General features: G+C 67.7%; 52 protein-coding genes and 1 tRNA gene (1 of these 53 cut by a window edge). 31 read left to right on the forward strand and 22 right to left on the reverse strand.

Translation table 11 applies throughout. From position 1 onward, the window contains the following. Positions 1-273 precede the first annotated feature (273 nt). Entirely contained in the window at positions 274-1,572 is a 1,299-nt protein-coding gene (locus tag V2S85_RS08570) for a dicarboxylate/amino acid:cation symporter (protein WP_330702451.1), read from the reverse strand. Positions 1,573-1,768: 196 nt separating this feature from the next. On the opposite strand from V2S85_RS08570, the gene glmM reads away from it, so the two are divergent. Genes glmM through thiD form a run of 3 tightly spaced genes read left to right on the forward strand, consistent with a single transcriptional unit; the run spans position 1,769 to position 4,137 of the window. After that, entirely contained in the window at positions 1,769-3,112 is a 1,344-nt protein-coding gene (gene glmM, locus V2S85_RS08575) for a phosphoglucosamine mutase (RefSeq protein ID WP_330702452.1), read from the forward strand. Further along, positions 3,112-3,339 (forward strand): DUF1272 domain-containing protein, encoded by a 228-nt coding sequence (locus V2S85_RS08580; protein ID WP_330702453.1) that lies wholly within the window; start codon positions 3,112-3,114, stop codon positions 3,337-3,339. The genes glmM and V2S85_RS08580 overlap by 1 nt, the downstream gene beginning before the upstream one ends. 48 nt (positions 3,340-3,387) lie before the next feature. Continuing rightward, the gene (gene thiD / locus V2S85_RS08585) at positions 3,388-4,137 is read left to right on the forward strand and encodes a bifunctional hydroxymethylpyrimidine kinase/phosphomethylpyrimidine kinase (RefSeq protein WP_330702454.1); all 750 of its coding nucleotides are present in this window, start codon (positions 3,388-3,390) and stop codon (positions 4,135-4,137) included. 44 nt (positions 4,138-4,181) lie between these two features. Here thiD and V2S85_RS08590 read toward each other — a convergent pair whose 3' ends face one another. The 3 genes from V2S85_RS08590 to V2S85_RS08600 form a co-directional block, all read right to left on the reverse strand. Continuing rightward, positions 4,182-5,252 (reverse strand): LacI family DNA-binding transcriptional regulator, encoded by a 1,071-nt coding sequence (locus V2S85_RS08590; protein ID WP_330702455.1) that lies wholly within the window; start codon positions 5,250-5,252, stop codon positions 4,182-4,184. Positions 5,253-5,339: 87 nt separating this feature from the next. Then, positions 5,340-6,965: a family 43 glycosylhydrolase gene (locus tag V2S85_RS08595; RefSeq protein WP_330702456.1), complete on the reverse strand. Its 1,626-nt coding sequence runs from the start codon at positions 6,963-6,965 to the stop codon at positions 5,340-5,342. 92 nt (positions 6,966-7,057) lie between these two features. Beyond that, entirely contained in the window at positions 7,058-7,516 is a 459-nt protein-coding gene (locus tag V2S85_RS08600) for a MerC domain-containing protein (protein ID WP_419198179.1), read from the reverse strand. A 20-nt stretch (positions 7,517-7,536) separates the two neighbouring features. Between V2S85_RS08600 and V2S85_RS08605 the strand changes: the two genes are divergently transcribed. Beyond that, entirely contained in the window at positions 7,537-8,172 is a 636-nt protein-coding gene (locus tag V2S85_RS08605) for a DUF1826 domain-containing protein (protein ID WP_330702458.1), read from the forward strand. A 16-nt stretch (positions 8,173-8,188) separates the two neighbouring features. Here V2S85_RS08605 and V2S85_RS08610 read toward each other — a convergent pair whose 3' ends face one another. The 5 genes from V2S85_RS08610 to V2S85_RS08630 form a co-directional block, all read right to left on the reverse strand. Continuing rightward, the gene (locus V2S85_RS08610) at positions 8,189-9,499 is read right to left on the reverse strand and encodes a sugar MFS transporter (protein WP_330702459.1); all 1,311 of its coding nucleotides are present in this window, start codon (positions 9,497-9,499) and stop codon (positions 8,189-8,191) included. Positions 9,500-9,904: 405 nt separating this feature from the next. Continuing rightward, positions 9,905-10,180, reverse strand: a complete 276-nt coding sequence (locus V2S85_RS08615; RefSeq protein ID WP_330702460.1) for an HU family DNA-binding protein — start codon at positions 10,178-10,180, stop codon at positions 9,905-9,907. Between the two features lie 131 nt (positions 10,181-10,311). After that, entirely contained in the window at positions 10,312-11,247 is a 936-nt protein-coding gene (locus V2S85_RS08620; RefSeq protein WP_330702461.1) for a MucR family transcriptional regulator, read from the reverse strand. A gap of 323 nt (positions 11,248-11,570) precedes the next feature. After that, positions 11,571-11,735: a hypothetical protein gene (locus tag V2S85_RS08625; protein ID WP_330702462.1), complete on the reverse strand. Its 165-nt coding sequence runs from the start codon at positions 11,733-11,735 to the stop codon at positions 11,571-11,573. Between the two features lie 110 nt (positions 11,736-11,845). Then, entirely contained in the window at positions 11,846-12,721 is an 876-nt protein-coding gene (locus V2S85_RS08630; protein WP_330702463.1) for a TIGR00730 family Rossman fold protein, read from the reverse strand. Positions 12,722-12,813: 92 nt separating this feature from the next. Between V2S85_RS08630 and V2S85_RS08635 the strand changes: the two genes are divergently transcribed. Continuing rightward, positions 12,814-13,902, forward strand: coding sequence for a S66 peptidase family protein (locus V2S85_RS08635; protein WP_419198180.1), 1,089 nt, complete (start codon positions 12,814-12,816; stop codon positions 13,900-13,902). 254 nt (positions 13,903-14,156) lie between these two features. Here the strand turns inward: V2S85_RS08635 and V2S85_RS08640 are convergent, their stop codons facing one another. Beyond that, positions 14,157-14,561, reverse strand: coding sequence for a hypothetical protein (locus V2S85_RS08640; RefSeq protein WP_330702464.1), 405 nt, complete (start codon positions 14,559-14,561; stop codon positions 14,157-14,159). 321 nt (positions 14,562-14,882) lie between these two features. Between V2S85_RS08640 and V2S85_RS08645 the strand changes: the two genes are divergently transcribed. From V2S85_RS08645 to V2S85_RS08670, 6 genes are read left to right on the forward strand one after another with little or no spacing between them, the layout of a single operon-like run. Beyond that, the gene (locus tag V2S85_RS08645) at positions 14,883-15,239 is read left to right on the forward strand and encodes a hypothetical protein (protein WP_330702465.1); all 357 of its coding nucleotides are present in this window, start codon (positions 14,883-14,885) and stop codon (positions 15,237-15,239) included. Continuing rightward, the gene (locus V2S85_RS08650; RefSeq protein ID WP_330702466.1) at positions 15,239-15,991 is read left to right on the forward strand and encodes a cellulose synthase operon protein YhjQ/BcsQ; all 753 of its coding nucleotides are present in this window, start codon (positions 15,239-15,241) and stop codon (positions 15,989-15,991) included. Before V2S85_RS08645 ends, V2S85_RS08650 begins: the two co-directional genes overlap by 1 nt. Then, positions 15,988-20,460, forward strand: coding sequence for a UDP-forming cellulose synthase catalytic subunit (gene bcsA / locus V2S85_RS08655; protein ID WP_330702467.1), 4,473 nt, complete (start codon positions 15,988-15,990; stop codon positions 20,458-20,460). Before V2S85_RS08650 ends, bcsA begins: the two co-directional genes overlap by 4 nt. Beyond that, a complete protein-coding gene (locus tag V2S85_RS08660) occupies positions 20,457-23,990 on the forward strand; it encodes a cellulose biosynthesis protein BcsC (RefSeq protein WP_330702468.1) in 3,534 nt (1,177 codons plus the stop codon). The genes bcsA and V2S85_RS08660 overlap by 4 nt, the downstream gene beginning before the upstream one ends. Beyond that, the gene (gene bcsD / locus V2S85_RS08665; RefSeq protein WP_330702469.1) at positions 23,987-24,448 is read left to right on the forward strand and encodes a cellulose biosynthesis protein BcsD; all 462 of its coding nucleotides are present in this window, start codon (positions 23,987-23,989) and stop codon (positions 24,446-24,448) included. Before V2S85_RS08660 ends, bcsD begins: the two co-directional genes overlap by 4 nt. Next, positions 24,438-25,469: a glycosyl hydrolase family 8 gene (locus V2S85_RS08670; protein ID WP_330702470.1), complete on the forward strand. Its 1,032-nt coding sequence runs from the start codon at positions 24,438-24,440 to the stop codon at positions 25,467-25,469. Before bcsD ends, V2S85_RS08670 begins: the two co-directional genes overlap by 11 nt. Before the next feature lie 141 nt (positions 25,470-25,610). Here the strand turns inward: V2S85_RS08670 and V2S85_RS08675 are convergent, their stop codons facing one another. The 5 genes from V2S85_RS08675 to V2S85_RS08695 form a co-directional block, all read right to left on the reverse strand. Continuing rightward, positions 25,611-26,864, reverse strand: coding sequence for an MFS transporter (locus V2S85_RS08675; protein ID WP_330702471.1), 1,254 nt, complete (start codon positions 26,862-26,864; stop codon positions 25,611-25,613). A 161-nt stretch (positions 26,865-27,025) separates the two neighbouring features. Beyond that, positions 27,026-27,937, reverse strand: coding sequence for a LysR family transcriptional regulator (locus V2S85_RS08680; protein WP_330702472.1), 912 nt, complete (start codon positions 27,935-27,937; stop codon positions 27,026-27,028). A gap of 132 nt (positions 27,938-28,069) precedes the next feature. Continuing rightward, a complete protein-coding gene (locus V2S85_RS08685; RefSeq protein ID WP_330702473.1) occupies positions 28,070-28,846 on the reverse strand; it encodes a DUF5672 family protein in 777 nt (258 codons plus the stop codon). A gap of 12 nt (positions 28,847-28,858) precedes the next feature. Beyond that, on the reverse strand, positions 28,859-30,439 hold the full coding sequence (locus tag V2S85_RS08690; protein ID WP_330702474.1) for a glycosyltransferase family 2 protein: 1,581 nt from the start codon (positions 30,437-30,439) through the stop codon (positions 28,859-28,861). A gap of 402 nt (positions 30,440-30,841) precedes the next feature. Beyond that, a tRNA-Gln gene (locus V2S85_RS08695) sits at positions 30,842-30,915 on the reverse strand. A 158-nt stretch (positions 30,916-31,073) separates the two neighbouring features. Here V2S85_RS08695 and V2S85_RS08700 point away from each other — a divergent pair. Both V2S85_RS08700 and V2S85_RS08705 read left to right on the forward strand, forming a co-directional pair. Further along, positions 31,074-32,426 (forward strand): Ppx/GppA phosphatase family protein, encoded by a 1,353-nt coding sequence (locus V2S85_RS08700; RefSeq protein WP_330702475.1) that lies wholly within the window; start codon positions 31,074-31,076, stop codon positions 32,424-32,426. Beyond that, positions 32,423-33,088, forward strand: coding sequence for an RlmE family RNA methyltransferase (locus V2S85_RS08705; RefSeq protein WP_330702476.1), 666 nt, complete (start codon positions 32,423-32,425; stop codon positions 33,086-33,088). Before V2S85_RS08700 ends, V2S85_RS08705 begins: the two co-directional genes overlap by 4 nt. Positions 33,089-33,323: 235 nt before the next feature. Here V2S85_RS08705 and V2S85_RS08710 read toward each other — a convergent pair whose 3' ends face one another. The 4 genes from V2S85_RS08710 to V2S85_RS08725 all read right to left on the reverse strand — a co-directional run bounded on the left by V2S85_RS08710 (position 33,324) and on the right by V2S85_RS08725 (position 35,962). Continuing rightward, a complete protein-coding gene (locus V2S85_RS08710; protein WP_330702477.1) occupies positions 33,324-33,758 on the reverse strand; it encodes a biopolymer transporter ExbD in 435 nt (144 codons plus the stop codon). A 26-nt stretch (positions 33,759-33,784) separates the two neighbouring features. Next, positions 33,785-34,318, reverse strand: a complete 534-nt coding sequence (locus V2S85_RS08715; protein WP_330702478.1) for a biopolymer transporter ExbD — start codon at positions 34,316-34,318, stop codon at positions 33,785-33,787. A gap of 132 nt (positions 34,319-34,450) precedes the next feature. Continuing rightward, positions 34,451-35,221, reverse strand: coding sequence for a MotA/TolQ/ExbB proton channel family protein (locus V2S85_RS08720; protein WP_330702479.1), 771 nt, complete (start codon positions 35,219-35,221; stop codon positions 34,451-34,453). A gap of 81 nt (positions 35,222-35,302) precedes the next feature. Next, positions 35,303-35,962, reverse strand: coding sequence for a TonB family protein (locus tag V2S85_RS08725; RefSeq protein ID WP_330702480.1), 660 nt, complete (start codon positions 35,960-35,962; stop codon positions 35,303-35,305). A gap of 373 nt (positions 35,963-36,335) precedes the next feature. Between V2S85_RS08725 and V2S85_RS08730 the strand changes: the two genes are divergently transcribed. Together V2S85_RS08730 and V2S85_RS08735 are read left to right on the forward strand one after the other, a co-directional pair. Further along, complete coding sequence (locus V2S85_RS08730) at positions 36,336-37,181, forward strand: hypothetical protein (protein ID WP_330702481.1); 846 nt, start codon at positions 36,336-36,338, stop codon at positions 37,179-37,181. Positions 37,182-37,262: 81 nt separating this feature from the next. Beyond that, a complete protein-coding gene (locus V2S85_RS08735) occupies positions 37,263-38,585 on the forward strand; it encodes a homoserine dehydrogenase (RefSeq protein WP_330702482.1) in 1,323 nt (440 codons plus the stop codon). A 170-nt stretch (positions 38,586-38,755) separates the two neighbouring features. On the opposite strand, the gene V2S85_RS08740 is transcribed toward V2S85_RS08735, so the two are convergent. Next, the gene (locus V2S85_RS08740) at positions 38,756-39,043 is read right to left on the reverse strand and encodes a hypothetical protein (RefSeq protein WP_330702483.1); all 288 of its coding nucleotides are present in this window, start codon (positions 39,041-39,043) and stop codon (positions 38,756-38,758) included. A gap of 227 nt (positions 39,044-39,270) precedes the next feature. Between V2S85_RS08740 and glpX the strand changes: the two genes are divergently transcribed. Then, entirely contained in the window at positions 39,271-40,251 is a 981-nt protein-coding gene (gene glpX / locus V2S85_RS08745) for a class II fructose-bisphosphatase (protein ID WP_330702484.1), read from the forward strand. A gap of 228 nt (positions 40,252-40,479) precedes the next feature. Continuing rightward, positions 40,480-41,415: a ribose-phosphate pyrophosphokinase gene (locus V2S85_RS08750; RefSeq protein ID WP_330702485.1), complete on the forward strand. Its 936-nt coding sequence runs from the start codon at positions 40,480-40,482 to the stop codon at positions 41,413-41,415. 94 nt (positions 41,416-41,509) lie between these two features. On the opposite strand, the gene V2S85_RS08755 is transcribed toward V2S85_RS08750, so the two are convergent. After that, entirely contained in the window at positions 41,510-42,454 is a 945-nt protein-coding gene (locus V2S85_RS08755) for a helix-turn-helix transcriptional regulator (RefSeq protein ID WP_330702486.1), read from the reverse strand. 170 nt (positions 42,455-42,624) lie between these two features. Between V2S85_RS08755 and V2S85_RS08760 the strand changes: the two genes are divergently transcribed. The 13 genes from V2S85_RS08760 to V2S85_RS08820 all read left to right on the forward strand — a co-directional run bounded on the left by V2S85_RS08760 (position 42,625) and on the right by V2S85_RS08820 (position 55,342). Next, positions 42,625-43,425, forward strand: a complete 801-nt coding sequence (locus tag V2S85_RS08760; RefSeq protein ID WP_330702487.1) for an inositol monophosphatase family protein — start codon at positions 42,625-42,627, stop codon at positions 43,423-43,425. 3 nt (positions 43,426-43,428) lie between these two features. After that, positions 43,429-43,875, forward strand: a complete 447-nt coding sequence (locus tag V2S85_RS08765; RefSeq protein ID WP_330702488.1) for a gamma-glutamylcyclotransferase family protein — start codon at positions 43,429-43,431, stop codon at positions 43,873-43,875. 202 nt (positions 43,876-44,077) lie between these two features. Further along, complete coding sequence (gene rpmI, locus V2S85_RS08770) at positions 44,078-44,281, forward strand: 50S ribosomal protein L35 (protein ID WP_008829613.1); 204 nt, start codon at positions 44,078-44,080, stop codon at positions 44,279-44,281. A 13-nt stretch (positions 44,282-44,294) separates the two neighbouring features. Next, positions 44,295-44,660, forward strand: coding sequence for a 50S ribosomal protein L20 (gene rplT, locus V2S85_RS08775; protein WP_008829612.1), 366 nt, complete (start codon positions 44,295-44,297; stop codon positions 44,658-44,660). 359 nt (positions 44,661-45,019) lie between these two features. Then, the gene (gene pheS / locus V2S85_RS08780; RefSeq protein ID WP_330702489.1) at positions 45,020-46,117 is read left to right on the forward strand and encodes a phenylalanine--tRNA ligase subunit alpha; all 1,098 of its coding nucleotides are present in this window, start codon (positions 45,020-45,022) and stop codon (positions 46,115-46,117) included. 22 nt (positions 46,118-46,139) lie between these two features. After that, positions 46,140-48,530 carry a phenylalanine--tRNA ligase subunit beta gene (gene pheT, locus V2S85_RS08785; protein WP_330702490.1) on the forward strand — a complete coding sequence of 797 codons (2,391 nt, stop codon included), beginning with the start codon at positions 46,140-46,142 and terminating at the stop codon, positions 48,528-48,530. Positions 48,531-48,726: 196 nt separating this feature from the next. Beyond that, positions 48,727-49,632, forward strand: coding sequence for an aldose 1-epimerase family protein (locus V2S85_RS08790; protein ID WP_330702491.1), 906 nt, complete (start codon positions 48,727-48,729; stop codon positions 49,630-49,632). A gap of 14 nt (positions 49,633-49,646) precedes the next feature. After that, positions 49,647-50,396, forward strand: coding sequence for an SDR family NAD(P)-dependent oxidoreductase (locus tag V2S85_RS08795; protein WP_330702492.1), 750 nt, complete (start codon positions 49,647-49,649; stop codon positions 50,394-50,396). Positions 50,397-50,624: 228 nt separating this feature from the next. Further along, on the forward strand, positions 50,625-52,160 hold the full coding sequence (locus tag V2S85_RS08800; RefSeq protein ID WP_330702493.1) for a peptide chain release factor 3: 1,536 nt from the start codon (positions 50,625-50,627) through the stop codon (positions 52,158-52,160). Between the two features lie 130 nt (positions 52,161-52,290). After that, positions 52,291-52,995, forward strand: a complete 705-nt coding sequence (locus tag V2S85_RS08805) for an endonuclease/exonuclease/phosphatase family protein (RefSeq protein WP_330702494.1) — start codon at positions 52,291-52,293, stop codon at positions 52,993-52,995. 162 nt (positions 52,996-53,157) lie between these two features. Beyond that, positions 53,158-53,496, forward strand: a complete 339-nt coding sequence (locus V2S85_RS08810; protein ID WP_008832047.1) for a P-II family nitrogen regulator — start codon at positions 53,158-53,160, stop codon at positions 53,494-53,496. Positions 53,497-53,510: 14 nt separating this feature from the next. Next, positions 53,511-54,821: an ammonium transporter gene (locus tag V2S85_RS08815; protein ID WP_330702495.1), complete on the forward strand. Its 1,311-nt coding sequence runs from the start codon at positions 53,511-53,513 to the stop codon at positions 54,819-54,821. A gap of 182 nt (positions 54,822-55,003) precedes the next feature. Further along, positions 55,004-55,342 carry a P-II family nitrogen regulator gene (locus V2S85_RS08820; RefSeq protein WP_330702496.1) on the forward strand — a complete coding sequence of 113 codons (339 nt, stop codon included), beginning with the start codon at positions 55,004-55,006 and terminating at the stop codon, positions 55,340-55,342. A 56-nt stretch (positions 55,343-55,398) separates the two neighbouring features. Here V2S85_RS08820 and V2S85_RS08825 read toward each other — a convergent pair whose 3' ends face one another. Continuing rightward, positions 55,399-55,824, reverse strand: a complete 426-nt coding sequence (locus V2S85_RS08825) for a TIGR01244 family sulfur transferase (RefSeq protein ID WP_330702497.1) — start codon at positions 55,822-55,824, stop codon at positions 55,399-55,401. A gap of 285 nt (positions 55,825-56,109) precedes the next feature. On the opposite strand from V2S85_RS08825, the gene V2S85_RS08830 reads away from it, so the two are divergent. After that, positions 56,110-56,146, forward strand: the 5' end (the start) of a protein-coding gene (locus tag V2S85_RS08830) for a cold-shock protein (RefSeq protein ID WP_330702498.1). 761 nt of this gene lie beyond the right edge of the window; only the first 37 of its 798 coding nucleotides appear in the window; its start codon is at positions 56,110-56,112; its stop codon lies beyond the right edge, outside the window.

The following is a 56,146-nucleotide window of genomic DNA, read 5'->3' on the forward strand; positions in this document are numbered from 1 at the left end:
GTCGGCAGCCCGGACTCCTGCTCCTTGATCATCCCGATGATCTGCGCCTCGGTAAAACGGCTCTTCCTCATGCGTCTGCTCCTTCTCGTGGGCAGACTCTACATCAGAATGAGGGACCTTTCGGGGGGCAGGTCAGGGGACGTCGTCGAAACGCTCGCCGATGGGCGAGGCCGGGGATTTGACCAGGTCTTGCAAGGCTGGCGCTCCTCTCGCAGATGCCAGCCATTCAGCGGATTACAGCCGATCCGGTTGCATTTGTCTGCGGCGAACCGTTCAGTGCATGGTTTCAGTCGTTTGCGGCCCGGGCGCGTCTTCGATTCCGGCATCGACCGCGGCCGCCAACCCCACGTCCATCGTCACATTGCCGATCGTGCGCATGAGGTCGGGCAGCACCTCGACCGCCACGAGTACCCCCAGCGGCCAGAGCGGCACGCCCATGGCGGCCGCGATCGGGCCGATCGAGGAGACGAAGCTGATCGTGCCGGGCAGGGAGACCGCGCCGAAGGTGGTCGCGAAGGCGACGAAGGCCCCGGCGGCGAGCGCGCCGGTGGTCAGTTCCAGCCCCGCCAGCTTGGCGGCATAGACCGCCACCGCCATGTTCATCGCCGGGCCGGTCGCGCGGAACAGCGTGACCGCCAGCGGCAGGACGAACTCCGCGGTAGTCGACGACACCCCCAGCTTGCGGCTGGATGCGAGCATCGCCGGCACCGTCGCGATCGAGGACTGGGTGGAGATGGCGACGACTTGCGCGGGCAGCATCGCGGCGGCGAAGGCGGGCAGGCTGCGCTTGCCGCCCAGCACGGCGATCAGGTAGCCGGCGATCATCACCACGGTGCCCACGGCGGTCACCAGGATGATGTAGTGCGCCAGCGCTCCCAGCGCCGCGCCGCCGCTGCGCACGCCCAGCGTCAGGCCCAGCGCGAAGACGCCAATCGGGGCGAGCATCAAGACCCAGCCGATCACCACCATCATCGCTCCGGCCAGCCCCTCGAACAGCACCGCCAGCGCCCGGCGCGGCTCGTCGGCGAGGCGGGTGGAGGCGAGCGCGAAGAGGCCGACGAAGACGATCACCGGCAGCATCGCGCTGGCCGCCGCCGCCGAGATCACGTTGTCCGGCAGCAGCGAGGCGAGGAACTCCGACAGTCCGGGGACTTTGCCGGGATCGGCGCCGTGCGGGAAGCTGACGCCGGCGGGCACCGGGAACAGATCCAGCAGCACCGGCATCGCCACCGCGCCCAGCACGGCGCTGAAGGCAAGGAAACCGACGATGATCCCCAGCGTGCGGCGCGCCATCGCCCCGGCCCTGGCCGCCGCGACCGTCTCGACGATGCCGGAGAACAGCAGCCCGGCGACAAGCGGCAGGATCGTCATCTGCAGGCCCTGCAGCCACAGCGAGCCGATCGGCCCGGTCACTTTCAGCGCCGTCTCGGCCAGGGGCTTGCCCGCCAGCAGCAGGCCGAGCACCAATCCGGCGATGAGCCCGGCCAGTGTCAGCGTGCCCGGCACGCGGATTTCGGGGATGCGCGAAGCGCCGGAAGGCGGGGGCGAAGGGGCGGGGGAGGGAGAGATCATGCAGCCCGATAGATAATCGGCGGGGCGGCGATTGGCAATTTGGCGTTCCTCAGCCAGATTCCCACCGGTTTTTGCGCCCCGCAATCGGTGTTCGACGCAAATCTAAACAGTCTGTAAGACGACGTTCAGAGGGCGGTAACGCCTCCGGGTTCAAGGCGCGCAGCATCAGTTTCGAGTCCGCGCAAGAGGGCAGTCTATGGGTAAGCAGTTCTTCGGCACCGACGGCATCCGTGGCCGTACCAATCAGGGCGCGATGACCGCCGCCACCGCGATGAAGGTCGGCCAGGCCGCCGGTACCCGCTTCCTGCGCGGCACGCACCGTCACCGCGTGGTGATCGGCAAGGACACGCGCCTGTCCGGCTACATGCTGGAGAACGCGATGGTCGCGGGCTTCACCAGCGTCGGCATGGACGTGGTGCTGCTGGGGCCGATGCCCACCCCTGCCGTCGCCCTGCTCACGCGTGAGCTGCGCGCGGATGTCGGCGTGATGATCTCGGCCAGCCACAACCCTTACGAGGACAACGGGATCAAGCTGTTCGGCCCCGACGGCTTCAAGCTTTCCGACGAGGACGAACTGGCGATCGAGGCGATGCTGATGGGCGAGGATCTCGCGCTTGCCGCCTCGCCGGAGATCGGCCGCGCGCGGCGCGTGGACGATGCGCGCGGGCGCTATATCCATGCGGTCAAGGCCTCGCTGCCTTCCACCGTCCGGCTGGACGGGCTGAAGATCGCGGTCGATTGCGCCAATGGCGCGGCCTATCAGGTGGCGCCGTCCGCCTTCTGGGAACTCGGCGCGGAGATCGTCGCGGTTGGCGTCACCCCCAACGGCAAGAACATCAACGAACGCTGCGGCTCCACCCATGTCGAGCTGCTGCAGGAGACGGTGGTGTCCTCCGGCGCCGACATCGGCATCGCGCTGGACGGCGATGCGGACCGCCTGATCGTGGTCGACGAGAAGGGCCAGACCGTGGACGGCGACCAGATCATGGCGCTGATCGGCACCCAGCTGGCCGCGCGCGGCGAACTGCGCGGCGGCGGCGTGGTGGCGACGGTGATGTCGAACCTCGGCCTCGAGCGGCACCTGGCGGGCCTCGGGCTGACGCTGGAGCGCACCGCCGTCGGCGACCGCCACGTGCTGGAGCGCATGCGCAGCGGCGGCTTCAACGTGGGCGGCGAACAGTCCGGGCACATGATCCTGCTCGACCATGCGACCACCGGCGACGGCACCGTCGCCGCGCTGCAGGTGCTTTCCGCGCTCGTCCAGTCGGGCAAGCGGGCGAGCGAACTGCTGCACCTGTTCGATCCCGTGCCGCAGCTGCTGCGCAACGTGCGCTTCGGTGGCGGCAAGCCTTTGGAGGCGGATAGCGTCAAGGCGGCCATCGCCGATGCCGAGGCCTCGCTCGATGGGCGCGGGCGGCTGGTGATCCGTCCTTCGGGCACCGAGCCGGTGATCCGCGTCATGGCCGAGGGCGACGACGCGGGCGAAGTGGAGGCGGCGGTCGCCTCGATCTGTCATGCGGTGGAAAGGGCGGCGGCATAATGGCTCTGGAGATGCGACCCGATTGCCAGCGTTGCGGCACCGACCTTCCGGCCGAGGCCCCCGGCGCGTTCATCTGCTCGTTCGAGTGCACTTACTGTGCCGAATGCGCCGATGCGCTGGACGACATGTGCCCCAAATGCGGCGGCGAACTGGTGGACCGGCCGACACGGGCCAAGCGGCACCACGATTCCGCTCCGCCGTCGAAACTGCGCCGCTACGAAGGGTAAACCGGCAAGGCTCGACTCGGCACCCTCCCGAAGGGTAAGGAGCGCGCCATGACCCAGGCTCCCCGCATCCTCTCCATCGCCGGTTCGGACAGTTCCGGCGGCGCCGGCATCCAGGCCGACATCAAGACGATCACCTTGCTCGGCGGCTATGCCATGACCGCGATCACCGCGATCACCGCGCAGAACACCCGGGGCGTCACCGATGTGCAGGCACTTTCGGCGCAGATGGTCGCGGCGCAGATCGACGCCTGCATCGGCGACATCGGCGTCGATGCGGTGAAGATCGGCATGCTGGGCAGCCCCGAGATCGCCGCGGTCGTCGCCGATCGGCTGGAAGGGCTGGGCGTGCCGATCGTGTTCGACCCGGTCATGGTCTCCACCGCCGGCGCGGTGCTGGCGGACGAAGCGACCATCGCCGCGTTCGAGCGGCTGATGGACATCGCCTGCCTGACCACCCCCAACTTCGACGAACTGGCGGTGCTCGGCGGGGACGAAGCGCTGGTCGCCCGGGGCATCGCCTATATCGCCAAGGGCGGCGACGCACCCGGCGACGTGGTCGAAGACCGGCTGGTCCTGCCGGGCCAGGCGCCCGTGCTGTGGACCGCGCCGCGCATCGACACGCGCCATACCCACGGCACCGGCTGTACCCTGTCGAGCGCCGTCGCCACCTTCCTGGGCCAGGGCGCACCGCTGGTCGAGGCGATCGAGGACGCCCGCGACTTCGTGCGCGCCGCTTTGCTGGCCGCACCCGGTTTCGGCGAGGGCTTCGGCCCGATGGGCCACCACGCGGTACGTTGAGACGTTAGAGCGCCGGATGGGCGGCGACGCCCTGCTTTCAGACCTTAAGCGGCCGCGTCGGATTCGCGGCGGATGAGTTCGAACGCCATCTGCAGGTGGCGCAGCGCCGGCCGCCGCCCCTCGCGCGCGGCGCGGATGTCGTCGACGAGTTGCTGCACAGCCGCGCGCGACATGTCTGCGATCGGCTGGCGGATGGTGGTCAGCTCGGGCCAGGTGGTGGTCGCCTGCGGGGCATCGTCGAAGCCGACGACGGCCACGTCGCCGGGAACGTCCAGTCCCATGCGATGGGCGACCGAGACGGCGGCGGCCGCCATGTCGTCGTTGCTGGCGAAGATCGCGGTGGGCGCCGGCGCCAGTGCGAGCAGCCGCTGCGTCGCCTCCAGCCCGGAGCGGTAGGTGAACAGGCCCGGCACCACGAGGTCCGGTTCGAAATCCAGTCCGCCCGCCTCCAGCGCGTCGCGGTAGCCCTGCAGGCGCAGCGAGGACGCGGTCTGGTCGGGGTTGCCGGCGATGAAGCCGATCCGCCGGTGGCCCAGGTCCATCAGGTGCCGCGTCATCGCTTCCGCCGCGGCCCGGTCATCGACGTTCACCGAGGACAGGAAGCTTGCGGGCTGCCCCGAGGCCACGGCGACGGCGGGCACCGCATGCTGTTGCACCAGGCGGTGAATGTCCTGCGCATCGCACAGCGGCGGCGGCAGGATCAGGCCGTCGATGCCGCTGTCGATCAGGCGCCGGACGATGGCCGCGCGCTCCTGCGGCCGCTCGCACAGCTGGACGACGAGTTGCACGTTGGTCCGCGCCGCCTGCTCCAGGCTGCCGACGAGGAACTCGTTGAGGTAGCCTGCGCTGGGGTTGCTGTAGAGCAGGCCGATGCGGATTTCGCTGGCTGCGGCGAGGTTGCGGGCGGCGGCGCTGGGCGAATAGTTCAGGGCGGCGATCGCGTTCTGGACCCGTTCGCGTGTTTCCTCGCGCACGTTGGCCTTGCCGTTCATCACCCGCGACACCGTCATCAGCGAGACACCCGCCTCGCGCGCGACATCGGCGATGGTGGCTCCGGCCCGCGCACGACGAGAGGACCGCGTGCGCGCAGGCGGCTGGTCGATGTCTTCAGCCATGCGGTCCGATCCCTTCGCTGCGGCAAACGATAGGGATAGCGCTATCGTGACTCCGGGGGAAGCCTGGCGCCGCCTCGATCCGTATCCTCACAATGCCTTGAAGCGGAAATCGCGGAACCGTGCCTCGCCTTGCCCGGCGGCATAGAGCCCGGGGCGCAGCATCAGGAAGCCGCCGCGCACGTTGTGGTGGTAGCCGGAGACTTCCATGCCCCGGTCGAAGCGCTTCCATGTCCGGCCGCCATCGCCGCTGGTGCGGAACGAGACGATGTGCCTGTCGTTCCGCACCCGCATCAGCATCCTGCGGCCATGATAGTTGGCGGGCCGGCCGCGTTCCATGCCGTACTGGTGAGTGACGAACTTCGCCGCGTCGAAGCCGAGCCCGCAGTAGAGCTGCTGGTCGTAGAACAGCACCAGGCCTGCGGTGACGCCGGGGTCGATCTCGATCTCGCACTGGAATTCGTAGGCCTGGTCGCCGGCGATCAGCAGCAGCGGCGAGGAATCGACCGGTGCCTTGCCGCTGGCGGCGAGGTGCAGGGTGCGGTCCGCGACCCGTGCGCGCGCCGTCTCGTCGGCGGCGGGCTTGAAGAAGTTCCAGCGCCGGCCGAGTTCCAGCGTGGAGAAGTCGTCGGACAGCGGCATGCCATGCGGGCTTGGGCCGGTGCTGGAGGCTTTGCCGCCTTTCGGAGCATCGATCGGTTTCGACAAGTCGCCGCCGGTCATGTGGAACCAGCCATCGGCGGTCCAGGTGACCGGATCGAGCAGGGTCTGGCGGCCGAGCGTCCAGAAGTCCTTCTCGTAGCCGTGGTAGACCGACCACCAGTCTCCGCCCGGCCCCTCGAACAGGGTGGCATGGCCGCGCGACCACCAGGCTTCCGACAGGTCGGTGGTGCGCACGATCGGATTGTGGGGGCAGTTCTCCCAGGGGCCGTGGATCGACTTCGCCCGCGCGGCGATCACCATGTGCCCGGTCGGCGGGCCGGCGGTGCCGCCCACGGCGGTGATGAGGTAGAAGTATGCCCCGTGGCGCACGATCTTGGGCCCCTCGGGAGAAAAACCCTCGACGTCCCAGTCCTCTGGATAGTGCCAGGGATCGTAGACGTGCTCGACCGCGCCGACCGTGGAAAGGCCGTCCTCGGCCAGGCGGATGCGGTCCCCTCCCGATAGGAACAGCCAGCGCGAACCGTCCTCGCCGACCGCGTGACCGGGATCGATGTGGTCGGGCAGGCCGAGGTCGATGGGATCGCTCCACGGCCCCTCGATCCGGTCAGCCCAGATGACGTAGTTGGCGTTGGGGCTGGCCTTGGCCGGGAAGTAGATGAAGTAGCGTCCACCGTGCCTGCAGATGTCCGGCGCCCAGACCGCGCCGACATTGCGGGTCAGCGCCGCCGTCACCGGCCGCCAGTTGATGAGGTCGCGCGAATGCCAGATCACCAGCCCGGGATAGGAATCAAAGGTCGAGAAGGTCATGTAATAGTCCTTCCCGTCCTTCATGATCGAGGGATCAGGGTGGTCGCCCGCCATCAGCGGGTTGAGGTAGGTGCCGTTGCCAAGGTCGGGAATGCGCTGGTCGTCGAAGCCCCGCCGGTAAGTGGCGGTCGCATTGCGCGGGCCGGAGGGCACGGTCGGTGCGGCCTGGGCGGGGGAGCCCGGAAAGGCCGCCAGCGACATCACGCCCATGGCTGCGGTCAAGGCCTCGCGGCGATCGAACTCCATCCCACTCTCCCTGTCCGGCGCTATTTGCTAGCGCTATCAGTACTAGGGCTAGCACATTGTCTACCGGTGTCAATGGAGGTTGGGCAGCGTTCCTAGCAGCGACTTTCGCACCTCGCTCCACCCGATCGGCCGCGCCAGTTGGCGACATGGGCCCCGGCGAGGAGCAGGCTTCCGGCCACCGTCAGCGCGGTCTCGATCGCTTCGCGATGGGCCAGTGCCAGCCCGAGTGCCATCAGCGTCAGGCCGATCGCTCCGACCGCGAGCGGCACGAACCCGCGATGCCTGCGCCAGCCGCCGACCAGCGCAAAGGCGCTGGTCGGAACCGCGAGCAAGAGCACCGCAAGATGGAAGTGCTCACCGGGGTCAAGCCGATGCGCGATCGCGGGCAATACCGCCAGCAACAGCGGCAGGCCAAGGCAGTGGACCATGCAGGCCGCCGATGCGCATACCGCGAAACCGTCGAGCAGGTTACCCGTGCTGGCACGCCTGTCGCGCGCCGGTGATGTTTGAGGACTTGAGGACATGCAAATAGATATGATATACCATAACATAATTCGCAAGAGAGCCCATGATGAAAATCGACTTTGCCCATTCTCACTTTACGCATTCTCCCGCAAAGAGCCCTGCGGCTGCGGCGATCGCGGTGACGGAGCCTGAGGCGCTTGCCGCGATCCTCAGGCCCGAAGTCCAGCTGGCCTTCTGGACGCGCGAACCGGCCAGCGCTCCGGTGTTGGATCCTGGCGCGATCGACTGGTCCGCCATCGACGACATCGCGCAGACCATCGACCCCGCGCTCGCCCCGGTCGAGGCGCTGCTGGCCGACGCAGGCTTTCCGGCCGGCCCGGCGGTGCGTGCACTCGGGAGGGAGATTGCCGGGCTTGCCTCGCTGCTTGCGCGGATCGCCCGATGCGATGAGGTGCGCCTGCGGCTGGAGGTGATCGAGAGCGACGCCTGCCGCAAGTTCCACATGGACTGGGTGGACATGCGCCTGCTGGCGACGTTCTATGGGCCGGGCACCCAGTGGATCGAGGTGAACGCCGAGAGGAACGGGGGCGCCGACGCGCCCGTCCATCAGTTACGCTGCGGCGAGGTGGCGATCTTCAAGGGGCGCCTCGCGGTGCAGGAGCCGCAGATCCTGCACCGCTCTCCGCCGATCACCGGGACCGGTGTGACGCGCCTGCTGCTGGCGATCGATCCGGCCGGCTGATCCTTCCGCTGCCCGATCAGGCGGGGCGGCGGGCGAAGAGGCCGAAGCCCGCGATCACGGCATAGCAGATCGCCGGCAGCACCAGAGCGACGCCAAGGTCGCCGCCAGTGGCGTCGGCAAGCGCGCCGGTCGCCAGCGGCACGATCGCACCGCCGCAGATGGCGACGTTGATGATGCCCGATCCATCGGCGGCGCGCGCGCCCAGCTTCTCGCAGGCGAGGCTGAAGATGGTGGGGAACATGATCGAGTTCATCAGGCCGACCGCCAGCAGCGCATAGCCGGATACGGTCCCGGCACTGGTCACCGACAGGGCGATCAGCGCGATCGCCGCGCAGGCGTTGAAGGCCAGGACGAGGGCCGGGTTCACAACCCGCAGCACCGCCGAGCCGACGAAGCGGCCGACCATCGCGCCGCCCCAGTAGAGGCCGATGAGCTTGCCCGCCGACTGCTCGGGCAGGGCCATGACGTGGTCCTGCATCAGGTAGCTGACGATCAGCGACCCGATCGAGACCTCGGCACCGACATAGAGGAAGATGCAAAGCGCACCGTAGCCGAAGCGCGGCCGGGCCAGCAGGTCGAAGCCGCCGATGCCGGAGCCGTTGCTCTCGGGAGTGCTTTCGCTCTTCTCGACCGGCAGGCGATTGCGGAAGCACCACACGCCGGCCGCCACCAGCGCCAGCGCCACGGCGATGCCGAGGTAGCCGTGGACGATGGCCTGGCTTTCGGCACGGCGATAGGCGTCGAGCGCGGCGCCGGTCAGGTCATGCGCGGAAATCGTAGCGAGGCTGCCCAGGATCAGCACCGAACCGGCGATCGGAAAGATCGTGGTGCCCAGCGAATTGAACGCCTGCGCGAACGTCAGCCGCGAACTCGTCGTGGCCGGGGGGCCGAGCAGGCTGATGAGCGGATTGGTCACGACCTGGACGATCACCACGCCGGCCGCCAGCACGAAGTAGGCGACCAAGAACAGCCAGTAGGTGGCGGTCTGCGAGGCAGGGATGAAGGCCAGGCACCCGGCGATCATGATGACCAGTCCGGCGACGGCGCCGCGCATGTAGCCGACCTTGCGCACCAGCATCGCGCCGGGGACGCCGATCGCGGCGTAGGCGGCGAAGAAGCAGAACTGCACCAGCATCGCCTGGGTGTAGCTCAGGGTGAAGAGTTCCTTGAGCTTGGGGATGATCACGTCGTTGAGGCTGGTGATGCCGCCGAAGATGAAGAACAGCGCGATGACCGCGTAGCGCAGCTCTGGAGCATCGACGTATGCCGTGTCGTCGTCTGCCCCGGCATGCGGGTCGGCGCTGGCGGCGGTCGGCGGTAAGGCCATGTTCGGGCATCCTCGTTTTCGTTGTTGCGACCGATAGTGCAAGGGGGCCGGGTGCTGACGGGAGCATCCACTGTCATGCCCGGTTTGGTCGGAGCTTGCGGCATGGCGCCCGCGGTGCGCGCGGAGCGACGTGCCGCCGGAAGCGCCGAATTCACGTCTGCTTCGTCAGGAAGCCGCGTCGGTGTGATCGTCCGCCATCGTGCCGGGACGGAGTTCGCAGCCCGTGCGCAGGACCGGCGGCATCATGGCCCGGGTCACCGGGACAGGCAGGCGAGCGAAAGCGATCGGAAAATTGCGCTACCCCGCGCCACGGCAGAAGCGGCTGCGTGAGTCATCCGCAGAGGGCCGGCCGGGCAAGAGGGTGCGGTGACGCGCGCCGCATCGCGACGCGCGTCACGCGTTCCATTAGCCGTTGAGCTTGTCCTTCACGGCCTTGGCCGGCGTGAACGCCAGCTTGCGCGATGCCTTGATGGTCATCGCTTCGCCGGTTGCCGGGTTGCGGCCTTCGCGCTCCGGGGTGTCCTTCACCTTGAACTTGCCGAAGCCGTTGAGCGAGATTTCCTCACCCTTGGCGGCGGCATCGCCGATCGCGGCGAACACGGCGTCGACGATCTTGCGCGCGTCGGTCTTGGTGACGCCGGCGCCTTCGGCGATCGCTTCGGCGAGATCATTGTTGTTCATGCTGGTCTTCCTGTCGAACGTGTTGTTGGGAACGTTGCTCTAGCCGCGCCCGGGCGCCGCGTCACGCATGCGCGGGACGGAACCCACATGCATGCGCATCGTCCGGGATCACGGAGTGCGGTATCGGCGCCTTATGCGCCTTCGGCAGGCGCGGCCTTGGCCGGCCGTGCCATGCGGCGAGGCTTGGCGGCGGGCTTGGTCGCCTTGGCGCCACCCTTTGCGGCCTTGCCCTTTGCAGGGGCGGGAGCCGCCGCCGCGCCTTCGCTGTCGGTCGTCGCCGCGGCGGGAGCCGCCTTGGCTTCGGCCTTCGCTGCAGCACCCTTGTCACCGAACATGCCGAGCTTGCGGCGCGGCTTGGCGACCTTGGGGGCTGCATCGTCCTTGGCCGGCTTCACGGTTGCCGGGGCCGCGACCGCATCGGCCGCACCTTCCGCCTTGGCGACGATGCGCGCGGCGCGCTTGGCGCGGGGCTTCGCATCGGCAGCGGGTGCCGTTTCGGGAGCGGCTGCCGCCTTCGGAGCGGCCTTGGCGGCACGCGGCTTTGCAGTCGCGCCCTTGCTCTTCGGCTTGGCGGCAGCCTTCGCCGGTGCTTCGGGTGCCGGAGCGGCTTCCGCTACCGGCGCCGCGGCCGGGCTACCTTCCGGAGCGGGTGCGCCCGGGCGGCGGCGGCTGCCGAGGCCGATCTGCTCGGCGATGGCGCGGCGCTTGGCGGCGAAAGTGGGCGCCACCATCGGATAGCTGGAGGGCAGGCCGTAACGCTCGCGATAGCTGTCGGGCGTGAGGCCGTTGCTGGCCAGGTGCCGCTTGAGCGTCTTGTAGGGCTTGCCGTCGATGAGGCTGAGGATGTGGTCGGGCGAGGACAGGCTCTTGCGCACCGATACGGCAGGCACCGGCGGCTGCTCCGGCTCGGCCGCCGGGGTTTCCGGCTCGGCATTGGTCAGGGCCTCGCGGGTGGTGCGGATCAGCCCGGCCAGATCGTCCGAGGCGACCGTGTTGTTGGCAAGGTAGGCGCTCAACAGTTGCACCGTCAGGGCAGTCACATCCGTCGCATTTTCGGTTTCGGGCATTTCAGGTGTTCTCCCGGTGCGCATGAGTGCTCGCAGTCATCCGAAGGAACCACACTTCACCACCTGTTTCGCGCAAATCAAGGGAAAAGGCCGCCCTGACTGCACTTTACCTGTGCAGTTGAGCAAGATTTACGCTTTTCGCCCTCACTCCGATGCATTTCATGCATGCATAAAGCGGTTTTGAGGGTGCGTTCCATGCACTTGCTGCAAGTGCGAACGATCGGCATAGGGAACGGGCCTTTCAGGCATCCTCTCCCAAAACTTTCAAAGCCGGCCATTTGGTCGGCTTTTCTTTTGCCTCGGCGAGGCGCGGCCGGCGTCGCTCAGTTCAGGCGCGCGCGACGGCGCAGGGCGGTATCGGCGAGCAGGCCGACCGCTGCCATGGCACCTCCCGTAAGGCCGGCGGTGCCCAGTGCGACGATGACGGGCTGGGCGAAATCCGCCAGGGCGCGGGCGCGCTCGTTCAGGGGTTCGATGATCTGGCTCATGGCGGATATGTCCTGCGGGGGCTTGGTGTGCCCCCGCAATGCACGCATCCGGCCTTTCAGTGCACTCGGATAAGTTCGCTTATTGTGTTCGATATTTCCGAACGAGCATTTTATCCGCAGTCGAGGTCATAGAATTGCTGGACGTGCGCCCAGCCTTCCTCGGCGGTCTCGCACCAGTGGAAGAGGTTGAGATCCTGCGCGTTGATGACGCCTTCCTCGGCCAGCGCCTCGAAGTTGACCACGCGTTCCCAGAATTCCCGGCCATAGAGCAGGATCGGGATCGGCTTCATCTTGCCGGTCTGGATCAGCGTCAGCAGTTCGAAGAACTCGTCGAAGGTGCCGAAGCCGCCGGGGAACACCGCCACCGCGCGGGCGCGCAGCAGAAAGTGCATCTTGCGCAGCGCGAAGTAGTGGAACTGGAACGAGAGGCGCGGCGTCACATAGCGGTTGGGCGCCTGCTCGTGCGGCAGGACGATGTTGAGGCCCAGCGATTCCGCACCCACTTCGGCCGCGCCCCGGTTGGCCGCTTCCATGATCGAGGGCCCGCCGCCCGAGCAGACCACGAACTGGCGCATGCCCTTCTCGACGATCGCGCGCTGGCTGGCGAGGCGGGCGAGCTTGCGCGCTTCCTCGTAATACTTCGCCTTGTCGGCGAGGCGCTGCGCGACCTTTTTCTGCTCTTCGGTGGCGGCGGTGGAGAGAATCGCGTCGGCCTTCTCGGGCGAGGGGATGCGGGCGGAGCCGTACATCACCAGCGTGGAGCCGATGTTGGCTTCCTCCAGCAGCATCTCGGGCTTGAGCAGTTCGAGCTGGAAACGCACCGGGCGCAGTTCGTCGCGCAGCAGGAAATCGGTGTCGCGGAAGGCGAGCTGGTAGGCCGGATGTCCGGTCTGGATGGTGTCCGCCTGCTTCTCGGCGAAGCCGGCTTCCTGTTCGGCCTTGTAGAAACGGCGTTCGGTGAGGTCTTTGTCTTCTTTTTCAGTCATTGGTTCTTCATAAGCTTGGCGCGCGGCGCGCGTCGAGTGTGGATTTTCGCGGCACCTGTTGCACCGTTTGGGACACCGGCTAGGCTGCGGGGATGATGACCGGGCAGACTTTCGCGGGAACGGCGACGCGGCGACGCGCCTTGATGGGGATCGCTGGCGGGCTTTGCGCGCTTCCGGGGATCGGCGGCATGGCGCATGCGGCTGCCTCGCCTTCTGGCCAGCCTCCTGCCCGTGATATGGTGCGCCCGCCCCGGCTGCGCAACGGCGACGTGCTGGGGCTGGTCGCGCCCGCCGGCTTCGTGGCCGACCGTTTCGGCCTGGACGAGATCGCCGCGACGGTGCGGGCGATGGGGCTGGTCCCCCGGCTTGCCCCGCACCTGACCGCGCGTGCGGGCTATCTGGCTGGCGAGGATGCGGTGCGCGCGGCGGATCTCAACGCGATGTTCGCCGATCCCGAAGTGCGGGGCATCATGGCGGTGCGCGGCGGCTGGGGCTCGGCGCGGCTGCTGCCCCACCTCGACTTCGCGGCGATCCGCAAGGCGCCCAGGCTGTTCGCCGGCTTCAGCGACAATACCGCGCTGTGCCTGGCGCTGGCCCGCAACGGGATCGTCTCGATCCACGGGCCGACCGCCGCGACCTCGTGGCCGCCGTCCTCCTGGGAATCGTTCCGGCAGATCGCGTTCGAGGGGGCGATGCCCACATATGCGGTGCCTTCCTATGACGGGCCGAACCTCGGCGGGCGCGGGGCGGGGCTGAAGACCTTCCGGGGCGGCAAGGCGCGCGGGCTGCTGCTGGGCGGCAACCTTGCAGTGCTCAGCGCGCTCGTCGGCACCCCGTACCTGCCCGATTTCGAGGGCGCGATCCTGTTCCTCGAGGAAACCAACGAGGCCGAGTACCGCATCGACCGGATGCTGACCCAGCTCGCGCTCGCGGGGATACTGGGCAAGGTCGCCGGGGTGATCTTCGGGCAATGCACCCATTGCGAGAATCCGGACGGCGGCTTTTCCAACTTCACCGTCTACCAGGTGCTCGACGATCGCTTTGCCGCGCTGGGCGTGCCGGCGTTCCAGGGGCTGATGATCGGCCACGTCGCCGGGCAGGTCAGCGTGCCGCTGGGCGTCATGGCCGAGATGGACGCCGATGCCGGGACGTTGCGCCTGCTGGAGCCGGCGGTGGTCTGAGGGGCCGCACAAGGTGACAGGTTTACACGGTTTACACGGTCCAGAGGCAAAATGTGTCACCTTGCGTCCGAATGTGTCACCTTGTGAGGCCAAAGTGTCACCTTGCGGGCAAAAAGTGTCACCTTGCAGCGAAAAAGTGTCACCTTGCACGGGCCAGGTGTCACCTTGGGTCGGGGATGGGGAGAGGGCCATGCCGCGAAGGTATCGCAGGCCGGCGCATGTAGGAAAGCGGCCGCGGCGATCGTGAACCGCCTTCAGGGGATCGTTCGCAGCGGCGTATCTTCGGCGGCAAGGCCGTACTGCGCGACGAGGCCATCGAACAGCGCGTCCTCCAGAGCCTCGACGAACTCCAGCCCCGCACAGTGCGCGTTGGCCCAGGCGACGAATGCCAGCGTCGGGCGGCAGCCGGGCAGCGCGAGGGTGACGATCTCGTCCTCTTCCAGCAGGCCGACCCCCTCGACCCGCGCGCCAAGCGGAGTCAGATCCTTGAGCATGACGGTCATGCTGGTCACCCCCCGGCGAAACCGCGCGAGCATTTCCACGTCGCGCCGCGCATGACGGCGATCGGGAGCGGACGTACGCAGTCCGAAATTGACGGGTTCGACCCTGTGCGAAGGCCCGGTCCCGGAGCTGTGCGGGTGGGGCAGGGGCTCCGGCATTGTGGCGAATCCTCCGGTGACGTTAACCGATTCGGGTGAACCCGAGTCATACCCGGCCAGACCTGCCTCTCTTCTTGCAAAGCCGGCACGTATTTTTACGAATCACCAGTTGGCGGGCCGATTTAGCTGGTTATAAGGCATGGTTAACCTGCAAAGGATTGCACCAACTGGCGCCGGACCGAGCCCATTTTCCTAAGTTTTCCGCCCGGAGCGGCGGCATTCCGCGCTTTGCAGGCCGCCGGAATCGACAAGGCGTTAGCCCCGAACACCCTTTCTTAACCATTCTTTGCGCAGAATTTACGTGTTCATACAGGGGTTCTTATGCGCATCGACGCCAGAAATCTGCTCGACCGGCTTGGCAAGAACGATTTCGCCTACAAGGAATTCGAGGACCGTTTCAGCGAGCTGGAACTGTGGCCGATCCTGGAAGCGCTGCTGCGCGACCCGCGCCTGCAGGCGATCGACCAGGCCGAGGCGACGGTGGCGGCGATGCCCGAAGCGGCGCCCGCCGAAGTCGTCGAGACTTATTCCGGCGAGAGCCTGAGTTCCCTGTTCAGCCGCTATGGCAACGGCCCGGCCGCGAGCACCCCCGCCGACCGGCGCGGCGGCGGGCAGCAGCAGGACGTTCGCGCCATGCTGCGCCACTTGTCCGACCTCGGATCGCAGGGGAAGATCTGATGCCCGTCATCGTAACCCATAGCCTCAAGGGCGGCGTCGGCACGACCTTCACCGCCGCACACATCGCCATGGCCCTGTCCGAGGCGGGCGCCGACGTCACCGTGCTGACGACGGCCAAGCGCGACACCATGCCGCTGCACTTCGGCCTGCAGCCGGCGATGACGCTGCCTTCGCTGTTCGCGCCCGCCGAGGATGCGGTGCTGGTCGCCGGCATCGACTTGCGCAGCCTGCCTTCCGCGCCAGAGGACAACGACTTCGTCCCCGCGCTGCGCGATCTCGGCTTCCTGGAGACCGGGCAGGACAAGGTCATGGTGCTCGACGTGCCCTCGGCCGAATTCGCCTTCGCCCGCCGCGTGATCCCGCACGCCAGCGCCTCGGTCTGCGTGCTCAACGCCGCGCCGGACGTGCTGGCGCTGATGCCGCAGGTGCTTGACGAGGCCAGCCCCGAGGCGATCGCCGCCACCAGCTTCGTCATCAACGCGCTCGACGAGACGCGGCGCCTGTCGCGCCATTCCTCCGCCTTCATCCGCGAACTGGTCGGCCAGCGCCTGCTCGGCCGCATCCGCCTCGACGAATCGGTTCCCGAGGCGATCGCGATGCTCCAGCCGCTCGCCAAGTATGCGCCTACCAGCGCCGCCCTGGCGGATGCCAAGGCCGTCGGCACCGCGCTGGTGCCTGCGCTCGAAACGCCGGGCCGCCCCTGGGTGGCGCGCGGCTCCGCTCCCTCCAGCTCGTCGAGCCGCGCCGCATGATCGAGAAACTGGCCGCCCGCGTGCTGGACAACCGGCTCGCCCGCTACGCCTCCGTCGCGGTGATCGTCGGGATCGCCGCGGTGGTCATCGGCGTCCCGCTGGACGGCACCGCGCAGTGGGTCTGCGCCGGCGTCACGATGGCGGGCGCGCTGCTCATGCGCCGCATCAAGGGTCGCATGGGCGCGGTCGCGCTCGGCATCCTGGCGGTGCTGGTCTCGACCCGCTACCTGTTCTGGCGCACGACGCAGACGATCGAGTTCAACACCCCGCTCGAATTCCTGTTCGGCGGCGTGCTCTATCTGGCCGAGCTTTACGCCTGGATCATCCTGCTGCTGGGCTTCCTGCAGACCACCTGGCCGCTCGACCGCCCGGTGATCGAGCCCGAGGGCGAGCCGGACACCTGGCCGACCGTCGACATCTATATCCCGACCTACAACGAGAGCCTCGAGATCGTGCGCAACACGGTCTTCGCGGCGATGGACCTCGACTATCCGGTCGATCGCTACCGCGTCTTCATCCTCGACGACGGCAAGCGCGCCGAATTCCGCGCCTTCGCCAAGGAAGCGGGCTGCGGCTACATCACCCGCGACAACAACCTGCACGCCAAGGCGGGCAACCTCAACGCGGCGATGAAGAAGACCGACGGCGAACTGATCGCGATCTTCGACTGCGACCACGTCCCGACCCGCGCCTTCCTGCAGCTGACCGTGGGCTGGTTCCAGCAGGATCCGCGCCTGGCGCTGATCCAGACCCCGCACCACATGTATTCGCCCGATCCGGTGCAGCGCAACCTGGCCTCCACCATGGGCGACATGCCGGGCGAGGGCGACCTCTTCTACGGCCCGGTGCAGGGCGGCAACGACCTGTGGAACGCCACCTTCTTCTGCGGTTCCTGCGCGATCATCCGCCGCGAGGCGCTGATGGAGACCAACGGCTTCGCGGGCGAGACCGTGACCGAGGACGCGCACACCGCATTGAAGCTGCAGCGCACCGGCTGGAACACCGCCTATATCTCGGCGCGCCTGTCCGCCGGCCTCGCCACCGAGCGTCTGGTGCTTCACGTCGGCCAGCGCATCCGCTGGGCGCGGGGGATGACGCAGATTCTGCGTATCGACAATCCGCTGCTCGGCCGCGGCCTGACCTGGCAGCAGCGCCTCTGCTACCTCAACGCGATGATGCACTTCCAGTATCCGGTGCCGCGCATCGTGTTCCTGACCAGCCCGCTGGCGTACCTGATCTTCGGGCAGAACATCATCCAGGCCTCGGCCTCGCTGATCTTCGCCTATGCGCTGCCGCACCTGTTCTGCTCGTCGGTCGCCAACGAGAAGACGCAGGGCGGCTGGCGCCGGCCCTACTGGGGCGAAGTCTACGAGACGATCCTGGCCTTCCACCTCGTCAAGCCGACGGTGATGACCTGGTTCCAGCCGCGCAAGGGCAAGTTCAACGTCACCGACAAGGGCTCGCTGCTCGACCAGACGTACTTCGACTGGGCGATCGTCAAGCCGCACCTGATCTGCATCGGCCTCGTCATCACCGGCATCACCATGGCGGTCGTGAAATGGGCGTTCTTCCCCTACATGTTCAACATCCAGACCGATACGCTGGTGCTGAACGTGGCCTGGGCGCTGTTCTCCCTCGCCATCCTGCTCGCCGCCGTCTCCGTCGCCCGTGAGACCCGGCAGGAGCGCGTCGACATCCGCATCCCGGTGCAGCTGCCGGTCACCGCTTACCTCGCCTCGGGCCACACGGTTCCGGCCGAGACCATCGACATCTCGATGGGCGGCGCCGCGCTGGCGCTGCCAGTGGAGCTGCCGACCAAGGACCGCACCGTGCGCCACATCACCATGGCCATGGGCGACGAGGTGCTCTCGATCCCGGTGACGACGATGCGCACCAATGCGACCAACGCCTACGTGCGCTTCGAAAAACTCGACATCCTCGCTGGTCGTCACCTCGTGCGTGCGGTAATGGGCCGCGCTGATGCCTGGCAGCCGTGGGGGCCGCCGGCGATGGTCGGCACTGCCCGTTCCTTCGGCGATATTCTCAGGGTGGACATGGTAACACTGAAGCGCTTGCTGGGTCTGAACTTCGCCGAACGCCGCCAGATGAAGGGTGCCAACGCCGCCAAGAAGGCCGCCATGGCCAAGGCCGCGAAGGAAGCCGAGAAGGCGGACAAGGGCAAGAAGGGCGGCATGCCGCTCGCCAAGGCGGCGATGCTGGCCGGCGCGGTCGCGCTCGGCGCGGCGGGGCTGCTGTTCGGGACTTCGGAAGTCCATGCCCAGCCCGGACCCGGGGCGACCGCCGGCGCCACCCCGGCCGCAGCCGATGCCGCTCCCACCAATACCGGCGGCATGGCCGAGCGCCTGACGCTCAAGGACTTGCGCATCACCCAGCCGATCCGCCTGCGCGGCGTCTCGGGCGAGATGGGCATCCCCTTCGGCATGCGCCAGGACCGCGTCGCCACCGGGGCCGTGCTGCGCCTGCAGATGGCCTGGTCGCCCTCGATGCTCGACGACCTCAGCCAGCTGGTGGTCATCGTCAACGGCGAGGTCGTGCAGACCGTGCGCCTGACCCGCGCCAATGCCGCCGGGCAGGTGCTGGAAGTCCCCGTCAACCCGGCGCTGCTGCTGCCCGGCGACAACCAGCTCAACTTGCGTCTCGTCGGTCACTATGCCCGCGATTGCGAGGATCCGTTCCATTCCTCGCTGTGGGCGAATATCTCGAACACCCGTTCGTGGTTCGATTTCAGCTACCAGCCGCTGCCTTACGGCCCCGACCTGTCGCGCCTGCCGCTGCCGTTCTTCGACAAGGGCCAGAACGTGCCGCTGCGCATGCCCTTCGTCTTCGCCACGCAGCCGCGCGCGGGTGAACTGCAGGCCGCCGCCGCCACCGCCAGCTGGCTGGGCGCGCTCGCCAGCTATCGCGGCTTCAGCTTCCAGCCGGTCGTCGGCTCGATCCCGCGCGGCAACGCCATCGTCTTCCTCAAGGGCACGCAGGGCATTCCCGGCCTCGACGTCGCCCCGGCGGGCGGTCCCGCCGCCGCCGCGCTGCGCAACCCGAACGATCCCAACGGCACCCTGCTCGTCATCATGGGCCGCGACGACAACGACCTGCGCACCGCCGCCGCTGCCGTCGCGCTCGGCCGCGGCGTGTTCGGCGGCCAGCGCATGAGCTTCGACGGCGTGCGCATCCCGGCCTGGCCGCGCTACGGCGCGGTGCGCTGGCTGACCACCGACAAGCCGGTGGAGCTGGGCTCGATCATGCAGCCCTACCAGCTGCAGGGCATGGGCATCCCGCCGGGCCCGCTGACCACCGAGTTCCGCGTCGCCCCCGACCTGTTCTTCTGGCCGCGCGAAGGCGGCAAGCTGAACCTGGGCTATCGCTATCCGGTGGCGCAGTGGCTCGACAAGCGGGCCTCGCGCCTCGACGTCTCGATCAACGGCCAGTACCTCAAGACCCTGCCGCTCGGCGCGGCCTGGTGGGCCGAGCTGTTCGGCGGCAAGGGCGCCAAGAGCGCCGATTCGAACGCCACCGTGACGCTGCCGCGCTACAACCTGTTCGGCCAGAACGCGCTGACCTACGACTACAACCTGCTGATCGCCGACAAGAAGAAGTGCACCGGCACCCTGCCGGACAACGTGCGCGTCTCGATCGACCCCAAGAGCACGATCGACCTCACCAGCGCCTACCACGCGATCATGATGCCTGACCTCGCGACGTTCGCGGGCGCCGGCTTCCCCTTCACCGCCAGCCCCGACCTGTCGCAGACCACCGTGGTCGTCGCGCAGAACCCGTCGCTGGCATCGGTGCAGGCGTTCCTGACGCTGATGGGCCGCTTCGGCGATTCGACCGGCGTGCCGGTGACGGCGGTGACGGTGACGTCCTCGATCGACGGGGATGCGCTGGCCACGCAGGACGTGCTGGTGATCGGCGGAACCGGCCTTGCCGAGGCGGACATGTTCGCTAATGCCCCGGTGCGCTACGAGAACGGCCGCCTGCGCGTGTCCGAACGCTCGCCGATGCAGTACGTCACCGCGCTGTTCGGCGGCTCGCAGGAGAACGATCCGATGGCCGCCGCTCCGGTGGTCTACGATGCGCGCGGCTTCTCCGGCATCGTCAGCTTCCAGTCGCCTTACGCTTCCGACCGCACCGTGGTCGCGCTGCTGGCGGATGACGGCGCGGCGCTGCCCGCGCTGGTGGACGGCATGGCGGACGTGAAGGTCAACGCCTCGATCCAGGGCGACCTCGCGGTCACGCGCGGCGACGGCATGACCAGCTTCGCGCTGTCGAACCGCTACTGGGTCGGCTCGCTGCCGATCTGGATGAAGCTGGCCTACTACGTCAGCCAGCGTCCGATGATGCTGGGCGTTTTCACGCTGCTGCTGGCGCTGGCGCTTGCCGGACCTGCCTACATCTTCTTCCGCCGTCAGGCCCAGAAGCGCCTCGCGCGCCAGGACGACCACGCATGAGCATGAAGCGTACTTCCAAGTTCGGTATCGCCCTGCTGCTGTCCACCGCCGTGGCGCTGCCCACGGCGGCGCAGGCGCAGAACGCCGGTGTCGATGCGCTGGTCAAGCAGGCGCAGTACTGGCGTTCCAAGGGGCGCGAGGATCTGGCCCAGCAGGCGCTCAAGCGGGCGCGTGCGCTCGATCCCAACAACCCGGCGCTGAAGGCGGCGCCCAGGCCCGCGCCCGCGCCGAAACCGGCCCCTGCGCCCAAGCCTGCCGTCGCCCGCCCGGCGCCCGCGCCCAAGCCCGCTCCCCAGTCCGCTCCGGCGCGCACCGTCGCCGCCAGGCCGACGCCCACTCCCACCCCGGCGCCCGCGCCCGCTCCGGTCTCCGCCGCCGACCGCGCGGGCCGCGCCCGTGTCTCGGGCTTCGATGCGCTCAATGACGGCAACCTCGGTTCCGCCGCCTCGCAGTTCCAGCGGGCGCTTTCGGTCAACCGCCGCGATCCCGATGCGCTGGGCGGTCTCGGTCTCGTGCGCCTGCGCGAAGGGCAGTTCGCGGAGGCCGCCAGCCTGCTCGAACAGGCTTCGGCCAGCGGCAAGGCCAGCCAGTGGGCCGAGGGCCTCGCCTCCGCGCGCTTCTTCGCCGGCGTGGACGAGGCCAAGGGCCTGATCGCCCAGAACCGCCTCGCCGACGCCCAGAGCCGCGTCGAGGGCCTCGTGCGGTCGGGCTACAAGGAACCCGGTCCGGCGCTCGAACTGCTGGCCGACATCTACGAGCGGCAGGGCCGCTATGCCGATGCCGCCGATCTCTACCGCCAGGCGGCGCAGGGCGGTTCGGCCGCCGACGACAAGCGCCTGCAACTGCGCGCCGCGCGCGGCCGTGCCCTTGCCGCCGCCGAGCGGGGCGATGATTTCGGCGCCGTGCGCGAATTCCAGCAGGGCCTCGTGCTCGATCCCAGCGACCCGTGGATCCGCTACGAATTCGCCCAGTTCCAGATCGAGCGCGGCCGCGTGCCCGAGGCCGAATCGCTGATCCGCTCGCTGGCGAGCAGCGGCAATGCCGATTCGCTTTATGCCGCGGCCCTGCTCAACAACGACCTCGGCCGCGCGAGCGAGGCGGACCGGCTGGTCTCGATGATCCCCGAAACGCAGCGCACCGCGCCGATGCGCAATCTTGCGCTCAGCGTGAAGACCGACGCGGCGATCGCGCGGGCCAAGGCCATGGCGGCCAGCGGGCAGGGCGCGCAGGCGGTCGGCGCGCTGCGCCAGCTTGGCGCGATGGCCTCGATTCCGGCAGGCAAGCAGGCCGCCGTCGCCAATGCGCTGTTCGACCTCGGCGACACGCAGGGCGCGGCCGAAGTCGCCGCCAATGCCGCGACCGGCCGCATCGACACCATCGCCGACTACGAGGGCCTGATCGGCGTCCTCACCCGGACCGGCCGCAGCGACCTTGCCCAGCAGGCGCTGCAGCGCGCCTCGCAACTGGCGGGCTCCAGCGCCGACGGGCAGAAGGCCTATGCGCGCATCAGCGCCGGGATGATGGTCGGCCAGGCCGACGAGGCGCGGCTCGGCGGTCGCTATGCCGAAAGCTTCGACATTCTCCAGCAGGCCTATTCCGCCGCGCCGGACAATGCCGAGATCATGTCCGGCCTCGCGCGGCTCTACCAGACCGGCGGCATGCCCGCGAAGGCGGCGCAGACCTACCAGCTGGTGCTGGCGCGCAAGCCCAACGACAAGGACGCGCTGCTCGGCCTGGCCGACACCGCGCAAGGGGCGGGCGACCGCGACTTGTCGGAACAGGCGCAGCGGCAGGTGCTGCGGCTCTACGGGCAGGACTATCAGGTGCGCATGGCCCTCGCCAATGTCGAGCGGGCACGCGGCAACGATCGCGCGGCGGTGGCGATGCTCAAGGACGCGCGCGCGCTCTATGCCCGCCAGAGCGGCGGCGTGGCGATGGGCGGCAATCCCTTCGCCGGGATGAGCGCGGGCCCCGCCGGCGGCTCCAACCCGTTCCGCAACCAGATGCAGGCGGCGCCGCAGCAGGTGAATCCCTTCGCCCTCGGCGGCGGTACGCGCCTGCCGACCGCTTATCCGCCGCAGGCCCAGCCCCCGTTCCAACAGAGCGGCTTCGGTTACGCCGCGCCCCAGCAGGCGAGCGCCTTCGGCGCCGCGCCGGTCGGGCTGGGGACCGGCCAGAGCGGCTTCGGCGGTTTCGCCGGGGCGCAGGCCGCGCAGGCCTATGCCGCACCGCAGGCCAGTTACGCCGCGCCCGATCGCTATGCCTCGCCGGTCGGCTCGACCGCGCCGGTGGCGGCGGCATGGGGCACCCCGGCCGCGACGCCGGGCTATGACGGCCCGCAAGTCCCGGTCGCCTACACGGGCGATCCGGTGATGACGCAGATCCAGTCGCAGATCGACCAGCTGGCGCAGGACACCGGCCCGCGCGTCGACGTCGCCACCGGCTATCGCGGCCGTTCGGGCGAGACCGGCCTGTCCAAGCTCGACGAGATCAAGGGCTCGGCCAAGTTCTCGACCGGCGCCGCCGGTGGCCGCGTCTTCGCCAAGGCCGAGGCCACGGTGATCGACGCCGGCCGCCCGACCGGATCGGGCCTGGCGCGCTTCGGCCGCAACGCCACCCCCGAGGCACAGGGCATCGTCGCCGAAGAGGAATCCGCCCTCGTCAATGCGGACAGCCAGAACGCCTCGGGCGTCGCCTTCTCGGCGGGCTACGAGAGCGACGCGATCCAGCTGGAAGCGGGCACCACCCCGGTCGGCATGGGCAAGACCAAGTTCGCCGGGCGCGCCGCCGTCACCCCCAAGCTGGGCCAGAACGTGCGCGCCACCGCCTTCGTCGAGCACAAGCCGGTGACCGATTCGATCGTCTCCTATGCCGGCACCCGCGATCCCGTCACCGGCGAGAGCTGGGGCCAGGTCATGCGCAGCGCCGGCGGCCTTGGCCTGAGCTACGACGAGAACGGCTCGGGCGTCTACGGCGAGGCGCGCTACTACCGCCTGCGCGGTCACAACGTGGCGAACAACGACGGCTTCGAGGCCAACGTCGGCGGCTATCTGGAAGCCTACAAGGGCCGCAACTCGCGCGTCACCGTGGGCCTGAACGTCAATTATCAGGGCTACCAGAAGAGCGAGAACTACTTCACGTTCGGCAATGGCGGCTACTTCAGTCCGCAGAGCTTCATCGCGGTCGGCTTCCCGGTGAACTACACCATGCAGGACGAACGCTGGGACGTGGCGGCCTCGTTCACGCCGGGCTTCCAGAGCTACAAGGAAGACCAGAGCGCGATCTATCCGACCGACGACGCCGCGCAGCTGGCGCTGGAGCAGCTCAAGGAGCAGAACAGCGACGTGCGTTCGTACTACGACAGCCTGAGCAAGACCGGCTTCGCGCTGTCGGCGCAGGGTTCGCTCTATTACAAGATCACGCCCAACACCCGCATCGGCGGCGAACTGGGCTACAACACTTTCGGCAGTTATGACGAGTTCCGCAGCATCCTGGGTGTGCGGCAGAGCTTCGGGAGCACCGGTAAATGAAGATGCAGGCTTTTCCCCAGCCCCGCAGCGGGCCTTCGGACCATGCCGTCGGCGGACTTGCGCTGCTGGCGATCTCCACCGCCTCGGAAATCTGCGAGGCCATCCCCGAGGAGCAGGCGCATGGCTTCTTCCTCGCCATCGGCCGCCGCATGGCCGCGCTGGAGCCGCTCGACGGGGTGAACGACGCCTCGGTGCTCTGCGCCCGGATCAATGCCTTCTGGCTGGCGCTCGACTGGGGCGAGATCGAGCTGGCGGTGGGCCGCGACGCCATCATCGTGCGTCACCGCGATCTGCCGACCGAGATCGCACCCGACCGTGCGGGCCACTGGGCGCGCATGCTGCTGGGCGTTCTGGAAGGCGCCTACGACTGCTGGTTCCGGGTTCTCGGAAGCGGCCCGGCCCTGCGCACCACTGCGGAATGGAAGGGGGACACGCTCGAGCTTCGTCATGGCCGCTGATACGTTTTTCCGGCCGAAGGTCGATCGTCGTACATTCTCGCTGGGGGCACTGATGGCCTTCACCGCAGCCTGCAATACCGCACCAAGCCAGGGCCGCGCCCAGCAGGTCACCGATCCGTTCTGGACCCAGTGGCGCGACCGCTTCGTCGCGCCCGAGGGCCGCGTGGTGGATACCGGAAACGGCCGCATCAGCCACTCGGAAGGCCAGAGCTACGGGATGATCCTGGCCCTGCGCGCGGGCGACCGCGAAGCCTTCGAGCGCATCGCCAAATGGACGCAGGACACCCTGGGGCGCGAGGACATGGCGCTTCATTCGTGGAAGTACGATCCCGCCGCCGCCGTGCCCGTGTCCGATCCCAACAACGCCACCGACGGCGATCTGGTGATCGCCTGGGCGCTGGCGCTGGCGGGGCAGCGCTGGAAGCGCAGCGAATGGCTCGACCGCGCGCGGGAAATCCGCAAGGCGGTCCGCGAGCACTGCGTGGTCTCGCGCTTCGAGCGCAACCTGCTGCTGCCCGGCATCGTCGGGTTCGCCGAAGGGGCGCAGGTCATGCTCAATCCCTCGTACTTCGTGTGGCCCGCGCTCGACCAGTTCGCCAAGGCGGACGGGGCCTCGGTCTGGGGCCCGGTGATCCGCGACTGCGAGGCGATCCTGACGCTGTCGCGCTTCGGTCCCGGACAGTTGCCGTGCGACTGGATCGCGGTGACCGGCCACGACGCGGTGGCGCCGGCGGTCGGCAAGCCGCCGCGCTTCGGCTACGATGCGATCCGCATTCCGCTCTACGCCGCGGTCGGCAAGCGCGCCGCGCTGGTGCAGCCGGTGGCGGACTGGTGGCGCGGGCGGCTCGCCCAGCACCGCTCGCTGCCTGCCTGGATCGACGTGGTGACCGGGGAGGAGGCGAACTATGCCCTCTCCAGCGGCGGCGCGGCGATCGCGGCGCGGCTGATCGGCTCGACCACGCCGCCGGCGCTGGACAGCGATTACTTCAGCGCCTCGCTGCAGATGCTGGCGCGGCTGTAACCGAATTCCTCCCCGAGCTTGTCTCGGGGAGGGGGACCGCCACCGCAGGTGGTGGTGGAGGGGGAGGAGGCGGGAAATTCCCCCTCCGTCAGCCCTGACGGGCTGCCACCTCCCCGAGGCAAGCTCGGGGAGGGATGCAGATCACACCCGCTCGGCGCGCACCGCCATCAGCCCGAACAGGCTGAGCAGCGCCGCGCCCGAGATGTAGAGCCCCACGAACAGCACGCCGCCGCTGTCGGCCAGCCCCTGCGCCACGGCGGGCGCGAAGCCGCCGCCGACGATGCCGCCCACGTTGAACGCGATCGAGGCACCGGTATAGCGCACCCGCGCCTTGAACAGCCGGGGCAGCAGTTCGGCGATCGGGCCATAGACGAGGCCCATCGTGAACAGCGCGATGCACAGGAACACGCCGATCACGAACAGCGATCCGGCCGAGAACATCAGCCCCATCACCGTCCCCAGCACCACCGCGCAGAAGCACCCGAACATCAGCACCGAGCGCGAGGAGCGCTTGTCCGCCGCATAGCCGGCGACGACGATGCCCACCGCCATGAACAGGATCGCGAAGAGCTGCACGCCCAGGAACTGCTGGCGGCCATAGCCCAGCGTGCCGGTGCCGTAGCCGAGCGCGAACGTCGTCGCGAGGTAGTAGAGCGCGAAGCAGGCGATCACCGCGAACGTCCCCGCGACCGTTTCGCGCAAGTGCGTGCGGAACAGCTCGACGATGGGAATGGCGCGGTGGTGGTCGTCCTCCAGCTTGAACACCGGGCTTTCGGACAGGCGGAAGCGGATCCACAGGCCGAGGCCGACCAGCACCGCGCTCAGCAGGAAGGGGATGCGCCAGCCCCAGGCGGCGAACTGCGCGTCGCTCAGAACGGAACTGATCACGAGGAACAGGCCGTTGGCGGCGAAGAAGCCGACCGGCGCGCCGAGCTGCGGGAACATGCCGAAGCGCGCCTCGTAGCCCTTGGGGGCGCTCTCCACCGCCAGCAGCGCCGCGCCGCCCCACTCGCCGCCAAGGCCCAGGCCCTGGCAGAAGCGCATCAGGCACAGCAGCGCGGGGGCGAGCCAGCCGGCGCTTTCGTAAGTCGGCAGCACGCCGATCAGCACGGTGGCGCCGCCCATCAGCAGCAGCGAGGCGACGAGGGTGGACTTGCGCCCCACCCGGTCGCCGAAGTGCCCGAACAGCGTCGCGCCCACCGGCCTCGCGATGAAGGCGATGGCGAAGCTGGCGTAAGCCGCGAGGTGCTGGACGGTGGCGGACTCGGCCGGGAAGAACAGCGGTCCGAAGACCAGCGCCGCGGCGGTCGCGTAGATGTAGAAGTCGTAGAACTCGACCGCGGTGCCCACCAGGCTGGCGGTCAGCACGCGGGCGTTCTGGCGGTAGACGTTCATTCGGTGGGTTCCCCTCGCTCGGCGTTCTCCCCTAGCGGGTGAGAACGCCGATGACGAGAGGGATGGTATCCTTTCGGATCTCCATCAGAACCGGGCCTCGGAACCGGGCGTGACGCCCATCCGGACGCGGGCCGGAGCCAAGTTTCACTATTGGATGGCGATCATTCGGCGGCGATCGCCAGCGCCGGGGCGCAGCTTTCCAGCAGGCGATCGCGCAGCCAGTCTGCGGCGGGGTCGCGGTGGCTGCGTTCGTGCCAGAGCAGCCAGTAATCGAGATAGCCCAGCGCGGCGGGAGCGGGGCGGGTGGCGAGTTCGTCGGCGCGTGCACTTGCCTCGATCAGGCGCGAAGGCACGGCCATGACGAGATCGCCGGCCAGCAGCAGGTCCGGGGCGAGCCCGAAATAGGGCACGCTCGCGGCCACCCGGCGGCTGCCCGTGCCGAGCAGCGTGGTCACACGGTCGAGTTCGGCATCGCTCACCGTCAGGCCCAGGTGCTCGTGATCGAGGAAAGCCTCGGTCGACACCTCGCCGGCACCGGCGAGCGGGTGGCCGGGGCGGGTGACGCAGACGAAGTGATCGCGAAACAGGTGCAGCCGGTGGAGCTGTGCGGGATCATGCTCCAGCCCCGAGATCGCGATGTCGATGTCGCCCTGCGCCAGCGCACGGTGCGTCGCATGGCCCAGCGGCAGCACGTCGATGGCGATGCCCGGCGCGATCCTGCGCAGCAGCGGCAATGCCGGAATGATCACCGAAAGCACGCCGAAGTCGGTGGAGGCGATCCGGAAGCGGCGCTCGACCTCAGCGGGATCGAAAGTCGGTTCGACCAGCAGGCTGGAGGTATCGGCGACCCAGTCTGCGAGCCGCCCCACCAGATCGTCCCCGCGCCGCGTGCGGATCATGCCTCCGCCCGAGCGCACCAGCAGCGGGTCGTTCAGCGCGTCGCGCAGCTTCCCCAGCGAGCGGCTGACGCTCGGCTGGCTGATGCCCAGCATCAGCGCGGTGCTGCTCACGCTCTTGGTCTTGAGCAGCATTGCCAGGACCAGCAGCAGGTTGGGGGAGAGAGTCGGGATCATATGCGAGGGCGTCGCATTAGCAAATGCCATGTATCTCGGCCAGATTTCAATCCTTACAAAACGTTGCCCGCGCGACTCTGCCAAGGCTGCCGGCTTGTCTGGCAGAGCGTCTGCCTGGCGCCTTCCCGTCGGTTATGTGCGCCGTGCCAGCCGTGCGCGGTCGGCGATCATGCGCAGGGCCCGGCGCACGCCATGGCGCCTGCGGCCCACCGCCCAGAGCAAGGAGCCGAAATCGGGCCGGATCGTCCCCAGAGAGTCAAGCTCGCGGTACACTGCCCAGAAGCGATCGACGCCGATCGCGCGGGGCATGTTGAAGACGCCGTGATAGCCAAAGGCCGTGCCGACATCGCCTGCCCGCTCGGCGGCGAAGATGTCGGCGAGGTCGCGCGGGGCGAAGCGCAGGCCCTGCTGTTCCAGCCAGCCGCGATTGGCGCGGCCGATGGCGACGTCCTCGGGATGGAGCGGTGTGAACTGCGGCATGCGGCAGGCCTCCATCAGCCGCCGACTGCGTAGGGAAAAGCCACCGTTTCCGACGTCGTGGCCATCGCCGAACTGGGGCCAGCTGGCGCCGATGTAGTCGTAGTCGAGGAATTGTGGCCGCCAGCGCCCCGCGTCGAGAACGTGCCCGTCCCACTGCGCCACGAGGCAATGCGAGGTTTCGACATGCTCCGCCAGCAGGAAGTCCGAATAGGCCGCCGACGATCCGATCCGTCGGATCGGGACGATCTCGATTTGCGGATGGCGGGGCAGGACGGATGCGTCGGTCAGGAGCTTGCAGGCAGCGAAGTCGATCTGCTGCAGGCTCGTCTCCAGCGCGCGCAGGGTGGCCGCGACGTTCACCGAAGTCACCGCGCAGAGCGTCACCTGAGGCAGCGCGAGCCGGGTTTCCGAGCCTGGGTCCGTGGTCATCGCCGTCAGCGCCTAAAGCTGCACCGCGAAACGCTCGCTGAACCGGCTGAGCTGCGGGTGATGATAGGGGTCCACTCTTTCGTCGGTGCTCCACCGGGCCTTCAGTGCGGCCAGTTCGCCCGCAAGGCGCGCGGCGCCTGCGGGATCGCGATCGAACCCGCGTGAGACGGATTCGTGATGCACCAGCGTCGCCCGGGGTTCGTAGAGCGATTGCCACCCGCGTGCATTCAGCCGCATGCACAAGTCCACGTCGTTGAAGGCCACCGCGAAGTTCGCTTCGTCCAGCCCGCCCACCGCCTCGAAGCGCGTGCGCTGCACGACGAGGCAGGCCGCGGTCACGGCCGAGACGAACTGTGGCAGCGCATGGCGGCGGAAATAGCCCTCATCGTCGGGGTGCAGCAACCGGTGGGCATGGGCCGCTCCGCCGCCCACGCCCAGCACCACGCCGGCATGCTGGATGCGTCCATCGGGATAGAGCAGGCGCGCGCCCACGGCGCCGACCTCTTCGCGCAGCGCATGGCGGGCCATGATCGCCAGCCAGTCAGGTGCCCGCACTTCGATGTCGTTGTTGAGCAGGCACAGAAGTTCCCCGCGCGCTTGCCTGGCCGCAAGGTTGTTGAGCGCCGAGAAGTTGAACGGCCCTGGTGCCCGCAGCACCGTGTGACGCGCGGGGTCGAGCGCATCGAGGAAGGCCAGCGTCGCGGGATCGTCGCTGCCGTTGTCGACGACGATCACGTCCATGTCGGGATAGTCCGTCCGCGCCAGCCCTTCCATGCAGGGCCGCAGCAGATCGACCCGGTTGCGCGTGGGTACGATGACGGTGACGGGCGGCAAGCGGCCTCCGCTCACCGGTGCTGCGGGAACGACCGGTGCGCGCCGGGCGTGGCGATGGTGGAGGACGTATGGCAGATGGATCGGCAGGCCCTCCTTCCCGGCCGTCTCGCCATCTTGAACCATCGTGGCAACGAGATGCGCGGCGCGGTCCGGACCCGATGCGGCGGCCAGCCGACCTTCATCCGCGCGCACGATGCAGGCGCCGGTGAGAAAATCGAAATGGCGAAAAAGCTCGGCATTCCATTCCGGCTTGAAGTGCGGCGAGCAGCGCTGCCCTGTGCCGTCCACGAGATCGTCATCGGCATAGACGATGCACGCCTGGGCGGACGCGGACGCGGCGGCGCGACGATAGGCGGCAGCGGCGCCGGGTGCCAGCACGTCTCCGGCAGCGAGCGGCATGATCCAGGGGCGGCCGCTCCAGTCGATGCGGCGCGCCGCCTCGGCGAAGTCGGCGCCGTCCGGCGTGCCTGACACCAGCATGGCAATGCCTTCGCGGGCGAGGCTGCGCAAGGTTGCCTCCAGTGCGTCCTCTCCGCATTCCCCGGCATGGACAAGCGCGACGATCGGCGGGCCGTCTTCGCTGCCCGTTGCGATCGGCTTCTCGCCGTGCAGCCACAGGCGATAGGCCTGCGGGGAGATCGCCAGCAGCGGTGCGAACTGCGCCCGGGCCCGCACCCGCTTGCCACACAGACGCCACCATGCCGCCGTCAGGTAGGCGCGCGGCATGCGGCACAGCGCATGCAGGTGAACGCTTAGCATCAGCCATGCACGGCCACCTGGAGCTTGGGATCGGGCCGGGGCATCGGACTGGGCCGGAAGTCGGAGGTGCATCGCAGGCATCACGGCTGGCGATAGTCGGTTGCCGGCAGGTGGCCAAGCGGAAAGCCGGGATTGAGGTCACTGCTCGGCTGCCCCATCGAGCCGTGACCGCACGTCCTCGCGGATACCATCCGGCTATCGGGTAGGCATGGTACTGACCGGGCACAGGCGCCGCGCCATCGTACTCAGCGCGCACGAGCGAAGCCATCGGCGAGGATGGCAAGACCCGATCGATCACCTGCGAAAAAACGGATAGCGATGACGGAAGTTTTCGCCGGATGTTCCAAAACCCCGGCGGAAGCCTGAGGCAAGCCTTGCGAGGCAGGAAGACCATGAAGCGACTGGATGCCCCGCGAGGATTCGAACCTCGATAGACGGAATCAGAATCCGTAGTCTTACCATTAGACGACGGGGCATCGGGAGGCGCCCCACTAGCGTTGGTCGTGATTCGGGTCAAGCGGGTTGATTCATCAAAATGCGCGGCCCTTGCTCGTTTGGCCGCAGGGCGTTAGCATCGGCGCCAGGTGCCCGTCCGTAAGGCGGGAAGACATTAGTTAGAACGAGTATCAAGATCATGGCGGACCACGATCCGCCGGTTGCCAAAGTCGAAATGTCGGGAAAAGCCGAAGCGCCGGGTCGTCCGTCGCGGCGGCGCAAGGGACGAGGGGGCAGGGCGAAGACGTCGTCCGCACCCCCATCGAACCCCAAGCCTTCCGGCAAGAAAGCCAAGGGAAAGGCGCGCCGGAAGGGCGCGACCGCAAAGCCCGAGGCTGGCACGGCGCCGCGCGTAGACACACCATTCGGCCCGCATCCTGCGGCCCCCGTGCAACCGGTCCGCAAGGCTCCCTCTCAGGGGGAAACGGCGTCGGGTGTGCTCGCACCTTCGGGCAGCGGGCGTCAGGCCTATGCCGCGATCGATCTGGGCACCAACAACTGCCGCCTGCTGATCGCACGCCCCTCGGGTGAGAACTTCACGGTGATCGACGCCTTCAGCCGTGTCGTGCGGCTGGGGGAAGGGATCGCCCAGTCGGGCCGGCTGTCCGATGCGGCGATGGAGCGCACGCTCTCCGCCCTCAAGGTCTGCGCGGACAAGCTCATGCGTCGAAACGTTTATCTTGCCCGCTCGGTGGCGACCGAGGCGTGCCGCCGTGCCACCAACGGGCCCGAGTTCATCGAGCGCGTGCGGCAGGAGACCGGTATCCACCTCGACATCATCTCCGCGCGCGAGGAAGCGCGCCTGGCGGTGCTGGGGTGCCATGTGCTGCTCGAGGACGGGCTGGGCCCGGCGATGATCTTCGACATCGGCGGCGGCTCGACCGAACTCGTCCTGATCGAGAGTACCGGCACGGTGCCGCGCATTCTCGACTGGCAGTCGGTGCCCTGGGGTGTCGTCTCGCTTACCGAGAGTTGCGGTCCCGAAGGCGCAACGCGCGAGGAGCGCCTCGATCGCTACCGCCACATGCATGGCCTGGTCGCCGACAGTTTCGCCGCCTTCTCCAAGCGGGTCGCTCCCGCGCGCGCGAGTGCCAGCCAGGAAGGACCGCTGCGCCTGCTCGGCACCAGCGGCACCGTCACCACGCTCGCCAGTCTCCACCTGGAACTGCCGCAGTACGACAGGCGCATGGTCGACGGGCTGATCGTGCCGGCCGAATCGATGCGCGGCATCAGCACCCGGCTGTCCTCGATGGCGATCGAGGAACGGCGCGAACTCAACTGCATCGGGCGCGAGCGGGCCGACCTCGTGGTCGCCGGCTGCGCCATCCTCGAGGCGATCCTCGACCTCTGGCCCGCCGCGCGCCTCGGCGTCGCCGACCGTGGTATCCGCGAAGGCATCCTGCGCAGCCTGATCGCCTCGCATGCGCCGGGCCCAGCATCTGGAATACGAAACATGAGCAATACCATACGCAACGCAGTCCACGCCCGATGAGCCGTTCCGGCCGCGATCCGGGCGAGCGCCTGAAGACCGCCAAGAAGCGCTCGACCAGTTCGGCGCGCTGGCTGACGCGCCAGCTCAACGACCCTTACGTGAAGAAGGCCAAGGCCGACGGCTATCGCAGCCGCGCGGCCTACAAGCTGCTGGAACTCGACGAGAAGTTCGAACTGTTCAAGGGCGTCGAGCGCGCCGTCGATCTCGGCATCGCGCCGGGCGGCTGGAGCCAGGTGCTGCGTCTCAAGCGACCCAAGGCGAAGATCGTCGGCATCGACCTGCTGCCTACCGACCCGATCGAGGGCGTGACCATCTTCGAGATGGACTTCATGGCCGACGAGGCCCCGGCGGCGCTGGAAGGCGCGCTGGACGGCGCGCCCGACCTGGTCCTGTCGGACATGGCGGCGAACACCGTCGGTCACAAGCAGACCGATCACTTGCGCACCATGGGGCTGGTCGAGACGGCGGCAGACTTTGCCATCCAGTATCTCGCGCCCGGTGGGACGTTCGTGGCCAAAGTGCTGGCCGGAGGGACCGACACGCAGCTGCTCGGCCTGCTCAAGAAGCACTTCACGAGCGTCAAGCATGCCAAACCGCCTGCCAGCCGCAAGGATTCCTCGGAATGGTACGTCATCGCCAAGGGCTTCAAGGGCCGCGATTGACGCCGGATGCAGCCAGTCGGGTGAGATTTTCCCGCGGCTGGGATTTTCCCCAAGTGTAATCCCGCCGTTGGGCGGTCAACGTCGATGGTTTCCTTCCCGAGCTTGTCTCGGGGAGGGGGCCGCGACGCCTGCATCCTTGTCGCCCCTGCGCGAGCCGGACCGGGCAAAGAAAAAGGGGCGGATTTCTCCGCCCCTTTCGGGTGTCCCTTGCGGGACCAGCCTTCGAACCTTTGGCTTACTTGCCGAAGGTCGCGAACTGTTCGTTGCCGACGAAGCCGAACTTCGTGACGGCCGAGGCCTTGATGACCTGGAGAACCTGCGCCGACAGCTCATAGCTGGCTTCCGGCTCGGGCTGGAACTGGAGTTCCGGCTCGGGGTCCATACGGGTCGTCGCCTCGAGCGACTGGACGAGCCGGCTCTGGTCGATCTGGGTGCCGTTCCACATGATCTTGCTGTCCTGGGTCAGCACGATCTTGTTCTTGACGGGATCGATGATCGGTTGGTTCGGCGTCGGGGGGCTGGCGACGGGCAGATCGATATCGATCGAGTGCGTCGCCACCGGGATGGACATGATGAACATGATGAGGAGGCAGAGCATGACGTCGATCAACGGCGTCGTGTTCATCTCCATCATCGGCTCGCCATCAGATTTGCCAGCTGACATTGCCATGAGATGTTACTCCTGTTTCCCGCGCGTCAGCCGTTCGGGTCGATGGGGTTGGTGATGAAGCCAACCGTCGGATAACCCGAAATCTGAACGTTGTAGATCGCACCCGCGACGCAGCGCCAGGGCGACTCTACGTCACCGCGGATGTGAACCTGCGGGATGAGGTCCGGATTGGCCATGAGGGCCTGCGGGCCACCTTCGCGCTTCACGATCGCATCGAGACGCTTGAAGGCCTGGTCGCGCAGTTCCTCGGAAGTCACCGGCGTCACGTTGTTGATGTAGATGCGGCATTCACCGCCGCGGTTCGCACCCTGGAAACCGGGCTCGCCGGCGCTCTTGCCGGAAGCGTCGGTGGTCGAGACGGTCAGGAGGAGGTTCTCCACCTTGTCCTTCGACTCCTGGGCTACGATGACGGGGATGCGCAGCTTCTCGATCGTCTGGATCGCGACCGGGACCGCGATCAGGAAGATGATGAGCAGCACCAGCATGACGTCGACGAGCGGCGTCGTGTTGATGTCGGACATCGGTGTCTCTGCACCGCCTCCGCCCGTGGATATCGCCATAGTCTTATCCTAATCCTTGCGTTGCCTGGGGGCCGGCGACGGCCATTCGCATGCTTCGGGACCGTCGCCTTCAGTGACCCCGACGGGGGCGGACCGGGCGAGGTATGCCGGTCCGCATGTATCCCCGTGCTCTTACGGCTTGGCGGGAGCGGCAGCCGGCTTGGCGGCGGCCGGAGCGACCTTGGCCGGAGCCGCAGTGGCGGGCTTCACGGCGCCCTTCGAGTTGATGTTCGCGAGAACGTCGTTCGAGAAGCCGGTCAGCAGTTCGGCGATACGCTTGTTGCGCGACTGCAGGTAGTTGTAGGCAAGCACGGCCGGAACGGCGACGAGCAGACCCAGTGCGGTCATGATCAGAGCTTCACCGACCGGACCCGCGACCTTGTCGATCGAAGCCGAACCGGCGAGGCCGATGGCGATCAGGGCGCGGTAGATGCCGACGACGGTACCGAACAGACCGATGAACGGCGAGGTCGCACCGACGGTGGCGAGGAACGGCAGGCCGCCCGAGAGGCGAGCGTTGATGGTCGCTTCCGAACGGGCGAGCGAACCGTGCAGCCAGTCGTGCGCTTCGAGCGAGTCGGTCATCTTCGCGTGCTGCTCTTCAGCCGAGATGCCGTCCTCGACGAGCTGGCGCCATGCGCTGTTCTTTTCCAGCTTGGCAGCGCCCTCACGCAGGGTCGGAGCCTTCCAGAAGGTCGAGCGGATGGTGTTGAACTGGCGCAGGATCTTCGACTGTTCGAACCACTTGGTGAAGAGGATGTAGAACGAACCGAAGGACATGATGCCCAGGATGATGACGGTTGCGTAGGCGATGAAACCGCCCTGCTTCAGAGCTTCGGCGAAGCCGAACTTGTTCTGCGGCGCGGCTTCACCGGCAGCGGCAAGGATGTCAACGATAAGCATGCGATATACCTCTCAAGAAGAATGCAGGATGTGATCGGCCACCGGTCGAATTACCCAAGGACCAGGCCGATCCCTTGGAGATCAGTTGAGCTTGTAGACGATCGCGGTCGAATACGACGACGAAACGGGGTTGCCCGCATCGTCCAGCGCCGGGTCGAAGCGCGCGTAGCGCTGCATACCGTCGCAAGCCGCTTCGTCGAGGTCCGGGCTGCCGCTCGAGCTCGAGACCGAGCACGCGCTGACCTTGCCGTCGCCACCGACGGTGACGCGAACGCCGACGCGGCCTTCACGCTCTTCACGAGCGGCGCGGGTCGGATAGTTCGACTGGATGCGACCGGCCCAGCCGGCCTGACCCTTCGGCTTGACGCCGCGGGCCTTCGACGGACCGGGAGGCGGCGGCGGCGGAGCCGGCGGCGCTGCGGTCTGGATCACCACCGGCGGAGCCGGGGGCGGGGTGATCACGGTCTGCACCGGCGGCGGGGCCGGGGCGATGTTGATCGGCGGCGGCGGCGCCACGATGGGCGGCGGCGGCGTATCTTCCTTCGGAGGAGGCGGCGGTGGCTCTTCCTCCTTCGGTTTATCTTCCTTGATGTCCACGGTGGTCACCTTGTTGATGACCTTCTTCGCCGCCTCATAGGCCAGGCCGGTGACAAGCGCATAGCCGACGAAGACATGGATCAAGGCGACAATGACAAGAGCAACAACCTTGTTGGTGCTCATCTGCTGGTCAGCGTAAGCCATTCAGACGCATCACTCCATTACCAAGCCCCGGACAGAGGTCCAAAAAAGACATGTCCAAAGGCGCCCATGGACTCCCCCCCGGAAGAGGGAACCCATGACGAAACTCAAATTACCCACCCTGACGGCTAACAGTATGCCTGTCCGTGAACAATACGAAACGTATCAAACGGGAGGCGAACCGAGGGGCTTTTGATATTTTTGCCCCATTTTGCTGGCTTCTTAACGTCGAAGCCCACCCCACGCAACGCCTTATCGGCCCGGCGGGGGTTAACGCGCGATTCATGCCCGCTTAGGGCACATTGATCCAGTCCAATTTTGAGTTCGGGCCGCACAGCGGCTATAAGCCTTCGCATTTCCACGGAGATTCTCGTCAATGTCATTGAAAGCGCGCCCTCTTGCAGTGGCCCTGGCGGGTGCCTATCTCGCGCTGGCGCCGGTTGCGGCCAGTGCCCAGGGCATTCTCGAAACCCCCGGCGAGGTCACTTATGCCGACATCGCCGATCTTGCCGATTCGGCAGGCGTGGTCGTGCAGGTGCAGATCGCCAAGATGACCCGCGTGGAGAACGAGCGTGCCCGTGGCCTCGCCCCGGGTCATGGCCGTTTCTACATGGAAGCGAAGACCAGGGCGCTGCTGACCGGCAAGACGCCGATCGGCGAATCGGTGCGCTATCTCGTCGATCTGCCGCTCGACGCCAAGGGCAAGGCGCCCAAGCTCAAGAAGCAGGACGTCTTCCTGTTCGCGCGCGCGGTGCCCGGTCGTCCGGGCGAACTGCAGCTGGTCTGGCCGACCGCACAGCAGCTCTGGAATCCCGCGCGCGAGGCGCGGCTGCGCTCGATCCTGCAGGCTCTGGTGGCGCCGGACGCCCCGGCCAGGATTACCGGCGTGCGCGAATTGCTGTTCGTTCCGGGCACTCTGGCCGGGCAGGGCGAGACGCAGATATTCCTCAACACCCACGACAATTCCGCGGCCTCGATCACCGTGCGGCATGAGCAGGGGCAGGCGCCCATCTGGGGTGTCTCGTTCTCGGAACTGGTCGCCGACACCAGCCATCCGCCCGCGCCCGACACGCTCGAATGGTATCGCCTCGCCTGCTTCCTGCCCCGTACGCCGCCGGCTGCCGCCAATGTCTCGGGCACTTTCGGCGAGCAGCAGCAGGCGCTGGCGGACTATCGCACGGTCTTGGCGCAACTCGGACCCTGCGCGCGCACGCTCAAGTGACGCGCGGCGTCCCGCCGGCGACGTATCGACTGGAAATTCCAACCCGCCTGCCTTAGGGCCCGCTCCCGAAAAGGAGCTGACATGGCCGAACCGCTGAATATTGCGCTTGCCGGACTGGGAACCGTCGGAGGGGGCGTCGTGCGCCTCATCGAGACCAACGCGGCGCTGATCGCCCGCCGCGCCGGCCGGCCGATCCGCATCGCCGCCGTCAGCGCGCGCGACCGTACCAAGGATCGCGGCGTCGACCTCTCGGGCTACGACTGGGTGGACGACACCGCCGCCCTTGCCGCGCGCGACGACATCGACGTGGTGGTGGAGATGGTCGGCGGCTCTGACGGTCCCGCGCTTTCGCTGGCGCGCAACGCCATCGCCGGGGGCAAGGGCCTGGTCACCGCCAACAAGGCGATGATCGCCCACCACGGTCTCGAACTCGCCGCGGCCGCCGAAGCAAAAGGCGTGGCGCTCAAATTCGAGGCGGCCGTCGCGGGCGGCATCCCGGTCATCAAGGGCCTGTCCGAAGGCGCCGCCGCCAATGCCATCGAGCGCGTCTATGGCATCCTCAACGGCACCTGCAACTACATCCTCTCGACCATGGAGGACACCGGAGCCGACTTCGCCGACGTCCTCGCCGACGCGCAGAAGCTGGGCTATGCGGAGGCCGACCCGACCTTCGACATCGAGGGCATCGATGCCGCGCACAAGCTGTCGATCCTGGCGGCGATCGCCTTCGGATCGCAGTTGCGCTTCGACGCGGTGGAGACGATGGGGATCAGCCGCGTCAAGGCCGCCGACATCGAGCAGGCCCGCTCGCTCGGCTATGTGATCCGGCTGATCGGCACGGCCGGCGTGGACAACGCGCAGGCCAACGGAGCGGGCGGCGCGCCCCGCCTGTTCCAGCGCGTGCGCCCGCACCTCGTCCCGATCGATCATCCGCTGGCCCATGTCGACGGGGCGACCAACGCGGTCGTGGCGGAAGGCAACTTCATGGGCCGCCTGCTGTTCCAGGGCGCGGGCGCCGGTGACGGTCCGACCGCCAGCGCCGTCGTCGCCGACATCATCGACATCGCGCGCGGCGAGAAGGGTGCGGCGTTCTCGATGCCCGCCGGCGAGCTTGAGGCGATGGAACCGGCCGAGACCGGGCACCGCGTCGGCAGCGCCTATATCCGCTTCACCGTGCCCGACCGTCCGGGCGTGCTGGCCGACATCACCGCCGCCATGCGCGACGCCGGGGTCTCGATCGAAAGCCTGATCCAGAAGGGCGATCCCGACCAGGACGGCGAGGTGATCCTGGCCGTAGTGACTCATCCGGGGCCGGAGAGCGCCGTGACCGAGGCGATGCGCATCCTCGACGGGTCGGACAGCCTGACCGCCAAGCCGCTGGTGATGCAGATTCTGGGGGCCTGAGTTTCGGGCCCCGGTCTGGCTGCGGCATCGTCATTCCCGCCTTCGCGGGGATGACGATGGGCTCAATCAGGCATGATTGCAGAGCGCGATGACGGGGGGGCGGACCACTATTCGGCCTCTCCATTCGTCATTGGGAGCGATGACGATCCACGGATAAAAGTCATCGCGCCCTAAGGCGCGCGCAGTTCGCCCCTGGCGATCTTGTCCGCGTCCGAACCGGCGGGAGCTTCGGGAATCGAGGACAGGTCTATAAGGTAGGGCTGCTCGGGCGGGCAGGGCGGGATCAGGCACATGCCGCTCATCGTCGGCTTGCCCCGGAAAATCCCCTTGCCGGCAATGTCCGGCGGATCCAGCCGGCCATCCCTGGCCCCGGCGCCGGTGGGGTCGTCGTCGGCGGTGGAGGGGACGCGGTATTCGTCGGGGGTGGGGGCGCAGACCACGATTTCCCCCTGCTTCATCGTGCGCAGACAGGCGTTGCGCGAAGTATCCTTCGTGATTCGGCCACCGGCGCCCAACATCTTCTCGGCTATCGCACGGTCACCATCGGAGGCCTCCTGAGCAATCGCCGGGGCGGGCGCGATTATTGCAAGTGCGAAAAGGTAACGCCAGCTTCTCGACAATTCAAAATCCTCTGTCTAAGCGGATCAAACCTCTTTTTCCTCCCTGGAATTACTCCGGAGTGAACATGCCCGAAAACACGACACCCGCAAGTCACGTACTCGATCGCGTCCTGGTCCTCGAAATGGTGCGTGTCACCGAGGCCGCCGCGATCGCTGCATCCACCCTCATTGGACGCGGAGACGAGAAGGCTGCCGATCATGCAGCAGTCGAAGCGATGCGCAAGGCCTTTGACGGCCTCTACATCGACGGCACCGTCGTTATCGGCGAAGGCGAGCGCGACGAAGCGCCGATGCTGTTCATCGGCGAGAAGGTCGGCGGCGCGCCCGGCAAGGGCCCCAAGATCGACATCGCGCTCGATCCGCTGGAAGGCACCACCATCACCGCGAAGGCCGGCCCGAACTCGCTGGCGGTGCTCGCCGCCGCCGAGGAAGGCGGCCTGCTCAACGCGCCCGACGTCTACATGGACAAGATCGCGGTCGGCCCGGGCTATCCGGACGGCGTGATCGACCTTGCCAGGACGCCGACCCAGAACGTCGAGGCGGTCGCCGCCGCCAAGGGCGTGAAGCCGGAAGACATCATCGTCTGCGTGCTCGACCGTCCCCGCCACGAGGCGCTGATCGCCGAACTGCGCGCGATCGGCTGCGGCGTCGTGCTGATCGGTGACGGTGACGTCGCCGGCGTGATCGCGGTGACCGACGAGGACACCACGATCGACCTCTACATGGGTTCGGGCGGTGCGCCGGAAGGCGTCCTCGCCGCAGCCGCGCTGCGCTGCGTCGGTGGCCAGTTCAACGGCCGCCTGCTGTTCCGCAACGACGACGAGCGCGCCCGCGCCCGCAAGTGGGGCATCACCGACCTCGACAAGATCTACAAGCTGGAAGAACTGGCCAAGGGCGACTGCATCTTCGCGGCCACCGGCGTGACCAGCGGTTCGCTGCTCGACGGCGTCAAGCGTCGCAAGGGCGGCGTGATGACCACCGAGAGCGTGGTGATGCGCGCCAGCTCGGGCACCGTGCGCTGGATCAAGGGCGAGCACCGCCTCTGATCCGGCCCTCGGGCTGAGTTCGAAAAGGCCGCCTCCGGTTGGACCGGGGGCGGCCTTTTCGTTGGCAGGCAGCGCAGTGGCCGGGGCGGGTCGCAGGCGCGTCATCGCGGATCGAATCCGGGATGATGGATGACGAAAACCCCAGTGCCACTATTGCAATCCGGCGACACCCGGCTACAGGGCCGGTCCCAACGACCGACCGCCAGGAACCGTCACGGGGATTCGCAAATGAAGATCATGTCCGGCAACAGCAACCTGCCGCTCGCACGCGCGATCGCAGGCTATCTCGAACTGCCGCTCACCGACGCCGCCGTCCGCCGCTTCGCGGACGAGGAGATCTTCGTGGAGATCCACGAGAACGTGCGCGGCGAGGACGTCTTCGTGGTCCAGCCGACCAGCTACCCCGTCAACGACAACCTGATGGAACTGCTGATCTGCATCGACGCGCTGCGCCGCGCCTCGGCCAAGCGCATCACGGCCGTGGTCCCCTATTTCGGCTACGCCCGCCAGGACCGCAAGCCGGGGCCGCGTACCCCGATCTCGGCCAAGCTGGTCGCCAACCTGATGACCGAGGCCGGCGCCGACCGCGTCCTTTCGGTCGATCTGCACGCCGGACAGATCCAGGGCTTCTTCGATATCCCGACCGACAACCTGTTCGCGGCCCCGGTGATGGCGGCGGACATCCAGGCCCGCTACGGCGACCAGTCGCTGATGGTGGTCTCGCCCGACGTCGGCGGCGTGGTCCGCGCCCGCGCACTCGCCAAGCGGCTCGACAATGCGCCGCTGTCGATCGTCGACAAGCGTCGCGACCGTCCGGGCCAGTCGGAAGTCATGAACATCATCGGCGACGTCAAGGGCCGCGCCTGCATCCTGATCGACGACATCATCGATTCGGGCGGCACCCTGTGCAACGCCGCGCAGGCGCTGATGGACGAGGGCGCGGCCAGCGTCACCGCCTACATCACCCACGGCGTCCTGTCGGGCGCGGCGGTGAGCCGCGTGACCAACTCCGCGCTCAAGGAACTGGTCATCACCGATTCGATCATGCCGACCGATGCGGCCAAGGCTTCGGACAAGATTCGCATCCTGCCGATCGCCCCGCTGCTCGGCGAGGCGATCCGCCGCATCGCCGACGAAAGCTCGGTGTCGAGCCTGTTCGACTGAGCCGATTTCGTCATAGCGGGTGAAACGAAACGACCCGGGGCGGCATCACGCTGCTCCGGGTCGTTTCGTTTCACTCGCCATGATGTCTGCGGCCTCATTCCCAGGGGCGGCTCTGTCCCGGCTCGATCCGGTGCAGCGCTTCCAGGCGCCGGGCCTGCCGCGATTCGAGCGCGAGCGTCAGGATCGGCTGGGGATTGGCCACGAACTGACGCGGCGACATCCCGAACAGGTCGGTGAACTCGTGGATCAGGTGGCTCTCGTCGTAATAACGCAGCGCCATCTCCTCCCCTTCCGCCGTATCGGCGACGCCGCGCAGGTGGCTGGCCATGTCGAGGGCGCGGGCGCGGCGCAGCACCTGCTTGGGCGGCATGCCGAAATCGCGGCTGACCACGCGTTCCAGCTTGCGGCGATCCACCCCGCACTCCGCGGCTGCGGCACTGACGGAAATGCCGGGGTCGCGCAGGGAAATCTCCTCGAACTGCACCGTCACCGGATCGGGTGGCGCGCCGCCCAGCCGCTCGACTTGCGTGCGTACCAGCCCCTCGAGCGCGAGCAGCCATTCCTCGGGCGTGGCGTCGGGGGCCAGCACCGAGAGGAATTCGTTCGAAGGCGCGGTCATCACGTCGGTGGGAACGACCCGGTCGACGAACTCTCCCACGCGCGGCAGGCGCAGCGAGGTGCCGGTGCCGGGGCGGATCGCGTAGCCCACGCTGATGAAGCTGCCGGTCACCGAAACCGGCATGTGCCGCGATTGCGGGCCGAAGAAGAAGGCACCCCGGCGCGTGCTCACGGGGCCGTCCTGTGTCTGGGCCTGCCATTCGCCGGCCAGTTGGATGCGCACCATGGCGGTGTCGTTGAACAGCCCGCAGGAGATCGCGTAATCCTCGGGAATGGCGACCTTGGTGACGTAGAGCCGCCCCAGCCACGGAGCAAGGTCCGCCGCCGGTGCGCGGTTGTAGGACAATGGCTGCCCGTCTCGTGTCATGCCCTGTTGCGGCGCGATCGTGGGATCGACCGCCGGGCGGTTCCTGCGCTGCATGGATACTCTGACTGAAAGGATACCCCTCGAAAGGCGATAAATGCGCGGGAGGGCCGGGGCAATGCGCGAATTTCTACAAGCCCTGTTAGACTCCTTGTATTTTCTTGCAGGTAGGCCTGTGAATTCGAGGAAACTTGACCGCATCGCCCCGGCACGGGCAGAGCAGGCACATGAAACTCGACCAGGACATAGCCCTCGCCCTGCGCCTCGCCGATGCGGCGGGGGAGGCGATTCGCCCGCACTTCCGCACCGGCCTCGCCGCCGACCGCAAGTCCGACGCCTCTCCCGTCACCGTCGCCGACCGCGCCGCCGAGGAAGCTATGCGCCGCATCCTCAAGGCCGAAGTCCCGCGTGACACGGTCATCGGCGAGGAGTTCGGCACCGAGGCGGGCGCCTCCAACCGGACCTGGGTGCTCGATCCGATCGACGGCACCATCTCGTTCATGGGCGGGCGTGCGACCTTCGGCACGCTGATCGCGCTGCTGGTCGACGGCTGGCCGGTGCTGGGGATCATCGACCAGCCCATCCTGAACGAGCGCTGGGTCGGCGCCAGCGGCCACGCCACCACTTTCAACCGCCGCGAAGTGCGCACCCGCCCCTGCCGCGAACTCTCCGACATGATGCTGGCGACGACAGGCCCGCAGTACTTCGACGACCATCAGGGCGCCCACTTCATGGCGCTGGCGGCCAAGACCGACCACAAGCGCATGATGTTCGGCGGCGACTGCTACAACTACGGGCTGCTGGCGAGCGGCCACATCGACCTCGTCTGCGAGGCGGGGCTAAAGCTGCACGACTGGGCGGCGCTGGTCCCCATCGTCGAGGGCGCGGGCGGCATCATGTGCGACTGGAACGGCGAGCCCCTGAATGCGGACTCCGGCGGCGAAGTGCTGGCGATCGGCGACCCGGCGCGGCTGGAGGACGTGATCGAGGCAATGGCCTGTGACAATCACGGCCATCATCACGACTGACCTTTGAGGCTGTTCTTCTACGGCACGCTGCGCCCCGATGCGGATACGCCGATGGCGCGGTGGATTGCGGCGCGGTCGATCCGGGCCGAGCCGGGCGAGGTGCCGGGGCGGCTTTACGCGGTCCCGGACGCGCGAGGCTGGTATCCGGCGCTGGTGCCGGGTTTGGGGCACGTGCGCGGGGTACTGTGCGACCTGCGGTTGCGACCGGTCGATCTCGCGCGGCTGGATACCTATGAAGGGCGCGAGTATCGGCGCCTTGCCCTGCCGGTGCGCACGAGCGCAGGGCGGGTCACCGCCCAGGCCTATATATGGCGAAAAGGTCTGCCGGATGGCCCCACCATCGGCCCGGACTTCCTCGAATGGCTGCACGGCATTCGGGGTGTGGCGTACTCGCCATCCCGGACCTCATGGCGGCAGGGGCTTCGACAAGCTCAGCCTGAGCGGATCTGAGAGAAAACCTGAGATCCCGCTCAGGCTGAGCTTGTCGAAGCCCCCGCGTTAAAACGGGCCGCTTGCCTTTCCTGCATCCAGCCACTAAGGGCGCGTCCTTCAATCGACACGGTCGAGTCTGCCCCTGGGGAGATTCGCGGGTCGGCCTGGCGAAAAGGGCTGCCATGGCCGGCGGGACGTGTCCCGATCAAAGGAGACGAAAATGCCCAAGCTGAAGACCAAGAGCGGCGTGAAGAAGCGCTTCAAGCTCACCGCCACCGGCAAGGTGAAGCACGGCGTAGCCGGCAAGCGCCACCGCCTCATGAGCCATAACGGCAAGTACATCCGCCAGAACCGCGGCACCGAAGTCATTTCCGACGCCGATGCCAAGGTCATCAAGAAGTGGGCGCCCTACGGGCTCAACTGAGGAGTACTGACGAATGAGCCGTATCAAGAGGGGTGTCACCACCCGCGCAAAGCACAAGCGGATTCTGGACCAGGCCAAGGGCTACCGTGGTCGCCGCAAGAACACCATCCGCGTCGCACGCCAGGCCGTCGAAAAGGCCGGCCAGTACGCGTACCGTGACCGCAAGATCAAGAAGCGCACCTTCCGCGCTCTCTGGATCCAGCGCATCAACGCGGCTGTCCGCGCTGAAGGCCTGACCTACTCGCAGTTCATCCATGGCGTGAAGCTCGCCGGGATCGAACTGGACCGCAAGACGATGGCCGACCTCGCCATGAACGAAGGCGGCGTGTTCAGCACCGTCATCGCGCAGGCGAAGGCAGCTCTGCCCGCGGCGGCGTAAGCCACCGACGCGTAAAGCTCCTCAGCTTCATCGCGCGATTTCAAAGGGCGTGGATGGCATGTGCCGTCCGCGCCCTTTTCGCGTTTGCGGCGCGCGACGTTTCTTCCTTTCACCCCGTCGCCCTGAACTTGTTTCAGGGTCCATTGGGCAGCGTGGGCCGGAGCGTCGGGGCCATGGCGCCGCAATGGCTTTTCAGGGTCACACCACCGGGTGGTCGGCTCGATGGACCCTGAAACAAGTTCAGGATGACGAAGGGCAAGACGAGAGTGCCCGCACCGCCCCTCACACATTGCGATCCGCGCCCCTTCTCCCTAAGGAGCGCAACACCAAACATCGAACATTCAACAGTGAGACGACCAGTGGACCACGCAGCAACCGGCCAGGAGGCGCTATCCCGCATCGCGGGCGCCGATGATCTCGATACGCTGGAGTCGCTGCGCGTCGAATTTCTGGGCAAGCAGGGCTCGATCTCGGGCCTGCTCAAGACGCTGGGCAAGCTCGACCCCGAGGAGCGCAAGGTCGAGGGGCCGAAGATCCACGCCCTGCGCGAAAGCGTGAGCGATGCGCTCACCGCCCGCAAGGACACCCTCGAAACCGCCGCGCTCGACGCGCGCCTTGCGGCCGAGACGATCGACCTCTCGCTCCCTGCGCCCGCCACTCCGCGCGGCGCCGTGCATCCCGTCTCGCAGGTGATGGACGAACTGGCCGAAGTCTTCGCCGATCTTGGCTTCGCGGTCGCCACCGGACCGGAGATCGAGGACGACTGGCACAACTTCACCGCGCTCAACATGCCCGAAAGCCACCCGGCGCGCGCGATGCATGACACCTTCTATTTCCCGGACCGCAACGACGACGGCCGCGAGATGCTGCTGCGCACGCATACCTCGCCGGTGCAGATCCGCTCGATGATCCAGCAGGGCGCGCCCATCCGCATCATCGCGCCGGGCCGCGTCTACCGCTCGGACAGCGACGCCACGCACACCCCGATGTTCCACCAGATCGAGGGCCTCGTCATCGACAAGGGCATCCACCTCGGCCACCTGAAGTGGACGCTGGAAGCCTTCCTCAAGGCCTTCTTCGAGCGCGACGACATCGTCCTGCGCCTGCGCCCCAGCTACTTCCCCTTCACCGAACCCTCGATCGAGGTGGATGTGGGCTACTCCAGCCAGGGCGGCCGCAGGGTCGTCGGCGGCTCGGGCGATGCGCCGGGCCATGCCTGGATGGAAGTGCTTGGTTCGGGGATGGTCAACCGCCGCGTGATCGCGGCGGGCGGCATCGACCCTGACGAATGGCAGGGCTTCGCCTTCGGCATCGGCGTCGATCGCCTCGCCATGCTCAAGTACGGGATGGACGACCTGCGCGCCTTCTTCGACGGCGATGTGCGCTGGCTCTCCCACTACGGTTTCTCCGCCCTCGACGTGCCGACCCTTTCGGGCGGCGTCGGTACGCCGGCCTGAGCGCGGAAAAAGGATTTAGACGATGAAGTTCTCGCTCTCCTGGCTCAAGCAGTACCTGGAAACCGAAGCGGGCGTCGAGCAGATCGCCGCCACGCTCAACGCCATCGGCCTTGAGGTCGAAGGCATCGAAGACCCTGCCGCGAAGCTGGAAGGCTTCCGCGTGGCGAAGGTGCTCACGGCTGAAAAGCACCCGCAGGCGGACAAGCTGCAGGTCCTGACCGTCGATACCGGCGACAAGGTGCTGACCGTGGTTTGCGGCGCGCCTAATGCACGCGCTGGCCTTGTCGGCGTGCTCGGCCTGCCGGGCGCGGTGGTGCCGGCCAACGGCATGACGCTCAAGGTTGCGGCCGTGCGCGGCGTCGAATCGAACGGCATGATGTGCTCCACGCGCGAGCTGGAGCTGGGCGAGGACCACGACGGCATCATCGAACTGCCCGAGGATGCGCCGGTTGGCACGCCCTTCGCGCAGTATCACGGCGCCGATCCGGTCATCGACGTGTCGATCACCCCCAACCGTCCGGACTGCATGGGCGTTTACGGCATCGCTCGCGATCTGGCGGCAGCGGGCCTCGGCACCCTCAAGCCGATCATCGCGCCCGAGGCCGCAGGCACTTTCCCCTGCCCGGTCGAGGTGCGTACCGATGATGCCGAGGGCTGCCCGGCATTCTACGGCCGCGTCATCAAGGGCGTGAAGAACGGCCCCTCGCCGCAGTGGCTGCAAGATGCGCTCACGTCCGCGGGCCAGCGGCCGATCTCGGCGCTGGTCGATGCGACCAACTACGTGATGCTCACGTATGGCCGCCCGGCCCACGCCTACGACCTCGCCAAGCTGACCGGCGCCGTCGTCGCCCGCCGCGCGGTGGAGGGCGAGACGATCGAGGCGCTGAACGAGAAGACCTACACGCTCGACGCCGAGATGACCGTGATCGCCGACGACAGCGGCGTCCACGACATCGCGGGCATCATGGGCGGTCTGCACTCGGGCTGCGGTGATGCCACCACCGACGTCCTGCTCGAAATCGCCTACTTCGATCCCGAGCGGATCGCGAAGACCGGACGCAAGCTCAACCTCACCTCCGACGCGCGCGGTCGCTTCGAGCGCGGGATCGACCCGCAGTTCCTCGACACCGGCCTTGCCCTGCTGACGAACCTGATCGTCGAGCTGTGCGGCGGCGAAGTCTCCGAGATCGTGCGCGCGGGCGCCGCTCCGGGCACGCCCAAGATCGTCCACTTCGCGTCCTCGCTGGTGGAGAAGCTGGGCGGCGTCACGGTCACGCCGGGCGAACAGCAGCGCATTCTGGAAAGCCTCGGCTTCTCCGTCGTCGAAGCTGACGACTGGGCCGTCACCGTTCCCGGCTGGCGTCCCGACGTGGACGGCGCCCCCGACATCGTCGAGGAAATCGTGCGCATCCACGGCCTCGACAAGGTCGAGAGCGTGCCGCTTCCCCGCGCCGACGGCGTCGCCAAGCCCACCGCCACCCCGGCGCAGGCACTGGAACGGCGCGTGCGCCGCGCCGCTGCGGCGCGCGGGCTTCAGGAAGCCGTCACCTGGTCGTTCCTGCCCGAGCCCGCCGCCGAGGCTTTCGCCGAAGGTCCGCTGTGGGTGCTCGCCAATCCGATCAGCGAGGACATGAAGGCCATGCGCCCCTCGCTGCTGCCGGGCCTGCTGATGGCGGCGAAGCGCAACCTCGATCGCGGCGCGGCCTCGCTGCGCCTGTTCGAGATCGGCCGCCGCTATCTGCGCGGTGCCGGCGGGGCGAGCGATGAACGGCTGACGCTGGGCGTCGTCCTCGCGGGCGAGAAAACGCCACGCGGCTGGGCGACCGGCAAGGCGACGGCGTTCGACGCCTACGACGCCAAGGCCGAAGTGCTGGCGCTGCTGGCCGAGGCTGGCGCCCCGGTCGACAAGCTGCAGGTCATGGGTGAAGCTGGTCCCCAGTTCCACCCCGGCCAGTCGGCGACGCTGCGCCTCGGCCCCAAGACGGTGCTGGCGCGCTTTGGCATGCTGCACCCGAAGACGGCGAAGCAGTTCGACGTCGATGGCCCGGTGGCGGTCGCCGAACTGTTCCTCGACGCCATTCCCGGCAAGAAGGGCACGCCCGGCTTCGCCCGCGTCTCCTACGCGCCCCCGGCGCTGCAGGCGGTGACGCGCGACTATGCGTTCCTCGTGCCTGCAGAGCTGCCCTCGGGCGATCTCGTGCGGCTGGTGCAGGGCGCGGACAAGGCCAACATCGTCGCGGTGCGCCTGTTCGACGACTTCCGTGGCAACGGCGTGCCCGAGGGGCAGAAGTCGCTCGCGCTCGAAGTCACGCTCCAGCCGGTCGAGGCCAGTTACAAGGAAGCCGACCTCAAGGCGATCAGCGAAAAGGTGACCGCCGCCGCCGCCAAGCTGGGCGCGGTGCTGCGGGGGTGATGCAAGACCCTTCGACAAGCTCAGGGTGAGCGGAGGCAGGCTAAAACCTCCCAATCCCGCTCAGGCTGAGCTTGTCGAAGCCCCGGAGACGGGGCGCCACGCGGCAGGGGCTTCGACAGGCTCAGCCTGAGCGGGAGCAGAGGTTCGTTCTGGTACAAGACTGACGGTTCGCGACTTATTGTAAGGGAACAGGCCGGTGACTGACGTGGACTTCGTGACCATTTCCTCGGGCGATCTCACCGCCCGGATCAACCCGCTCGGCGCCGAACTCTGGTCGCTCACCGACGGCGCCGGGCGCGAGTACATGACCGACGCCGACCCGGCGTTCTGGACCGGCCATGCGCCGGTGCTGTTCCCGATCGTCGGCGCTCTGAACGACAATCGCTACCGCCTCGACGGACGGGAATACGAACTCGGCAAGCACGGCTTCGCCCGCCGCGCCCTGTTCGACGTGGCGGAGGCGGCCGCCGACCGCGTCGTCCTGCGCCTCGCCGACAGCGCGGAGACGCGCGCCGTCTACCCCTTCGCCTTCGTGCTGGAGATGACCTTCCGCCTCGACGGGGCCAGCCTGAACATGGAAGCGCGCGTCACCAATCCCGGCGATGCCTCGCTGCCCTTCAGCTTCGGTTTTCATCCCGCCTTCGCCTGGCCATTGCCCGCATCGGTCGGAGGGGGCGGAGCCGCCAAGGCCGACCACGTCGTCGCCTTCGACCAGCCCGAGCCGCAGCCGGTCCGCCGCGTCGATCTCGCCAGCGGCCTGCTCCTGCCCGAGCCCGAGGCGAGCCCGGTGGAAGGCCATGTCCTGCCCCTCGACGCCGCGCTGTTCGAGGCCGACGCGCTGGTGTGGGATCGCCTGTCCAGCCGCGCCCTGACCTTCGGGGCGCCGGGCGGCACGCAGCTGGCCATCGCCTTTCCCGACACGCCGATGCTGGGCATCTGGCAGAAGCCGGGGGCGGCCTACTTGTGCATCGAGCCGTGGCAGGGCCACGCCGACCCGCTTGGCTTCACCGGCGACTTGCGCGAAAAGCCCGGCGTGATCGTGCTGCCGCCCGGCGAGGCGCGCCGCTTCCGCATGGACGTCACCGTCCTCTCCGCAGACTGAAGGAACCCTCCCCCATGAAGACCGTCCTCGTCACCGGCGCCACCTCCGGGATCGGCGAAGCCTGCGCCCGCGCCTTCGCCAGGGCCGGCTGGCGCGTCGTCGGCACCGGCCGCCGCGCCGAACGCCTGCAGGCGCTGGCCGACGACCTCGGCGCCGACCGTTTCCACGCCGCCGTCTTCGACGTGCGCGACGAAGCCGCCCGCGATGCCGCGCTCGCCGCTCTTCCCGGCGATTTCGCGCAGATCGACTGCCTCGTGAACAACGCCGGCCTCGCGCTGGGGGCGGCGCCCGCGCAAGTCTCCGACCTCGCCAACTGGAAGACGATGATCGACACCAACGTCGTCAGCCTCGTCTCGCTCACGCACAAGCTGCTGCCGGGCCTGATCGAGCGCAAGGGCGCCATCGTCATGCTCTCCTCGGTCGCGGCGACCTACCCCTACACCGGCGGCAACGTCTACGGCGGCACCAAGGCCTTCGTGCGCCAGTTCGCACTGGGCCTGCGCTCCGACCTGCTCGGCACCGGCGTACGCGTGACCTCGATCGAGCCGGGAATGGTCGAGACCGAATTCACCGTGGTCCGCAACGGCGGCGACCAGTCGGCTTCGGACAACTTCTACGCAGGCGTGAACCCGCTGACCGGCGAGGACATCGCCGAAACCGTCCTGTGGGCCGCCTCGCTGCCGCCGCACGTCAATATCAACACGCTGGAACTGATGCCGGTCAACCAGTCGTTCGCCGGGTTCCAGGTCGCGCGGGAAGGGTAAGGGAACAGGGACGTCCTGGGGCCATTGCCCCAGACCCCGTTACTGTCGAGGTCACGCGCGCAGTCACGTCTTGCGCTTACTTCGAAGCAGGAGACGAAACAGCCTGCGGCGCAATGTGGGACTGCGGTGGCTGCGCGCGCACCGACGACGGTAACGGGGTCTGGGGCAATGGCCTCAGGACGTCCCTCAAGCCTTCCCTTCTTCCTTGTATCAAACTAAAGCGCGCCGATGACGACCTCGCCCCACCAGTCCCGGCGCACTTTCGCGATCATCTCGCATCCTGACGCCGGCAAGACCACGCTGACCGAGAAGCTGCTGCTGCAGGGCGGTGCGATCCATCTTGCCGGTCAGGTCAAGGCGCGCGGTGCGGCGCGCCGTGCCCGGTCCGACTGGATGAAGATCGAGCAGCAGCGCGGCATTTCCGTCACCAGCTCGGTGATGACGTTCGAGCGGGACGGGATCACCTTCAACCTGCTCGACACGCCGGGCCACGAGGACTTTTCGGAGGATACCTACCGCACGCTCACCGCGGTCGATTCGGCGATCATGGTGATCGACGCGGCCAAGGGCATCGAGCCGCAGACGCGGAAGCTGTTCGAGGTCTGCCGCCTGCGTTCGGTGCCGATCATCACCTTCATCAACAAGGTCGACCGCGAGGGCCGCGCCTGTTTCGACCTGCTCGACGAAGTGGCCGACATGCTCGCGCTCGACGTGTGCCCGATGTCGTGGCCGGTCGGCATGGGCGGTGTGTTCGAGGGCATCCTCGACCTCGCCAGCGGCGGCATCAGCCGGCCTGAGGGGCCGTCGAAGGAATTCCTCGGCAGGATCGACCAGGACGCCGCGCTGCCTGCCGCCGTCGCGGAGGAGCTGGAGCTGGCGCAGGCCGGCTATCCCGAGTTCGACGTCGATGCCTACCGCGCGGGCGATCTCACCCCGGTCTACTTCGGTTCGGCGCTCAAGAACTTCGGCGTGATGGAACTGATCGACGCCATTTCGCGCCATGCTCCGCCGCCGCGTCCGCAGCCCAGCGAGCAGGGCACGATCGAGCCGGACAACAAGGAAGTCACCGGCTTCATCTTCAAGGTGCAGGCCAACATGGACCCGATGCACCGCGACCGCATAGCCTTCATGCGGCTGGTTTCCGGCACTTTCAGGCGCGGCATGAAGCTGACGCCCTCGGGCCTCGGCAAGCCGATCGCGGTGCATTCGCCGATCCTGTTCTTCGCGCAGGACCGCGAGATCGCCGACAATGCCGAGCCCGGCGATATCATCGGCATTCCCAACCACGGCACCTTGCGGGTGGGCGATACGCTGTCCGAGAAGAACGACGTGCGCTTCGTCGGCCTGCCGAATTTCGCGCCGGAAATCCTGCGCCGCGTCGCGCTGAAAGATCCCACGAAAACCAAGCAGTTACGCAAGGCGCTCGACGATCTTTCGGAAGAGGGCGTGATCCAGGTGTTCTATCCGGAGATCGGTTCGCAGTGGGTGGTCGGTGTCGTCGGCCAGCTCCAGCTGGACGTGCTCATCAGCCGGCTGGAGGCCGAATACAAGGTCGAGGCGATGCTGGAGCCTGCCCCGTTCGACACCGCCCGCTGGCTCAAGGGCGATGACAAGGCGCTCAGGGAATTCGGCGATTTCAACAAGATGAACCTCGCCAAGGACCGTGACGGCGATCCGGTGTTCATGGCCCGCTCGGCCTGGGACGTGAGCTACCAGCAGGAGCGCAACCCCGAACTGACCTTCAGCGCCACCAAGGAACGCTGAGCGCACCCGGGTGGCACTCAACGGCACCTAAAGGCACCAAGGCGCCACCTGACGATACCATAACGGTTCATGAAGGAACCTGACGGCGCTCCGGCGGATTGCTACACGGGCCACTCGCCGGAGCCGTCACTTGCACCTCAAGTTCGCCAGCTACAACATCCACAAGGCCGTCGGCCTCGACCGGCGGCGCGACCCCGAGCGCATCCTTGCCGTGCTCAAGGAGATCGACGCCGACGTCGTCGCGCTGCAGGAGGTGGACCGCCGCTACGGCCGGCGCATGGCGGTGCTGCCGCTGGACGCGATCCAGGCCGCGACCGACTACGTGCCGGTGCCGCTGTCGATGAAGCCCGACAGCCTGGGCTGGCACGGCAATGCGATCCTCGTGCGCAAGGGTATCGACGTGGTCGAGGCGGCCCCGGTGCCGCTTCCGGTGCTGGAGCCGCGCGGCGCCGTCCGCGCCGACCTCGCGGTGGAAGGGCGCAGGCTGCGGGTGGTCGGCATGCACCTCGATCTGTCGGGGATCCGGCGCCGCCACCAGGTCCGCTCGGTGCTGTCGCACTGCGCCGGTTGCGCCGATCGCATGCCCACGGTGATGATGGGCGACCTCAACGAATGGGCCCGCACCGGCGGGGCGCTGCGCGAGTTCGACGCCGGCTGGCAGGTGCTCGCGCCGGGGCGCAGCTTTCCCTCGCGCCGCCCGATGGCGCTGCTCGACCGCATCATAGTATCCGCGGAGTGGGCAGTGGCGGGAACCCATGTGCATCATAGCGGGTTATCGGCGATAGGGTCCGACCATCTGCCGGTCGTTGCCTCGCTTTCGTTGCCTAAAATTTAGGCAACTGCCCATGAATCGGGCGATACTACGTGCCTCTCCTGCGTTCGGAGGTTAATCGACCTCTTGAATCACTGCGGATTCTTGCCGTGAGGTAAATTGGCACGCCCTGTGCATTACCTGTTTCCAGCCGGCGCTGGGGCCGGTTGCTAACAGGGGATAGGCATGAAGTTCATCATCGCCATCATCAAGCCCTTCAAACTGGACGAAGTCCGCGAGGCCCTTGGGGGTATCGGCGTCGCGGGCATGACCGTCTCGGAAGTGAAGGGCTTCGGCCGCCAGAAGGGTCAGACGGAGATCTACCGCGGCGCCGAATATTCGACCAACATGCTGCCCAAGGTGAAGATCGAGGTCGCCGCGCCTGACGATCTCGCACCCAAGATCGTCGAGACGATCCAGCAGGTCGCAAGCACCGAGGCCATCGGTGATGGCAAGATCTTTGTCCTGGACCTCGCTTCGGCCGTGCGCATCCGCACCGGCGAGGCTGGCGACACCGCGCTCTGAGGGGAGCTTTCATGATGAACCGCAAGATTCTCGCCAAAACGGCAGGCGGCATCGCAGCGACGGTCACGTCGCTCGCCGTCTCCACCGCCGCCTTCGCACAGGAAGCGACGCCGACCGTCGACAAGGGCGACACCGCCTGGATGATGACGTCGACCGTCCTCGTCTTCCTGATGATCCTTCCCGGCCTCGCGCTGTTCTACGGCGGCCTGACCCGCTCGAAGAACATGCTCTCCACCATGACGCAGATCGGCGCCGCGGCCTCGCTCGCCATGCTCATCTGGGTCATGTACGGCTACTCGATGGCCTTCGGTGAGGGCGGCAATGCCGTCGTCGCCGGCTTCGGCAAGGCGTTCCTCGCGGGCGTCACCCCCGATTCGGTCTCGGGCACCATTCCCGAATACGTCTTCGCCTGCTTCCAGATGACTTTCGCCGCGATCACCGTCGCGCTGGTCCTGGGCTCCACGGTCGAGCGTATCAAGTTCTCGGCGGTCATGGTCTTCGCGGCCGTCTGGCTGACGATCGTGTACTTCCCGATCGCGCACATGGTCTGGGCACCGACCGGCTACTTCTTCGGCCTCGGCGCGCTCGACTATGCGGGCGGCACCGTCGTCCACATCAACGCCGGTGTCTCGGCGCTGGTCGCCGCGATCATCCTGGGCAAGCGCAAGGGCTTCCCGGCCGAGCCGATGCCGCCGCACTCGCTGACGCTGACCATGGTCGGCACCGGCCTGCTGTGGGTGGGCTGGTTCGGCTTCAACGCCGGCTCGGCGCTCTCGGCCAACGGCGCGGCTTCGCTCGCCATGATCAACACTTTCGTCGCCACCGCTTCGGCCGGTCTGTTCTGGATGCTCGCCGAGCGTCTGGCGGGTCACAAGGGTTCGGCCCTGGGCTTCTGCTCGGGCGTCGTCGCCGGTCTCGTCGCGGTCACCCCGGCTGCCGGCAACTCGGGCCCGTTCGGCGCGATCGTGCTGGGCGGCGTGGCTTCGATCATCTGCTTCTTCGCGGTCAGCAAGCTCAAGCCGATGCTCGGCTATGACGACGCGCTCGACGCATTCGGCGTCCACGGCATCGGCGGCATCGTCGGCGCCATCGGCACCGGCATCGTCTATGCCCCGTCGCTCGGCGGCCCCGGCAAGGCGGAATTCGCCATCGGTCCGCAGCTGGTGATCCAGATCGAGGCGGTCCTCGCCACCGTGGTGCTCGCCACCGTCGGCACCGTGATCGCGATCTTCATCGCCAAGGCAGTCACCGGCCTGCGCGTCACTCCCGAAGTCGAAGCCGACGGCCTCGACATCGGCGAGCACGGCGAGCGCGCCTACAACTAAGTTCAACAATTCCACCAGTTTGGCGGCGGCGGGTACTTCCTCCTCTCCTCCCATCCGTCGTCGCCAACCGATGTTCCTCCTGCGAACACAACCTATGAAGGGCCGGAGCCAGCCGCTCCGGCCCCTTTTTTATTGTTTGCGGTTGTGGGATGCTGCGGTCCGGTTCGGCTGGGGGAACGCGCATGAAATACGTCACGGCCATCATCAAGCCGTTCAAGTTCACCGAAGTGAGGGACGCGCTGAGCGCGGCGGGCGTCTCGGGGCTGACGGTATCGGAAGTCAGCGGCTTCGGGCGCCAGAAAGGGCAGACCGAAGTCTACCGCGGCGCCGAATATGCCTCGAGCATGCTGCCCAAGCTTCGGCTGGAGATCGCGGTGCCCGATTCGCTGGCGCAAACCGTGGTCGAAGTCATCCGCAGTCACGCGAACAACGACGAGATCGGCGATGGCAAGATCTTCGTCTTCGACCTCGCCCGGGTCGTGCGCATCCGCACCGGCGAACAGGGCGAGGATGCGCTCTAGCGCGGATCGTCACTGCTTCGCTGCGCTCGCAATGACGGGGCGGGGCCCCGGTTCGATCAGCGCCCGGCGGACAGCATCTCGATGAGCTGGCGGATCGGCGTCACGTCGTAGCCGGCGCCCGCCGCCTTCGAGGCGATCACCGCCGGGTTGTCGCCGGCCTTGGCGCGGGCCAGCGCCCAGAGCAGGGTCGAGCGGGTGCCCGAGCGGCAATAGGCGAGGACCGGGCCGTCCACGTCGAGCGCCTGTTCCATCGCATCGACCTGGGCCTGGCTGAAGCCGGAGTGAGTCACGGGGATCGCGACGTAGTCGATCCCTGCCGCCTCGGCGGCCGCCTCGATGTCGGCGCCCGGCGTCTGGTCGTCGCTCTCGCCCTCGGGGCGGTTGTTGACGATCCGCACGATTCCCAGCGCCTTGGCTTCGGCGATGGAATCGAGGTCGATCTGCGGGCTGGCGAAGACGGTCTCGGTGATCTGGCGGAACATCTCGCGTATTCTCCCGTAGTCGGACGAGGGAAGGCCTCGGAAAAGAGGGCCATCAAGCCGCTTCGGCGCCGGGTGGCAAGCCATTTCGTCGTATAAAAACACCTGATTCATCGCGAATGGCTGCAATCACCTCGCATTTCCGTTCGCCATGGCTGGTTGAGTCGTGTAAGAGTCATGTTCGCAGGAAAAGGCCGGGCCTCCCGGTCGCTTGCCTGGCGTTATGGTTAGGATCGTCCACCTGCCTGACGAATACTTCTGGGGCGCAGCGAAGGTACGCTAGTAGACATGGGTTTTGATAGAGGTCGTCGCGGAAGGGGACGCG

The organism is Novosphingobium resinovorum, from assembly GCF_036352595.1.
Lineage (GTDB): Bacteria > Pseudomonadota > Alphaproteobacteria > Sphingomonadales > Sphingomonadaceae > Novosphingobium > Novosphingobium resinovorum_B.

What these genes read in the sequence shown, in the direction of transcription:
- V2S85_RS08570 (WP_330702451.1), bottom strand. Translation starts at nt 1,572, where the DNA reads ATGATCTCTCCCTCCCCCGCCCCTTCGCCCCCGCCTTCCGGCGCTTCG.
- glmM (WP_330702452.1), top strand. Translation starts at nt 1,769, where the DNA reads ATGGGTAAGCAGTTCTTCGGCACCGACGGCATCCGTGGCCGTACCAAT.
- V2S85_RS08580 (WP_330702453.1), top strand. Translation starts at nt 3,112, where the DNA reads ATGGCTCTGGAGATGCGACCCGATTGCCAGCGTTGCGGCACCGACCTT.
- thiD (WP_330702454.1), top strand. Translation starts at nt 3,388, where the DNA reads ATGACCCAGGCTCCCCGCATCCTCTCCATCGCCGGTTCGGACAGTTCC.
- V2S85_RS08590 (WP_330702455.1), bottom strand. Translation starts at nt 5,252, where the DNA reads ATGGCTGAAGACATCGACCAGCCGCCTGCGCGCACGCGGTCCTCTCGT.
- V2S85_RS08595 (WP_330702456.1), bottom strand. Translation starts at nt 6,965, where the DNA reads ATGGAGTTCGATCGCCGCGAGGCCTTGACCGCAGCCATGGGCGTGATG.
- V2S85_RS08600 (WP_419198179.1), bottom strand. Translation starts at nt 7,516, where the DNA reads ATGTTATGGTATATCATATCTATTTGCATGTCCTCAAGTCCTCAAACA.
- V2S85_RS08605 (WP_330702458.1), top strand. Translation starts at nt 7,537, where the DNA reads ATGAAAATCGACTTTGCCCATTCTCACTTTACGCATTCTCCCGCAAAG.
- V2S85_RS08610 (WP_330702459.1), bottom strand. Translation starts at nt 9,499, where the DNA reads ATGGCCTTACCGCCGACCGCCGCCAGCGCCGACCCGCATGCCGGGGCA.
- V2S85_RS08615 (WP_330702460.1), bottom strand. Translation starts at nt 10,180, where the DNA reads ATGAACAACAATGATCTCGCCGAAGCGATCGCCGAAGGCGCCGGCGTC.
- V2S85_RS08620 (WP_330702461.1), bottom strand. Translation starts at nt 11,247, where the DNA reads ATGCCCGAAACCGAAAATGCGACGGATGTGACTGCCCTGACGGTGCAA.
- V2S85_RS08625 (WP_330702462.1), bottom strand. Translation starts at nt 11,735, where the DNA reads ATGAGCCAGATCATCGAACCCCTGAACGAGCGCGCCCGCGCCCTGGCG.
- V2S85_RS08630 (WP_330702463.1), bottom strand. Translation starts at nt 12,721, where the DNA reads ATGACTGAAAAAGAAGACAAAGACCTCACCGAACGCCGTTTCTACAAG.
- V2S85_RS08635 (WP_419198180.1), top strand. Translation starts at nt 12,814, where the DNA reads ATGATGACCGGGCAGACTTTCGCGGGAACGGCGACGCGGCGACGCGCC.
- V2S85_RS08640 (WP_330702464.1), bottom strand. Translation starts at nt 14,561, where the DNA reads ATGCCGGAGCCCCTGCCCCACCCGCACAGCTCCGGGACCGGGCCTTCG.
- V2S85_RS08645 (WP_330702465.1), top strand. Translation starts at nt 14,883, where the DNA reads ATGCGCATCGACGCCAGAAATCTGCTCGACCGGCTTGGCAAGAACGAT.
- V2S85_RS08650 (WP_330702466.1), top strand. Translation starts at nt 15,239, where the DNA reads ATGCCCGTCATCGTAACCCATAGCCTCAAGGGCGGCGTCGGCACGACC.
- bcsA (WP_330702467.1), top strand. Translation starts at nt 15,988, where the DNA reads ATGATCGAGAAACTGGCCGCCCGCGTGCTGGACAACCGGCTCGCCCGC.
- V2S85_RS08660 (WP_330702468.1), top strand. Translation starts at nt 20,457, where the DNA reads ATGAGCATGAAGCGTACTTCCAAGTTCGGTATCGCCCTGCTGCTGTCC.
- bcsD (WP_330702469.1), top strand. Translation starts at nt 23,987, where the DNA reads ATGAAGATGCAGGCTTTTCCCCAGCCCCGCAGCGGGCCTTCGGACCAT.
- V2S85_RS08670 (WP_330702470.1), top strand. Translation starts at nt 24,438, where the DNA reads ATGGCCGCTGATACGTTTTTCCGGCCGAAGGTCGATCGTCGTACATTC.
- V2S85_RS08675 (WP_330702471.1), bottom strand. Translation starts at nt 26,864, where the DNA reads ATGAACGTCTACCGCCAGAACGCCCGCGTGCTGACCGCCAGCCTGGTG.
- V2S85_RS08680 (WP_330702472.1), bottom strand. Translation starts at nt 27,937, where the DNA reads ATGATCCCGACTCTCTCCCCCAACCTGCTGCTGGTCCTGGCAATGCTG.
- V2S85_RS08685 (WP_330702473.1), bottom strand. Translation starts at nt 28,846, where the DNA reads ATGACCACGGACCCAGGCTCGGAAACCCGGCTCGCGCTGCCTCAGGTG.
- V2S85_RS08690 (WP_330702474.1), bottom strand. Translation starts at nt 30,439, where the DNA reads ATGCTAAGCGTTCACCTGCATGCGCTGTGCCGCATGCCGCGCGCCTAC.
- V2S85_RS08700 (WP_330702475.1), top strand. Translation starts at nt 31,074, where the DNA reads ATGGCGGACCACGATCCGCCGGTTGCCAAAGTCGAAATGTCGGGAAAA.
- V2S85_RS08705 (WP_330702476.1), top strand. Translation starts at nt 32,423, where the DNA reads ATGAGCCGTTCCGGCCGCGATCCGGGCGAGCGCCTGAAGACCGCCAAG.
- V2S85_RS08710 (WP_330702477.1), bottom strand. Translation starts at nt 33,758, where the DNA reads ATGGCAATGTCAGCTGGCAAATCTGATGGCGAGCCGATGATGGAGATG.
- V2S85_RS08715 (WP_330702478.1), bottom strand. Translation starts at nt 34,318, where the DNA reads ATGGCGATATCCACGGGCGGAGGCGGTGCAGAGACACCGATGTCCGAC.
- V2S85_RS08720 (WP_330702479.1), bottom strand. Translation starts at nt 35,221, where the DNA reads ATGCTTATCGTTGACATCCTTGCCGCTGCCGGTGAAGCCGCGCCGCAG.
- V2S85_RS08725 (WP_330702480.1), bottom strand. Translation starts at nt 35,962, where the DNA reads ATGGCTTACGCTGACCAGCAGATGAGCACCAACAAGGTTGTTGCTCTT.
- V2S85_RS08730 (WP_330702481.1), top strand. Translation starts at nt 36,336, where the DNA reads ATGTCATTGAAAGCGCGCCCTCTTGCAGTGGCCCTGGCGGGTGCCTAT.
- V2S85_RS08735 (WP_330702482.1), top strand. Translation starts at nt 37,263, where the DNA reads ATGGCCGAACCGCTGAATATTGCGCTTGCCGGACTGGGAACCGTCGGA.
- V2S85_RS08740 (WP_330702483.1), bottom strand. Translation starts at nt 39,043, where the DNA reads ATGAAGCAGGGGGAAATCGTGGTCTGCGCCCCCACCCCCGACGAATAC.
- glpX (WP_330702484.1), top strand. Translation starts at nt 39,271, where the DNA reads ATGCCCGAAAACACGACACCCGCAAGTCACGTACTCGATCGCGTCCTG.
- V2S85_RS08750 (WP_330702485.1), top strand. Translation starts at nt 40,480, where the DNA reads ATGAAGATCATGTCCGGCAACAGCAACCTGCCGCTCGCACGCGCGATC.
- V2S85_RS08755 (WP_330702486.1), bottom strand. Translation starts at nt 42,454, where the DNA reads ATGCAGCGCAGGAACCGCCCGGCGGTCGATCCCACGATCGCGCCGCAA.
- V2S85_RS08760 (WP_330702487.1), top strand. Translation starts at nt 42,625, where the DNA reads ATGAAACTCGACCAGGACATAGCCCTCGCCCTGCGCCTCGCCGATGCG.
- rpmI (WP_008829613.1), top strand. Translation starts at nt 44,078, where the DNA reads ATGCCCAAGCTGAAGACCAAGAGCGGCGTGAAGAAGCGCTTCAAGCTC.
- rplT (WP_008829612.1), top strand. Translation starts at nt 44,295, where the DNA reads ATGAGCCGTATCAAGAGGGGTGTCACCACCCGCGCAAAGCACAAGCGG.
- pheT (WP_330702490.1), top strand. Translation starts at nt 46,140, where the DNA reads ATGAAGTTCTCGCTCTCCTGGCTCAAGCAGTACCTGGAAACCGAAGCG.
- V2S85_RS08795 (WP_330702492.1), top strand. Translation starts at nt 49,647, where the DNA reads ATGAAGACCGTCCTCGTCACCGGCGCCACCTCCGGGATCGGCGAAGCC.
- V2S85_RS08800 (WP_330702493.1), top strand. Translation starts at nt 50,625, where the DNA reads ATGACGACCTCGCCCCACCAGTCCCGGCGCACTTTCGCGATCATCTCG.
- V2S85_RS08810 (WP_008832047.1), top strand. Translation starts at nt 53,158, where the DNA reads ATGAAGTTCATCATCGCCATCATCAAGCCCTTCAAACTGGACGAAGTC.
- V2S85_RS08815 (WP_330702495.1), top strand. Translation starts at nt 53,511, where the DNA reads ATGAACCGCAAGATTCTCGCCAAAACGGCAGGCGGCATCGCAGCGACG.
- V2S85_RS08820 (WP_330702496.1), top strand. Translation starts at nt 55,004, where the DNA reads ATGAAATACGTCACGGCCATCATCAAGCCGTTCAAGTTCACCGAAGTG.
- V2S85_RS08825 (WP_330702497.1), bottom strand. Translation starts at nt 55,824, where the DNA reads ATGTTCCGCCAGATCACCGAGACCGTCTTCGCCAGCCCGCAGATCGAC.